The organism is Methyloglobulus sp. (assembly GCF_040079455.1).
GTDB lineage: Bacteria > Pseudomonadota > Gammaproteobacteria > Methylococcales > Methylomonadaceae > Methyloglobulus.
In genome coordinates this window covers 1-57,671 of the sequence record NZ_JBEBKJ010000008.1, presented here as the reverse complement: position 1 = coordinate 57,671, position 57,671 = coordinate 1, and the positions used below count along the sequence as shown (strand labels likewise).

General features: G+C 44.9%; 47 protein-coding genes and 1 tRNA gene (1 of these 48 running past the window's edge). 36 read left to right on the top strand and 12 right to left on the bottom strand.

Annotated elements, in window-relative coordinates:
• The 11 genes from ABL924_RS03460 to ABL924_RS03410 form a co-directional block, all read left to right on the top strand.
• Nucleotides 1-332, top strand: the 3' portion of a protein-coding gene (locus ABL924_RS03460; RefSeq protein WP_349025676.1) for a sigma-E factor negative regulatory protein. The gene continues 241 nt to the left of window position 1, outside the view; the window shows 332 of its 573 coding nt (coding positions 242-573); its start codon lies beyond the left edge, outside the window; the stop codon is at nucleotides 330-332.
• Entirely contained in the window at nucleotides 329-1,300 is a 972-nt protein-coding gene (locus tag ABL924_RS03455; protein WP_349025675.1) for a MucB/RseB C-terminal domain-containing protein, read from the top strand. Before ABL924_RS03460 ends, ABL924_RS03455 begins: the two co-directional genes overlap by 4 nt.
• 292 nt (nucleotides 1,301-1,592) lie before the next feature.
• Nucleotides 1,593-3,005, top strand: coding sequence for a DegQ family serine endoprotease (locus ABL924_RS03450; RefSeq protein ID WP_349025674.1), 1,413 nt, complete (start codon nucleotides 1,593-1,595; stop codon nucleotides 3,003-3,005).
• A 3-nt stretch (nucleotides 3,006-3,008) separates the two neighbouring features.
• The gene (gene lepA / locus ABL924_RS03445) at nucleotides 3,009-4,808 is read left to right on the top strand and encodes a translation elongation factor 4 (protein ID WP_349025673.1); all 1,800 of its coding nucleotides are present in this window, start codon (nucleotides 3,009-3,011) and stop codon (nucleotides 4,806-4,808) included.
• Nucleotides 4,809-4,845: 37 nt separating this feature from the next.
• Nucleotides 4,846-5,622: a signal peptidase I gene (gene lepB / locus ABL924_RS03440; protein ID WP_349025672.1), complete on the top strand. Its 777-nt coding sequence runs from the start codon at nucleotides 4,846-4,848 to the stop codon at nucleotides 5,620-5,622.
• A gap of 58 nt (nucleotides 5,623-5,680) precedes the next feature.
• A complete protein-coding gene (locus ABL924_RS03435; protein WP_349025671.1) occupies nucleotides 5,681-6,058 on the top strand; it encodes a DUF4845 domain-containing protein in 378 nt (125 codons plus the stop codon).
• Nucleotides 6,055-6,738 (top strand): ribonuclease III, encoded by a 684-nt coding sequence (gene rnc / locus ABL924_RS03430; RefSeq protein WP_349025670.1) that lies wholly within the window; start codon nucleotides 6,055-6,057, stop codon nucleotides 6,736-6,738. The genes ABL924_RS03435 and rnc overlap by 4 nt, the downstream gene beginning before the upstream one ends.
• Nucleotides 6,735-7,616 carry a GTPase Era gene (gene era, locus ABL924_RS03425; RefSeq protein ID WP_349025669.1) on the top strand — a complete coding sequence of 294 codons (882 nt, stop codon included), beginning with the start codon at nucleotides 6,735-6,737 and terminating at the stop codon, nucleotides 7,614-7,616. Before rnc ends, era begins: the two co-directional genes overlap by 4 nt.
• A complete protein-coding gene (gene recO / locus ABL924_RS03420) occupies nucleotides 7,609-8,316 on the top strand; it encodes a DNA repair protein RecO (protein ID WP_349025668.1) in 708 nt (235 codons plus the stop codon). Before era ends, recO begins: the two co-directional genes overlap by 8 nt.
• Nucleotides 8,317-8,318: 2 nt before the next feature.
• Nucleotides 8,319-9,059: a pyridoxine 5'-phosphate synthase gene (gene pdxJ / locus ABL924_RS03415; protein ID WP_349025667.1), complete on the top strand. Its 741-nt coding sequence runs from the start codon at nucleotides 8,319-8,321 to the stop codon at nucleotides 9,057-9,059.
• Between the two features lie 14 nt (nucleotides 9,060-9,073).
• The gene (locus ABL924_RS03410) at nucleotides 9,074-9,814 is read left to right on the top strand and encodes a PP2C family serine/threonine-protein phosphatase (protein WP_349025666.1); all 741 of its coding nucleotides are present in this window, start codon (nucleotides 9,074-9,076) and stop codon (nucleotides 9,812-9,814) included.
• Nucleotides 9,815-9,856: 42 nt separating this feature from the next.
• On the opposite strand, the gene ABL924_RS03405 is transcribed toward ABL924_RS03410, so the two are convergent.
• The gene (locus tag ABL924_RS03405; RefSeq protein ID WP_349025665.1) at nucleotides 9,857-10,810 is read right to left on the bottom strand and encodes a sigma-54 dependent transcriptional regulator; all 954 of its coding nucleotides are present in this window, start codon (nucleotides 10,808-10,810) and stop codon (nucleotides 9,857-9,859) included.
• Nucleotides 10,811-10,821: 11 nt separating this feature from the next.
• The gene (locus tag ABL924_RS03400; protein WP_349025664.1) at nucleotides 10,822-11,550 is read right to left on the bottom strand and encodes a sulfite exporter TauE/SafE family protein; all 729 of its coding nucleotides are present in this window, start codon (nucleotides 11,548-11,550) and stop codon (nucleotides 10,822-10,824) included.
• A gap of 189 nt (nucleotides 11,551-11,739) precedes the next feature.
• Between ABL924_RS03400 and ABL924_RS03395 the strand changes: the two genes are divergently transcribed.
• From ABL924_RS03395 to ABL924_RS03380, 4 genes are all read left to right on the top strand, one after another.
• Complete coding sequence (locus tag ABL924_RS03395; protein WP_349025663.1) at nucleotides 11,740-12,666, top strand: AEC family transporter; 927 nt, start codon at nucleotides 11,740-11,742, stop codon at nucleotides 12,664-12,666.
• Between the two features lie 2 nt (nucleotides 12,667-12,668).
• Complete coding sequence (locus ABL924_RS03390) at nucleotides 12,669-13,907, top strand: molybdopterin-binding protein (RefSeq protein ID WP_349025662.1); 1,239 nt, start codon at nucleotides 12,669-12,671, stop codon at nucleotides 13,905-13,907.
• Nucleotides 13,908-14,283: 376 nt separating this feature from the next.
• Nucleotides 14,284-16,200, top strand: coding sequence for an ATP-binding cassette domain-containing protein (locus ABL924_RS03385; RefSeq protein ID WP_349025661.1), 1,917 nt, complete (start codon nucleotides 14,284-14,286; stop codon nucleotides 16,198-16,200).
• Between the two features lie 230 nt (nucleotides 16,201-16,430).
• Nucleotides 16,431-16,518: transfer RNA gene (locus ABL924_RS03380), tRNA-Ser, on the top strand.
• Between the two features lie 334 nt (nucleotides 16,519-16,852).
• Here the strand turns inward: ABL924_RS03380 and ABL924_RS03375 are convergent.
• On the bottom strand, nucleotides 16,853-22,153 hold the full coding sequence (locus tag ABL924_RS03375) for a type ISP restriction/modification enzyme (protein ID WP_349025660.1): 5,301 nt from the start codon (nucleotides 22,151-22,153) through the stop codon (nucleotides 16,853-16,855).
• Between the two features lie 533 nt (nucleotides 22,154-22,686).
• Between ABL924_RS03375 and gyrA the strand changes: the two genes are divergently transcribed.
• The 9 genes from gyrA (at nucleotide 22,687) to ABL924_RS03330 (ending at nucleotide 33,699) form a co-directional block, all read left to right on the top strand.
• The gene (gene gyrA / locus ABL924_RS03370; RefSeq protein WP_349025659.1) at nucleotides 22,687-25,341 is read left to right on the top strand and encodes a DNA gyrase subunit A; all 2,655 of its coding nucleotides are present in this window, start codon (nucleotides 22,687-22,689) and stop codon (nucleotides 25,339-25,341) included.
• Nucleotides 25,342-25,344: 3 nt separating this feature from the next.
• Nucleotides 25,345-26,424, top strand: a complete 1,080-nt coding sequence (serC, locus tag ABL924_RS03365) for a 3-phosphoserine/phosphohydroxythreonine transaminase (RefSeq protein WP_349025658.1) — start codon at nucleotides 25,345-25,347, stop codon at nucleotides 26,422-26,424.
• 29 nt (nucleotides 26,425-26,453) lie between these two features.
• Nucleotides 26,454-27,539, top strand: a complete 1,086-nt coding sequence (pheA, locus tag ABL924_RS03360) for a prephenate dehydratase (protein WP_349025657.1) — start codon at nucleotides 26,454-26,456, stop codon at nucleotides 27,537-27,539.
• Between the two features lie 46 nt (nucleotides 27,540-27,585).
• Complete coding sequence (gene hisC, locus ABL924_RS03355) at nucleotides 27,586-28,698, top strand: histidinol-phosphate transaminase (protein ID WP_349025656.1); 1,113 nt, start codon at nucleotides 27,586-27,588, stop codon at nucleotides 28,696-28,698.
• Nucleotides 28,688-29,563 (top strand): prephenate dehydrogenase/arogenate dehydrogenase family protein, encoded by an 876-nt coding sequence (locus tag ABL924_RS03350; protein WP_349025655.1) that lies wholly within the window; start codon nucleotides 28,688-28,690, stop codon nucleotides 29,561-29,563. The genes hisC and ABL924_RS03350 overlap by 11 nt, the downstream gene beginning before the upstream one ends.
• A gap of 4 nt (nucleotides 29,564-29,567) precedes the next feature.
• Nucleotides 29,568-30,908, top strand: coding sequence for a 3-phosphoshikimate 1-carboxyvinyltransferase (aroA, locus tag ABL924_RS03345; RefSeq protein ID WP_349025654.1), 1,341 nt, complete (start codon nucleotides 29,568-29,570; stop codon nucleotides 30,906-30,908).
• Complete coding sequence (gene cmk, locus ABL924_RS03340) at nucleotides 30,902-31,570, top strand: (d)CMP kinase (RefSeq protein WP_349025694.1); 669 nt, start codon at nucleotides 30,902-30,904, stop codon at nucleotides 31,568-31,570. The genes aroA and cmk overlap by 7 nt, the downstream gene beginning before the upstream one ends.
• A 93-nt stretch (nucleotides 31,571-31,663) precedes the next feature.
• The gene (gene rpsA / locus ABL924_RS03335; RefSeq protein WP_349025653.1) at nucleotides 31,664-33,331 is read left to right on the top strand and encodes a 30S ribosomal protein S1; all 1,668 of its coding nucleotides are present in this window, start codon (nucleotides 31,664-31,666) and stop codon (nucleotides 33,329-33,331) included.
• Nucleotides 33,332-33,393: 62 nt separating this feature from the next.
• A complete protein-coding gene (locus tag ABL924_RS03330; protein ID WP_349025652.1) occupies nucleotides 33,394-33,699 on the top strand; it encodes an integration host factor subunit beta in 306 nt (101 codons plus the stop codon).
• A gap of 604 nt (nucleotides 33,700-34,303) precedes the next feature.
• On the opposite strand, the gene ABL924_RS03325 is transcribed toward ABL924_RS03330, so the two are convergent.
• The 8 genes from ABL924_RS03325 to ABL924_RS03290 all read right to left on the bottom strand — a co-directional run bounded on the left by ABL924_RS03325 (nucleotide 34,304) and on the right by ABL924_RS03290 (nucleotide 42,106).
• Nucleotides 34,304-35,209: a LysR substrate-binding domain-containing protein gene (locus ABL924_RS03325; protein ID WP_349025651.1), complete on the bottom strand. Its 906-nt coding sequence runs from the start codon at nucleotides 35,207-35,209 to the stop codon at nucleotides 34,304-34,306.
• A 3-nt stretch (nucleotides 35,210-35,212) separates the two neighbouring features.
• Complete coding sequence (locus tag ABL924_RS03320) at nucleotides 35,213-36,256, bottom strand: sulfate ABC transporter ATP-binding protein (RefSeq protein WP_349025650.1); 1,044 nt, start codon at nucleotides 36,254-36,256, stop codon at nucleotides 35,213-35,215.
• Nucleotides 36,257-36,290: 34 nt separating this feature from the next.
• A complete protein-coding gene (cysW, locus tag ABL924_RS03315; protein ID WP_349025649.1) occupies nucleotides 36,291-37,172 on the bottom strand; it encodes a sulfate ABC transporter permease subunit CysW in 882 nt (293 codons plus the stop codon).
• A gap of 10 nt (nucleotides 37,173-37,182) precedes the next feature.
• Complete coding sequence (cysT, locus tag ABL924_RS03310) at nucleotides 37,183-38,010, bottom strand: sulfate ABC transporter permease subunit CysT (protein ID WP_349025648.1); 828 nt, start codon at nucleotides 38,008-38,010, stop codon at nucleotides 37,183-37,185.
• Nucleotides 38,011-38,103: 93 nt separating this feature from the next.
• Nucleotides 38,104-39,108, bottom strand: coding sequence for a sulfate ABC transporter substrate-binding protein (locus tag ABL924_RS03305; RefSeq protein ID WP_349025647.1), 1,005 nt, complete (start codon nucleotides 39,106-39,108; stop codon nucleotides 38,104-38,106).
• A gap of 306 nt (nucleotides 39,109-39,414) precedes the next feature.
• Nucleotides 39,415-40,962 carry an alginate export family protein gene (locus tag ABL924_RS03300; protein ID WP_349025646.1) on the bottom strand — a complete coding sequence of 516 codons (1,548 nt, stop codon included), beginning with the start codon at nucleotides 40,960-40,962 and terminating at the stop codon, nucleotides 39,415-39,417.
• Nucleotides 40,963-41,081: 119 nt separating this feature from the next.
• Nucleotides 41,082-41,282, bottom strand: a complete 201-nt coding sequence (locus ABL924_RS03295; protein ID WP_349025645.1) for a YezD family protein — start codon at nucleotides 41,280-41,282, stop codon at nucleotides 41,082-41,084.
• Nucleotides 41,283-41,572: 290 nt separating this feature from the next.
• A complete protein-coding gene (locus tag ABL924_RS03290; RefSeq protein ID WP_349025644.1) occupies nucleotides 41,573-42,106 on the bottom strand; it encodes a hypothetical protein in 534 nt (177 codons plus the stop codon).
• Nucleotides 42,107-42,448: 342 nt separating this feature from the next.
• Here ABL924_RS03290 and ABL924_RS03285 point away from each other — a divergent pair, with 342 nt between their 5' ends.
• The 12 genes from ABL924_RS03285 to ABL924_RS03230 all read left to right on the top strand — a co-directional run bounded on the left by ABL924_RS03285 (nucleotide 42,449) and on the right by ABL924_RS03230 (nucleotide 57,518).
• The gene (locus ABL924_RS03285) at nucleotides 42,449-43,477 is read left to right on the top strand and encodes a sterol desaturase family protein (RefSeq protein WP_349025643.1); all 1,029 of its coding nucleotides are present in this window, start codon (nucleotides 42,449-42,451) and stop codon (nucleotides 43,475-43,477) included.
• A gap of 467 nt (nucleotides 43,478-43,944) precedes the next feature.
• Nucleotides 43,945-44,925: a serine O-acetyltransferase EpsC gene (gene epsC / locus ABL924_RS03280; protein WP_349025642.1), complete on the top strand. Its 981-nt coding sequence runs from the start codon at nucleotides 43,945-43,947 to the stop codon at nucleotides 44,923-44,925.
• A gap of 23 nt (nucleotides 44,926-44,948) precedes the next feature.
• On the top strand, nucleotides 44,949-45,866 hold the full coding sequence (locus tag ABL924_RS03275) for a family 2A encapsulin nanocompartment shell protein (RefSeq protein WP_349025641.1): 918 nt from the start codon (nucleotides 44,949-44,951) through the stop codon (nucleotides 45,864-45,866).
• On the top strand, nucleotides 45,853-47,859 hold the full coding sequence (locus ABL924_RS03270) for a family 2A encapsulin nanocompartment cargo protein cysteine desulfurase (RefSeq protein WP_349025640.1): 2,007 nt from the start codon (nucleotides 45,853-45,855) through the stop codon (nucleotides 47,857-47,859). The genes ABL924_RS03275 and ABL924_RS03270 overlap by 14 nt, the downstream gene beginning before the upstream one ends.
• Nucleotides 47,860-48,241: 382 nt before the next feature.
• The gene (locus ABL924_RS03265; protein ID WP_349025639.1) at nucleotides 48,242-49,114 is read left to right on the top strand and encodes a hypothetical protein; all 873 of its coding nucleotides are present in this window, start codon (nucleotides 48,242-48,244) and stop codon (nucleotides 49,112-49,114) included.
• 370 nt (nucleotides 49,115-49,484) lie between these two features.
• On the top strand, nucleotides 49,485-49,718 hold the full coding sequence (locus ABL924_RS03260) for a FeoA family protein (protein WP_349025638.1): 234 nt from the start codon (nucleotides 49,485-49,487) through the stop codon (nucleotides 49,716-49,718).
• Entirely contained in the window at nucleotides 49,718-52,030 is a 2,313-nt protein-coding gene (gene feoB / locus ABL924_RS03255; protein ID WP_349025637.1) for a Fe(2+) transporter permease subunit FeoB, read from the top strand. Before ABL924_RS03260 ends, feoB begins: the two co-directional genes overlap by 1 nt.
• Nucleotides 52,027-52,251, top strand: coding sequence for a FeoC-like transcriptional regulator (locus ABL924_RS03250; protein ID WP_349025636.1), 225 nt, complete (start codon nucleotides 52,027-52,029; stop codon nucleotides 52,249-52,251). The genes feoB and ABL924_RS03250 overlap by 4 nt, the downstream gene beginning before the upstream one ends.
• Before the next feature lie 275 nt (nucleotides 52,252-52,526).
• The gene (locus tag ABL924_RS03245) at nucleotides 52,527-53,393 is read left to right on the top strand and encodes a hypothetical protein (protein WP_349025635.1); all 867 of its coding nucleotides are present in this window, start codon (nucleotides 52,527-52,529) and stop codon (nucleotides 53,391-53,393) included.
• A gap of 173 nt (nucleotides 53,394-53,566) precedes the next feature.
• A complete protein-coding gene (locus tag ABL924_RS03240; RefSeq protein WP_349025634.1) occupies nucleotides 53,567-54,418 on the top strand; it encodes a hypothetical protein in 852 nt (283 codons plus the stop codon).
• A gap of 2 nt (nucleotides 54,419-54,420) precedes the next feature.
• Nucleotides 54,421-55,641, top strand: coding sequence for a CARDB domain-containing protein (locus ABL924_RS03235; RefSeq protein WP_349025633.1), 1,221 nt, complete (start codon nucleotides 54,421-54,423; stop codon nucleotides 55,639-55,641).
• A gap of 215 nt (nucleotides 55,642-55,856) precedes the next feature.
• Complete coding sequence (locus ABL924_RS03230) at nucleotides 55,857-57,518, top strand: DUF87 domain-containing protein (protein WP_349025632.1); 1,662 nt, start codon at nucleotides 55,857-55,859, stop codon at nucleotides 57,516-57,518.
• On the opposite strand, the gene ABL924_RS03225 is transcribed toward ABL924_RS03230, so the two are convergent.
• Nucleotides 57,487-57,671, bottom strand: a 185-nt coding sequence (locus ABL924_RS03225; protein ID WP_349025631.1) for a hypothetical protein, incomplete at its 5' end; no start/stop codon positions are given. The genes ABL924_RS03230 and ABL924_RS03225 overlap by 32 nt on opposite strands.

The window sequence follows — 57,671 nt, the reverse complement described above, 5'->3', positions numbered from 1 at the left end:
AACCTAAACAGTCTCAGCAAGTTCAAGATAAGCAAACAAAACGCAAATTATATGCTGTAGCGGCTTCAACCCTAGCTGCTGCGGTGCTGGTGGGGCAAAGCCTCCGTGATAATCCATCTGCCAATAACTACCAGACCGTAACCGCAATGGCTAGTTCTCAGCAACAGTTACCTGCCGCCTTTACCCCACCGGAAAAACCAGAACAACGCAATCGCCAGCCCTTAAACGCCCAGTTTAATGATTACCTCCAAGCTCACAATAGCAGTGTGTATACCAATGGCGAAGCTCATTTTCAACCCTATGCCAAAGTGACTGCTTACGGTCAGGAATGATTTTGGTGCGAATTTTCTTTACCCTTTTATTTGCGTCGATAAGTGTAGTCTCTGTCGCCGAAACGCCATTGACAGCTAAACAAATGCTGCAAAAAATGGTCAAGGCGATGGAAGTATCCAACTATCAGGGGACGGTTGTTTTCTTAAAGAATGACAAGTTGGAAGCGATGAAATACTTCCATACTAGCGAAAAAAACAAAGAGCAAGAACGCTTAGTGTCACTCAATTCGCCGCAGCGTGAAATCATTAGAAATTCCGATGAAGTCACTTGCCTATATAAGTTGACGCAACAAGTGATTGCTGACCATCGACCTTATGAACATTCGTTCATCGTCGATGTTCCGAAGAACTTGGACGAACTGGATTCCAGTTATCAGTTTGAAGTTGTAGGTGAGGAAGATGTGGCAATGTTGCCGTCTTATGTTGTCGCTATCCAGCCCAAAGATGATTTCAGATATGTTAGAAAAATATGGATAGCTAAAGACCAGTTTTTGCCCATGAAAGCCGTTGTTTACGATCTTTCTGGTATCGTTTTGGAACAAGTGGTTTTTACTGAAATGCGAGTAAATAAGCAGCCGATACCAAGTAAAGATAAGGAGGTCGCTGGCGTTAGTGCGGTAGCGGCTCTTGTATCAGAACCATCAAATCAGGCCTCTTTTGAAGTGACTGCTTTGCCATTAGGCTTTAAGCAAATATTTTTTAGCCGTAAACCCTTGCATAAATCTGATCAGCCGGTAGATCACCTGTTGTTGAGTGACGGGTTTGCTTCTGTTTCTGTTTATTTGGAATCAAAAAAAGCCGACAAGACAACCGATTCTCGGCTTTCTGAGGGCTTACATTCCGTGGGTGCAATCAATTCCATAAGCCGTAATCTAGCTGAATCCCAGCTTACGGTGTTAGGTGAAGTTCCTGCTTCAACGGTTAAGTATATTTCCGAAGGTGTAAAACTTCGCAATTCCGCGCCTTAAACTCTCTCGAATATCTTGATTAATCGACAGAAAGAAAGCTTTTATCCCATACTTAATGAAGCTGCGAATAAGTTCTCGACAAGGCTCTCCTGAGTGTAACGAAGGGTTCAGGAGACGAATAGTAATGGGTCGATTCCGTTCGTGGTGAACTGGTCGAACCATGATCGGACTGACAGGTTCAGAGATTCCTTAAAGTAGCTCACTCTTTTCAAAGCGACTTGAAAGGTGTTAGTGTTGTTCACAATATTTTGTTTTATTCTATATTCAACTGCTTGAACGTGATGGAGGTTTTATGCTCGAAAGGGTGATTTACTGTGTGTTTTTAATGGCTATAGGTAGCCAAACTGTTTTTGCACAGTTACCGGATTTTACCGGAATGGTAAAAACCAATGGTGTGGCGGTGGTTAATATTAGTACCACTCAAAAGGCTAAGCCAGCAGCTAAGGGAATGCCTAAAGGCCAACAGATGCCCGAAGGCATTCCTCCCGAAATGGAGGAGCTTTTTAAACATTTTTTTAATAATCCAGACGGTGGGGGCGGTGGTGAGTTTGGTGGTGAAGACACGCAATCTTTAGGGTCCGGGTTTATTATCTCCCAAGATGGTTATTTATTAACTAACCATCATGTCGTCAAAGATGCTGATGAAATTATCGTCAAGTTCTCAGATCGACGTGAATTAGTCGCTAAATTGATTGGTTCTGATGCACGCACCGACATCGCCCTATTAAAGGTTCAAGCCACAGGTTTACCTGTGGTAAACATTGGCTCGCCTAATGAATTAAAAGTCGGGGAATGGGTTTTAGCTATCGGTTCGCCGTTCGGGTTTGAACAATCGGTTACTGCCGGCATTGTCAGTGCGAAGGGTCGGAGCTTGCCTGGGGGTAACTACGTGCCGTTTATACAAACAGATGTCGCTATAAATCCAGGCAATTCGGGTGGCCCCTTATTCAATATGGATGGCAAGGTGGTTGGTATAAATTCGCAAATCTATAGCCGCACGGGCGGCTTTATGGGCTTGTCGTTTGCCATCCCTATGGATGTGGTCATGAATGTAGTCCAACAGATTAAAACCAGTGGTAAAGCGGCTCATGGTTGGTTAGGCGTACAAATTCAGGATGTTACCCGGCAATTGGCTGAGTCATTTGGCATGAAGAAACCTCAAGGCGCGTTGGTTTCTAAAATTATTCCGAACAGTCCGGCGGAAAAAGCTGGCTTGCAGATCGGTGACATCATTACTGAATTTAATAGTCAACCTATTGAAACATCAGCAGACTTGCCGCCCATGGTCGGCATGACTCCGATTAATGGTGAAGGGAAGTTAACGATCATCAGGCAAGGCGAGACAAAGACAATTGAGTTTAAAGTAGGCTTGCTGCCAGATCAGGAAGCGAAAGCACCATTGTATAAGGTAGAAGCAAAGCCTACCAACAGATTGGGTATTAGTGTTGCCGATATAACCGCCGAACAGCGGGAGTCATTGGAAAATATTAAGAATGGCGTTTTGGTTCAGGGTGTTGAAAGTGGTATTGCCGCTGATGCAGGGATACAATCCGGTGATGTCGTCTTGCGTATCCAGAATAATGTCATTCGCGATGTGAACGAGTTTGATAAAATAGTCAAAAATCTTCCCGTAGGTAAATCGGTAGCGGTTTTGATACAACGCCGTGGTAGCCCGGTATTTCTGGCTTTGAAAATTGATAAATAATTCGTGGATTTAAAACATATAAGAAATTTTTCCATCATAGCGCATATAGATCATGGTAAATCGACACTTGCGGATCGCTTCATTCAACTTTGCGGAGGACTGACAGCACGGGAAATGTCCGCTCAAGTCCTTGATTCGATGGATATTGAAAAGGAACGCGGCATAACCATCAAAGCGCAAAGCGTCACACTGGATTTTGTCGCCAAGGATGGTGAAACTTATCAGTTAAACTTTATTGATACGCCTGGGCATGTGGATTTCTCGTATGAAGTATCTCGCTCGTTAGCCGCCTGTGAAGGGGCTTTGTTGGTCGTTGATGCCGCCCAGGGTGTGGAAGCACAAAGTGTCGCCAATTGCTATACGGCAATTGAACAAGGCCTTGAAGTCGTTCCAGTGTTGAATAAAATCGACTTGCCGTCTGCTGAACCCGAACGTGTACAGGCGGAAATCGAAGAGGTTATAGGCATTCCGGCAGATGAAGCCCTAATGATAAGCGCCAAAACGGGCTTAGGTGTGCGGGATGTGCTGGAACAGTTGGTTATCAAAGTTCCGCCGCCTCAAGGGAATGTCGAAGGGCCATTGCAGGCACTGATTATCGACTCCTGGTTTGATAGCTATTTGGGAGTCGTTTCCTTGGTCAGGATTGTCCACGGCAGTGTCCGCAAAAAGCAAAAAATCACCATCATGTCCACGGGAAAATCATTTTTGGTTGATGCCGTGGGTGTTTTTACACCCAAACGATTAGAAAGGGATATTTTAAACACGGGTGAAGTTGGCTATGTTGTCGCTGGCATCAAAGATATTTTTGGTGCCCCCGTCGGGGATACTCTTACATGGACTGATAATCCCGCGCCAGAACAACTCACTGGATTCCAAAAAGTTCAAGCCAGGGTTTTTGCCGGCTTGTACCCAGTCAGTTCGGATAATTACGAAGATCTGCGCGAAGCACTCAACAAACTCAATCTTAACGATGCGTCCTTGGTATTTGAGCCGGAGACCTCGTTAGCCTTAGGTTTTGGTTTTCGCTGCGGTTTTCTGGGCATGTTGCACATGGAAATCGTCCAGGAACGCTTGGAGCGGGAATACGACGTAGACCTGATTACCACGGCCCCAACGGTAATTTATGAGGTCATCACCCAAAATGATAAGGTATTGATGATTGATAATCCGGCAAAATTGCCTGATATGGGAACGGTCAAAGCCATTAGGGAACCGATTATTCGGGCGAATATCTTGGTGCCGCAAACCTATCTGGGGGCAGTCATTACGCTGTGTATTGAAAAGCGTGGCGTTCAAAAAGACATGCAGTATGTCGGTAGGCAGGTGTCTATCCATTACGAATTGCCGATGAGTGAGGTCGTACTAGACTTTTTTGATCGCTTAAAGTCGGTGAGCAGGGGCTTTGCATCCTTTGATTACGAGTTTTTGCGTTTCCAGGAAGCCCCGCTTGTCAAACTCGATGTGTTGATAAATGCCGATAAGGTCGATGCCTTGTCGATTATCGTGCATCGTGATCTGAGCAACAACCGTGGGCGGGATCTGGTCGAAAAAATGAAAGAGCTTATCCCGAGACAAATGTATGAAGTGGTGATTCAAGCTGCTATCGGCTCCAAAGTCATTGCGAGATCAACGGTCAAAGCGATGCGGAAAAATGTTACCGCCAAATGTTATGGCGGTGATATTAGCCGCAAGAAAAAACTGCTGGAAAAACAAAAGGCCGGTAAGAAACGGATGAAGCAGGTGGGTAATATTGAGATACCCCAAGAAGCATTTTTGGCTGTATTACAACTCAATAAAGAATAATACGGCTTTCCTTTCAATCACTTGATACACTTTTCCTATGGATTATGATTTTTCATTTTTTCTTTTTATAGCCAGTATAGTGACTGGAGTGATTTGGGGCGGGTATTTACTGTACTTGAAATCGCAAGAGCGGGTATTCGATGAAGCCAATGAACCGGTTGTTGTTGAGTACGCGCGGTCATTTTTTCCGATTGTGTTGATCGTCTTTTTGTTACGGTCATTTTTGGCGGAACCGTTTCGTATACCTTCTGCATCCATGATGCCCACCTTGTTAATCGGAGATTTTCTGCTGGTTAATAAGTTCGCATACGGGATACGTCTCCCTGTCATCAATAAAAAAATCATCGAACTCGACGAACCGCATCGTGGCGATATCGTTGTATTCCGTTTTCCTAAAGATCCGACGGTGGACTATATTAAACGAGTCATCGGTTTGCCTGGTGATAAAGTCGTTTATAACAATAAGAAATTGACTATCAACGATGCACCCATTAATCAGGCTTCGCTGGGCATCTATCAAGGTGTAGGGCAAGGCCAGGATATGACAGGTAACACACACTTTCAAGAAAATTTGACGGGCGTTGAACACAGTATTTTGATTCGAAATGATGCGCCAACTGTAGAATTTACTTATGTCATTCCGGCGGGTAATTATTTTGTCATGGGCGATAATCGTGATAACAGCAATGACAGTCGTTATTGGGGGACTGTCCCAGAAGAAAATTTGGTAGGAAAGGCATTTTTTATCTGGATGAGTTGGGATTGGGAGCATAAAGGCATCGGTTTTGATCGAATTGGCACAGTGTTAAAATGAGATACACTTACCGATGTGCCATCAATGTGTTATTTTTGAATTGATCGTCGGAGCTATGATGAACACACCATCGAAACCTCAGCAAGGCTACACACTTATTACCCTTATTTTTATGTTGGGTATATTCGCTTCTTTTGTCTTATTAATATTTAAGATTGGCCCTATTTATCTTGATCACAGCAAGGTTAAGAGCGCTTTGACAGCTATAGAGCAAGACAGGGATGCTGAAACAAAAAGCGAATCTGAAATTAGATCGAGTATCGACAAACGGTTTAATATGAATTACGTCGCGCGCGTTAAAGCACAAGATATGAAGATAACCAAACGGGGTAATTACTTAAAAGTTGAGGCGGATTATGAGGTTGTTGAAAAAATAGTGGGCAACCTAAGTGCTTTAGTTGAGTTCCATGATGTCATTGAGGTCGGTAAGGAGTGATAAAAAAGCCGGAAATATTGTGTCAAAAACTGGGATTGTTATTTAATCAACCTCAGCTTTTTATCACGGCATTAACGCATCGTAGTGCTGGGGCGCATAATAATGAACGTTTAGAATTTTTAGGTGATGCGATCTTAGGGTTCGTGATTGCCCAGAAGTTGTTCGATATTTTCCCTGGAGCCGATGAAGGCACGTTAAGCAGATTACGGGCCAGCCTTGTCAATGAATCTTCCCTAGCAGAACTAGCCCGAAAGCATCAACTCGGTGACTACTTGTATTTAGGCTCAGGTGAGTTAAAAAGCGGAGGCTTTCGCAGGGATTCGATTTTATCGGATGCACTCGAGGCCATTATGGGTGCGCTGTATAAAGATCAAGGCATAGCACGTTGCCAGGATTGGATCATTGAGATTTTTACCGATAAATTGCAAGCTTTGTCGGCAGACAATTGGCAAAAAGATCCCAAAACACAATTACAAGAATTGATGCAAGCCAAGAAAATGGAACTGCCTGAATATATCTTGATAGATATGTCCGGCTTGGCTCACGAACAAACATTCAAAGTTAAATGTAGCGTCGCTTTGATTGCAGAATCCTGCGTAGGTACTGGCGTTTCCAGAAAAAAAGCTGAACAATCAGCAGCAGAAATGATGCTCGCCAAACTCCAAAAGGACAGTGCATGAATTGTGGTCACGTGGCTTTGATTGGCCGCCCGAATGTCGGTAAATCAACTTTGATGAACCATTTGTTAAAGCAAAAAATCAGCATTACCTCTCGTAAACCGCAAACCACCCGCCATCGAATACTCGGTATAAGTACTTCAGAAAAAGGCCAAGTCATTTACTTGGATACGCCAGGCATGCACCACGGCGAGCAAAGGGCGCTTAACCGCTATTTAAATCGTACCGCAGATACGACCTTATTAGGTGTTGATGTCATCGTGTGGCTAATTGATGGTCTAGTGTGGCAAGAATACGACGACATTATCCTAAAAAAACTGGAACAGACCGGATTACCAGTAATTTTGGCAGTTAATAAAGTCGATAAGATTAAAGATAAAGAAGACATTTTGGCTTTTTTTGAGCAAGCCCAAAAGCGCTTTCCATTCCATAGTCTGCTGCCTATTTCGGCATTAAAAGGCACAAATCTTGAAGAACTGGAAAGTCTATTGCTTACCTTATTGCCTGAAAGTGAGCTGATCTACCCTGAAGATCAAGTGACAGATCGGTCTGAGCGGTTTTTATGTGCGGAAATAGTCAGGGAAAAGCTCACGCGGCGTTTGGGTGATGAGCTGCCTTATTCGCTGACCGTACAAGTCGAATTGTATGAAGAATTGCCGCATGTTACCAAAATTTATATTGTGATATGGCTGGAACGTGCCTCACAAAAGAATATCGTCATCGGTACAGAAGGTGAAATGCTGAAAAAAATTGGCACGGATGCTCGAATGGATATTCAAAAACTTATCGGTCAAAAAGTGTTTTTAAAGCTGTGGGTTAAAGTTAAAAAAGGTTGGTCTGACAATGAACGCGCTTTATTAAGCTTGGGGTTTAATGAGTGATACAGTCGTCCATTCGCAGCCAGCGTATATTTTACATCAGCAAAATTACCGCGAATCCAGCCTGATTATTGATGCCTTAACCCGCGATTACGGCAGGATTTCCGTGATAGCCAAAGGGGTACGTAAAGCAAAATCTAAAACCGCAGGCGTGTTACGACCTTTTGTGGCATTGTCGCTGTCATACCTCGGCAAATCTGATTTAAGGACGTTGACCGATGCTGAAATGCTAGGTTCTCTGTTTGAATTGACAGGATTGGCGTTCTACTGCGGCTTTTATATCAATGAGCTGGTGTGCAATTTCTTACATAAAGATGATCCCCATCCAGAAGTCTTTCAGGATTATCAGCAATGTTTAGCACAGTTGGCACACGCGACTGAGATTGAAGCTGCATTGCGGATTTTTGAATTAAAACTTATGGATCATATTGGTTATGGTGTGCAGCTAGACTATGATTTACATCATGAAAAACCGATAGCAGCAAATAAAAAGTATGTGTTTAATAAGGGCAATGGCTTAGTTGAAGACGCGGATGGTCAATTTTCAGGCTCGGTTTTACTGGCTATACAGCAAAGACAATTCGATGAATCTCATGTGTTGAGCGAAGCAAAACTATTGATGCGAGCTGTTATAGATAGTCATTTGCAAGGTAAGCAGCTGAAGAGCCGTGCTGTTATTAATAACATAGTTAAGCGGTTGTAATAATGGATAAAAAACAAATTCTACTGGGTGTTAATATTGACCATATTGCTACCATCAGGCAAGCTAGAGGAACGCGTTATCCTGAGTTAATTCAGGCAGCACTGGTTGCCGAGCAGAATGGCGCAGACAGCATTACCGCGCACTTACGGGAAGATCGTCGGCATATTCAGGACAGGGATATTTTCCTGCTGAAAGACATGATCCATACCCGATTGAATATGGAAATGGCGGTGACGGATGAGATGGTTGAAATCGCAGTCAAAGTGAAGCCCCATGCCTGTTGTTTGGTGCCTGAAAAGCGTGAGGAATTGACGACGGAAGGTGGCTTGGAGGTGGCGGGTAATCTATCAAAGCTACAATGGGCTTGTGAAAAACTTGCCGACGCAGACATTGAAGTCTCACTATTCATAGCGCCAGATCAAGTCCAAATAGATGCCGCTAAAGCAGCCGGAGCGCCTGTTATAGAGCTGCATACAGGCTGTTATGCGGAGGCAAAAACATTTGCTGCCAAGAGAGCAGAGCTGGAACGAATTCAACAAGCTGCGGCTTATGCCAACAGTATTGGCTTACAAGTTAATGCGGGGCATGGTTTGCACGTCCATAATGTAGCGGCAATATGCCGCATTCCAGAAATTGTAGAGCTTAATATTGGCCATTCAATTATTGCCCAGGCACTATTTTCAGGATTGGCACAATCAGTACGGAATTTAAAACAAGCTATGCTTAATGCAAGATCACAATAAAAAATTACGAAATCATGCAGCTTGAATTTTTTCAGTTAACAGTCTTAGGCGATAGGAAGATAAATCAAGATTCTATGGCGCATATCGTCAATGATGATTATGCGTTATTTATTGTCGCCGATGGTTTAGGTGGACATCAGGCGGGTGAAAAAGCATCCCAATTTTTTTGTCAGGGCATGCTTAAGTTTTCACAAACATATTGTTCCAAAATAATAGCGCAGAACAATCCTGCTGAGGTGTTTTTAGCTTGGATTAACGATGCCATCAACGAAATGAGGGTTTTATTCGCTGATGATCAGCTAGCGAGTAAGGCATACACGACTTGCGCCATTCTTTACCTGGATGACCGAATCTCGATGGCGGCACATTGTGGAGATTCCAGAATTTATCGAATGACACCTCAGGAAATTTTATGGCGAACGCGAGACCATTCTATTCCTCAAGACTTATTAGATCTTGGTTTAATAACCGAAGACCAATTAGCGCAACATTCTGAGCAAAACCAACTTACGCGCAGCATTAATGTCAATAAGAATCATGGTGTAGATATCAAACTGTTGCCAGTGATAAGCAAAAACGAGACATTCGTTCTTTGCAGCGACGGTTTTTGGGGCCATATCAAGAATGGCGAACTGCTAGAACTGGCTGATTTGGAAAGCAACAAAGCAAACCTCACGAAGTTGACGAGATTATCTATCTACCGCGCCAATGGGAAAAGCGATAATGTTACTGTAATGTCTATTAGATGTCGATGACACTGGCTTAAACAAGCTTTCCGCATTGCCTGCTATATTTTACTAAACAGCAAAACCGTGTTTTCGCATGCGATAAAGTAATGTGTCTCTTGTTAGACCTAGCAATTTCGCTGATTGACTTCGATTTCCCTCGGTTAGCTCCAAGGCTTGCTGGATTAAACTGACTTCCAAGTTGTCCAAATCCAGCCCAGCAGACGGGAGAGTAAAATGAGGTAGGCTGAAGCCTGAGTTGTTCTTATTGAACTCGAATGGCAGGTTTTCTGGTTCTATAACCTTTCCGGCCAATAAGATGCAAAGCCTTTCACACAGATTCCGTAATTCACGAATATTGCCCGGCCAACTGTAAGATTTGAGCGCTTTTAAGGCTGTTCTGCTGAACTGGGGCGGAAGTATTTCATGCTCATGTTCAAATAGCCCCATAAAGTGCTTGATCAAAAGCTCCATATCGCCAATTCGATGGGCTAGTGGCGGAAGCTCTAAAGGCACAACATTTAGCCTAAAGAACAAGTCGCGCCTAAAGGTGCCATCGGCAATTTGTTGGTTCAAGTCAGAATTTGTAGCCGCAATTATCCGCACATCAACGGTATAAGTCTCAGTGTCGCCGACGGCAAGGCACTCGCCAGACTCAATAAAGCGCAGCAGTTTTGCCTGAATTGAAATGGGCAAGGAGTTAATCTCATCGAGAAATAAAGTGCCACCATGCGCTGCCTGAAACAGACCTTGAGTGTTGCCTGTAGCGCCCGTAAACGAGCCTTTCTTATGACCGAACAATTCCGATTCGATAAGGCTTTCCGGCAACGCGGCACAGTTTAACGTGATAAAAGGCTTGTTCGCCCTAGAACTCGATTGTTGAATGGCATTAGCGAGAATTTCTTTGCCAGTGCCTGTCTCGCCATTCAGTAAAATAGTGACATCAGTAACGGCAGCTATCCTGGCGCTACGGATTAACGCATCCAATGCGGGAGATTGCCCTATGATCGCTTTAAAATAGTCCATGACTGCCTCTCTTAATGATTTGTATGATTTATTATTATAGCCATTGGATTAAGCCAAGGCATCGCGGCCAGCAATGCCAGCGCTATCATGAACAGACCGACAACCTGTTTGAACCGTTGCATTCTCGATAACCGCGTTAGTACGCTGGTCATTATACCTACGCCCATTACCGCAGGTAAAGTACCCAAGCCGAAAGATAACATGGTCAGGGCACTTTTGCTGACATCGCCTGTCGTCAAGGCGAGCGCTAAGGCGGTATAGACGAGCCCACAAGGTAACCATCCCCATACCATACCGAACAGGAAAGCCTGGGTCCGATCCTTTACGGGGATCAATTTTCGTCCGTAAGGTTCTATTTGTTTCCATAAATGAACGCCAGCTTTTTCAATATAAGCAAAACGCGGCAACCAGCCCGCAATATAAAAGCCCGCTCCTGCCATAATAACCGCCGACGATAATTGCAATATACGATAGCCATTGATATCAGTTGCAGGTGCAGGAATGAATGATCCAACGATACCTGCCAGCGCACCCGCCAAGGTATAGCTGGTGATTCGGCCAAGATTGTAGTTGAACACAAATGGGATTAGCAGTCGTTTGCTGTTCCGTATTTCTGGGCTTAAGCTTAATGTGAGTGTGCCAATGATCGAGCCACACATTCCCACGCAATGCAAGCTGGTAGCCAAACCCATTGCGAATGCAACTAGATAGGAAGTAGTAAATGAAGGGTCAAATGTCATTGCTGAGTGTCTTCTTCGAACGATTGATAAAGATATTTTCTGTCTTGGTTAGGAGTGACAATAGTCATTTCGTAAAAAACTCAACACGGTAGACACGAAGCAGTCATGCAATAATGGTGAACACTATATTACCGGAAGTTGACTAATTGTGAGTGGTAAAATCACTATTTACGAGTTGAAATTAAGATTATGCACTCCACATTAATACAAATGGCTCTGCTTATGGCTGGCGGCATCGGCTGGCGAATCATTAAGCCGATGGGTCTTGATGCAGAGCAAACCCGTAAGGTATTAACCACAGTTGTATATTATTATTTCTTGCCAGCTATGGTTTTGGAAGTATTATGGACGGCGGATATTGGCTTACATTCCTTACAATACACCGTGTTAGCGGTTGCCAGCATTCTGTTTGGTATGTTGTGCCTGTGGCTGGTCGGATCACTTTTTAAGTTTGAACATCGATGCTTGGGCGCCATGATATTGGCGGCGGGATTTCCCAATATTACCTATCTAGGCTTGCCCGTGTTAGAGCAGGCCTTTGGCAGTTGGGCGCGGTCTGTGGTCATCCAGATTGATCTTTTTGCCACATCACCCTTGTTATTTACCTTGGGTGTCGTTGTGGTTCGGCATTATGGCGAGGATGCTTCAGAGATTCGACAGCCAGTCTGGACATTTTTGAATGTGCCGCCATTTTGGGCGGCAGGTATTGCGGTGTTATTAAATTTGAACGGATTCATAGCTCCAATCTGGCTTACTGGGACATTAAAAATGTTATCGGGAGCGGTCGTGCCATTAATGTTATTTTCGTTAGGATTGGCGTTAAGTTGGCAAGCCGTCAGATTGCGGAATATCCCTTATATTGCTCCCGTCGTGGTCATCAAAATGATCTTGATGCCGCTATTTGCAATATTATTTGCGGAACATCTAACTATGGCGAATGACTATAAAGCCGCCGCCGTGCTTGACTTAGCCATGCCCAGCATGGTGTTAGGGGTTGTGCTATGTGACCGCTATCAACTGGATAGCTCGTTATACGCAATGGCAGTTACCGTCACCACGACACTCAGCCTGATAGCCTTGCCATTCTGGTATCAAATTTTGATGACGAGATTTTAACTATGAATCCAAGTTTTGAAACGTTTTCACAAGGCGAAGAAATTGTCACCGGACAAGTTGTCGATACTAATGCCGCCTGGTTGTCGCAACAAGCCGTAGAAATGGGCTTCAACGTCAGCCGCCATACAGCAGTAGGGGACAAGCTGGAGGATTTGGTAAAGGTATTGTTGGACATTGCAACCCGTGCCGATTGTTGTATTTGCACCGGCGGATTAGGCCCTACCAGCGATGACTTGACGGCTGAAGCCGTTGCCAAGGCTTTTGATCTACCTTTGATATTCGATGAGATTGCTTTTGTCCAGATACAGCAGTTTTTTCGTAACAGAAACCGAGCCATGCCAGAATGTAACCGCAAACAAGCGATGCTACCGCAAGGCTCAATACGTCTTGATAACCGTACAGGTACTGCACCCGGATTTGCGCTGCAACAGGGACGGTGCTGGTTTGCTTTCATCCCTGGTGTGCCATCAGAAATGCGGAATATGTTTCTGGAACATATCCAGACGCTATCAAGCCGTTTTGTCTTGCAACCCAGTCAATTAATTACCATTAAAACCATTGGGATAGGTGAGTCTGATCTTCAGGAACGGATAAGTAAAATTAAAATCCCACTTCAAGTGCAGCTAGGTTTTCGTGCTGAATTAGGTGAAGTACAAACTAAGCTGCTATTTCCGAGCGATTACCCACAAACGCAACTGAAAAATCTGACCCATTTAATCGCTGATACGATAGGCGATGCCGTGTATGCGATTGAATGTTTGGGACAACAGGCAGGCGATCTGGTGTCTGTGGTAGACCAATTGATGACAGCAGGAAACCATACGTTTGCAGTTGTGGAAACCATTAGCCAAGGCTTAGTGGCAGCAAAAATGGTTGGGGTGACTTGGTTACTAAGCACTACCTACGAGCAGTCCGTAGAAAGGCTCACGCAACAACTAGAAGTTGAATATGATTCCGATGACGCGATGGCAACTGCCAAAGCAATAGCTAATGCGGTGCAGAAAACTACCGATGCAGATATGATTTTAGTCCAGCTCACTTCCGCAGGGTATTATTTAAATCCACATGGTATCGAGTCAATAACCGTGACTAATGCCTTGTTTGTTAAGGGTAAAGTTAACTATACTGTCCGAATTCTGACTGGTGACATCAAACGTAAACAGCATCAAGCAGCATTATCTGCTCTCGATTTATTGCGGAGGTATTTACAAGGTAAAGACATAATTTATCAGCTAATTTAAGTGCTATTGATCGTCCCATGCTATTAAGTTAAGCGATTTAGTCCACTCACCCTGGGATGCCTACAAGGATATAGGTAACAGGGCAACGCAGGAGCAGTTGCTGAGGGGGCGAGGGTGAGGGTTTTAACTGATTGATTCTAAAATCGGTAGTGGGTGAAACCTGTATTTTTTGATGGACTTGTCGGCTTCATGCCTGTGGGTCGCGTGTATTTTGGAATGCAAACCTAGGTTTGCCACTCCGCCCTATCAAGTTACAGGTTTCACCCACTACCCTAAAATCCTCATCCCAACGTCAAGCAATTCAAACATCAGACAAAAAGCACAACCAGTATTTCAGGTATAATGCCCATTGAATTTACCTTTACTAACTTACCCAATGCCCTTATTACGCCTATCAAACATCGCCATCGCTTACGGCACTCATGCTTTACTCAATAAAGAAAACTTCCAGTTAGACATTGGTGAAAGGGTAGGGCTGTTAGGGCGTAATGGCGAAGGAAAATCCACTTTGATGAAGATCATTGCTGGCAATGTACTTCCCGATGGTGGCGACATCTGGCGCGAACCAGAATTAAAACTGGCATGGCTGGAACAAGCACCAGAGTTACCCGATGAAGCGACTATCTATGATGCAGTCGCCAGTGGCTTGGGCGAGCTAGGAGACGTGATTGCGCGTTATCATGCACTTTCGTTGACGATGGATTATCATGACAACAAAGCACTGCAAGAACTGGGCGACCTACAACATAAGCTGGAAGCGTTAAATGGCTGGCATTTCAACACCAAGATAGAAGCCACTCTAACCAAGTTGAACTTGCCCGGAGAATTAAAAATTCAGGACTTATCAGGCGGCTGGAAGCGCCGTGTCGCACTGGCTAAGGCGCTAGTCATCGAACCGCAAGTGCTGTTACTGGACGAACCAACCAACCATCTTGACTTTGAAAGCATAGCTTGGCTGGAAGAACAATTGCTTAACTTCGCTGGCGCAGTGCTGTTTGTCACCCATGACCGCGCCTTTTTGCAAAAGCTGGCAACCCGCATTGTCGATTTGGATCGCGGCTATTTGGTGTCCTGGCAAGGCACTTACGACGATTATTTAAGGCGCAAAGCGGCAGCACTGGAAGACGAAGCCAACCAAAATGCCGAATTCGACAAGAAACTGGCGCAGGAAGAGGTGTGGATCAGGCAAGGCGTAAAAGCGCGGCGCACCCGTAACGAAGGCCGAGTAAGGGCACTAGAAGCCTTGCGTAAAGAACGGGCGCAACGCCGACTACAACAAGGCACCAGCAAGCTGGGCTTATCAACAGCCGAGTCATCAGGTAAAAAAGTTATTGAAGTTAAAGACATAGGCTTTAGTTATCCTGAACGGCAAATTATCAAAAATTTCTCTACGCTCATTCAACGTGGTGACAAAATCGGACTTATCGGTGCAAATGGTGCAGGTAAAACCACCTTGCTAAAGCTGTTGCTTAAGCAGCTAGAGCCAAGTAGCGGCGTGGTCGAGCATGGTACACGCTTAGAAATTGCCTATTTCGATCAACTGCGCGATCAGCTTGATCCTGACATGACGGTTGCCGATACCGTTGGCAATGGCAGTGACTTTATCGAAATTGCAGGCAATAAACGCCATGTTATGTCCTATCTATCCGATTTTCTGTTTGCTCCAGCACGATCACGCTCGCCCGTCAAAAGCCTGTCTGGTGGTGAAAAAAACCGCTTGCTGCTGGCACGATTGTTTACTAAGCCAGCAAACTTCCTGGTGATGGACGAACCCACTAACGATCTCGACTTAGAAACCCTGGAATTACTGGAAGAAAGGCTCGTTGATTACAGCGGAACACTATTGTTAGTCAGCCATGACCGTGCTTTCTTAGATAACGTGGTCACCAGCGTTTTTGTACTGGATGGTTCTGGCAGCGTGGAAGAATTTGTCGGCGGCTACAGTGATTGGCAAAACCAGAAACTAACAGAGGTAAAAACCGACTCAGCTAAGAAAAACCAAGATAGTAAAAAGAAACTGGATTTAAGTGTCGAAAATCCATACGTACCGAAAAATCCGGTCAAAAAAAAGCTCAGTTTTAAAGAACAGCAAGAATTAACTAACATGCCCGAACTAATCGCCCAGCTTGAAGCCCAACAAGCCGAACTAACCAAGAAGATTAATGATGTGGATTTTTATAAAAATGACCAAACCGTTATTGCCAAAACCTTAGCTGATCTACAAACTGCCGACACCAAGCTGGAACAGGTTTTCCAACGCTGGGATGAGCTTGAAAGCCAGCAATCGGCTTAGCTTAAGGGTATCTCTAAAAATTCAAAAAACTCCTTCTCCCTCTGGGAGAAGGCCGGAATGAGGGTAATAAAATCAAGCAATTATATCCCTCACCCTAGCCCTCTCCCAGAGGGAGAGGGGATTATTAGAGGTTCCCTTAAGATAAAGTCATTGCAACAAAAGGCTTTCTAGCTTATCCTTGCCGCCCTGCCCAACCTAAGTTAACCCCAGGGCAGACATCAAAAAAATCAGGAGAGGTGGCCGAGCGGTCGAAGGCGCACGCCTGGAAAGTGTGTATACGGCAACGTATCAAGGGTTCGAATCCCTTTCTCTCCGCCACTTAATGATTCAACAAGGTTCATCGAAGTACCTAACCCCCGCATTTTCCTAAAAAAATCAGTTAAATTTGATCTCCAAACCATAGGGGCAATCCCTTGTGGTTGCCCGAAATTGCTTGCCCTATAGCACACAAAGGGCAGGCACAAGGCCAGCTACGGCCTAGGGCCATAAGTATCTACACAAGTATTTACCCCTTCTCCCTTGGAGGAGGTCGGGATGAGGGGGAATATAAACAGTTGATTTTATTCTCCTCACCCCAACCCTCCAGTAGGAGAGGGAGTCCGTTGCTTTTCCAGCTCGTTGTTTTTATTGCGTCGAAAAGTTGTGTAGATACCTATGACCTAGGGCTGGCATCGAAGGGCGGCAGGGCGTTGACGATTTCCATAGTTTTAAGGCTAACGGTAATCACCCGCTGAAACAATTCCAGCGGATAACGTGGGTTATTCATGGTTTCTATTGCCCAATCGTTGGCATCGTTGGTTATACCGCTGTCTTTGTGGGTGGTGACGCTTTGGCGTTCCATCACCCATTCCAGCGCGGGTTTGCCGTTGACGACATATTCATAAGCCGCCAATGGAATGTCTTTGATGGTTATTTTGTGGTTATAAATCACGGTCGATTTGTCGTCTTTCTTGGCAAATTTCATTTTGGTAACGTAAAAATCTGCGTCTTTTAAATCACCTAACTTGGCTTTACCGCAATCGAAGGTGACGGGATAAGGTTCGACGGTTTCGTAGTTGATGTGCAGTTCCGCCAGGTCGCGGCCTGCCTTGCTGAATGCCCAAAAATCCGCCGCTTTGTTGACGCACGGAATGCGCGGCAATTCTTTGGTTAGGTTATCGGCGTATTGGGTTTTATAGTCTTCTGAATGCAGCAAGCCGTAGATGTAATAGAACAGGTCTTCTTTGTTGATGGTCTCAAAGGGATAAGCGGCTTGAAAGTGGGCTAAACCGGCATCGGTAATGCCGTCTTTGCTTTGGTAGGCTGGGTTAGCGCTAGCGTAACCCAGCGTTTCGGTGTCGATGGTTGTGGCGTTTTGCTGGGTTACGCTAGCGCTAACCCAGCCTACATAAGCTTCGTCGCTGAACAGGTCGGTTTGTGGTTTTACGCCGCTGGGCTGTTGGTTTTCATCGGCTTGTGTGGGTTCGTAGAGTTTTAGGGGGAAGCATTGGCCATTTGCTTGTAACTGAATATCAGGCAAAACATTTGTCATAATGGCAGAAAATGCTTTAGGAGTGCCTAATCCAGTCACACAAATCACCCGATTTTCAACTGATGAATCTGGAAAAATGCGGGGCATCTGATAAACCATGTCATTCATGTATTTGCTGAAATAAACCGGGGACTTGGTAAAAGTTCGGTACATCCCTTTCACTAAAGCCGATTCTTGATAACCGTGTTTTGTGAATCGGCTCAAATCATTTTTAAGCCCTCTATTCCAACTAATATTTGTTGCATGCAGGCTGATAAAATTATCTACATTAGGATAGTTATCTTTGCCTAATCCTTCGCAAGCCCTTTGATAGCGTTCAACTTCCTTATTATAAAAATCAATCATGCCCCTCATATTTTTAGCAAGTGTATTTTTTGAAAAGTTGTAACACCAAGCATCCCGGCTTGTTGAGATCCCCCTCGAATAATTATCAAAAATTGCTACAGCATCTTTATCTTTCTTATCCCCCAAACTAATAAAGTGGCTAAAACTATCATCACGCTGCTTTAGCCAGTCGTTATGCTGGTCGGGTATGACCTTTTGCCAGCCATCCGCCGCCGTAATGCCGTTAATGCTTTTGAGGTCGCTAATACTTTCGAGTTTTTGTGTTTGGGTTAAATAGTCGCCGATGTCGTGCAGGTAGATAAGGCCCTTTTCTGTCGCATTGGGATTTTTGACAAAAATGGTAATGGCAATCGGCGTGCGGGTGCCTTGACCAAAAACATTGTCTTTTTCTTTGCGGCGTAATTCGCCCGATGTCCGTGCATTGCCGCGCAAATGAAAAATATAGATACTGCTGAATTCATCGGCTAAACATTGACGCAAGCCATCGGCGGTATTGGCTTCAATAAAACCTGCATTGGTCACAAAGCCAATGATACCGCTATCACCCACGCGGTCACTTGCCCAACGGATAGCGCGGATGTAGGAATCGTATAAGGCGTTTTTGTTGGTGGCGGTAGAGTTTGCGGCGTAGGTTGAGCGGATTTTGTCATCCAAAGATTTATATTCCACATTGGCATTATTATCATTGGCGCTTTCTTGCCCTGCCGAATACGGCGGATTGCCAATAATCACCCGAATATCCAACTTCTTTTGTTTATTACGTCGTGCGCTGTTATCCACCAAAATCTGGCTAATTAAATCGTCTTTTTCATACAATTGGAAGGTGTCGGTTAAGCAAATGCCTTTGAAGGGCTGGTAGGCAATCTTCTCCCCCAATGCTGTTGACTTAGGAATATTGGCTCCTTCTCCCTGAGGGAGAAGGCTGGGATGAGGGGGAGATAAATAGGCATTTTCCTTATTCTGATTTCCCCTCACCCAACCCTCTCCCTCTGGAGAGGGCTTTTCAGAAGCCTCTTCCACAGGGAGAGGGGAGTTCATAATATCGTGATACACCGCCTCAATATTAATCGCGGCAATGTAATAGGCCAGCAACACAATCTCGTTGGCATGAATCTCGTTTTGGTATTTGTAAGGCAGTTGCGCGGGGCTGATTAAACCACTTTGCAGCAAACGGGTAATAAACGTGCCGGTTCCGGTAAACGGGTCAATAATATGGACGTTCTTATCGCCCAAGGTTTGGCCAAACTCGTTTTGTAGCGCGTCATTCACGCTGTGGATAATAAAATCCACCACTTCCACCGGCGTATAAACAATGCCCAATTTCTCGGTCATGCGCGGGAAGGCGTTGCGGAAAAACTTGTCGTACAGCTCCACCACAATCTTTTGTTTGCCAGCGGCATTGTCGATGCCTTCGGCGCGCATTTTTACGCTGTCATAAAAGCGTTGCAGGGTGTCGGCTTCTTTGTCGATATGGTGCTCGTGCAATTTATCCAACACGTCTTGCATGGCTAGCGACATCGGGTTGTGTTGGGCAAAGCTGTAATCCTGGAACAGCGCATCAAACACCGGCTTGGTTATCAGGTGTTGCGCCAGCATTTCGACAATTTCGGTATCGGTAATGGCGTTGTTGAGGTCATCGCGCAGTTCTTCGGCAAAGGCGTTAAAGGCGGCGATTTCTTCGGTGTTGGTCGGCGTGTCTAAAATGGCCTGAACGCGGGCGATATGGGTGCGGGCGATTTTGGCAATGTCGTTTGCCCAGTCTTCCCAATGGCTGCGGTTGCCGCATTTTTTGACCACTTTGGCATAAATGGCGCGTTGGATGTCGTCGATTTCAAAGGTGTCTACGATGTCGGCTTGTGTGGCGGTATATTTTGCAGGCTTTTCGCCAATGCCGTATTCACGTTTGCCCGTCGGTTTTGGCTTGTCTGATTTTTTTGCTTTCTTGCTGAACTTGTCGGTAATGGCGATCACTTCCATTTTTGACGTGTCTTTGCCGATTAAATCCAGCTTGTTAATCATGGCATCAAAGCGGTCATCGTGTGAGCGCAAGGCTTGCAACACTTGCCAGACGACTTTATAGGTCTTGTTGTCATTGAGGGCTAGCTGGGGTTCCATTCCGGCGGGAATGACCACGGGCAGGATCACATAACCGCGTTTTTTGCCTTCGGCTTTACGCATGACGCGCCCTACCGATTGCACCACATCCACCTGTGAATTGCGCGGCGTTAGGAACAACACAGCATCCAAGGCGGGTACGTCCACGCCTTCGGACAGGCAACGGACATTGCTTAAAATCCGGCAGGTGTTTTCGGGTGTTGCCGCTTTTAGCCACAACAGTTTTTCTTCTTTTTGGCTGGCATTCATGCTGCCGTCAACGTGTGCGGCTTCGCATTGTAGGGAAGCTCTAAAAGTCCCCTCTCCCTCTGGGAGAGGGCTAGGGTGAGGGGAGGAGTGATCAACTGATTTTAAAACCCTCATCCCAGCCTTCTCCCTTAGGGAGAAGGAGTCTGTTGAATTTTTAGCGGTTTCTTGTTCTTGTTCTTGTTCTTGTTCCTGATAGGCTTCCACCACCGCCTTGAACATGTTGGCGATGTTTTTGGAACTGACTTTATGGGTTTTGGGGTTGGTGGCGGGTTCAATGACTTGGCAAAATGCCACGGCACGGCGCATTGGTGCGTTGTCATCGGTTAAATCTTGGCTAGCTCCTTGTTTGGATAAGGCTTTCCAACAGCCAATGATTTTTCCGGCATCGTCAACTTTAAGCTGATTATTTTCATCGGCCAACAATTTTTGCAGGCTTTGGCTAATGTGAACTTCGTCTATCGCCAATACGATGACTTTATAATCCACCAGCAATTCTTGTTTGACGGCTTCGGAAAAGCTGATGACATAAAGCTCTTTGCCAAACAGGGTTTCATCATCCATTGAGCATAACGCCACGTTGTCTTTTTCCGCGCTTGCTTTTGCCATGTCACCGTAAATGCGCGGGGTTGCGGTCATGTACAAGCGTTTGCTGGCCTTGATAAAGTCGGCATCGTGGACTTTAACAAAGGTGGATTCGTCCTCATCGTCAAAGGTCGCGCCAGTGGTGCGGTGGGCTTCGTCACAAATAATCAAGTCGAAACCTGCCAAGTCATGGTTCTTTTGGGCTTTGCTGATAACGTCAATGGAATGGTAAGTGGAAAACACCACGCTCATGTGCTGGTCGTCATGGCGTTTGCTGATTTCCTTGGCAAGCTGCTGAGCGTTGGTGGTGGCGGGGTAGCGCAATTCGTGGGTAAAGGTTTGCACGATGTCATCGTCTTTTTTGCGCTTTTTACCGACATCACTATCTGAACAGACGGCAAAGCTGTGTAAAGGCGTTGCGGATTCTTGTGTCCATTCGGTCAGGGTCTGCGATAGAAGCGATAGGCTTGGCACTAAAAACAACACGCGTTTGCCCTTGCCTGCGATTTTTTCGGCAATTTTAAGGCTGGTGAAGGTTTTGCCCGTGCCGCAGGCCATAATGAGCTTGCCGCGTTCTGCGGTTTGTAAGCCGTGTTCCACGCCATCTAGGGCGGCGGTTTGGTGATTGCGTAGTTGTTTTTTGGCTTTAAGGACAGGTGGTTGCTGGGGTTGGTAAAGTGACCAGTCGATCTGGCTATTTTCCAGGTCGTTTAAATCAATTTTGCTGACTGGTGGCTGTTGGTTTTGGAGCGCATCTTCGGCGTGTTCGCTCCAGTTGTTGGTGGTGCTGATAATAAGCCGATGACTGAACGGCTTTTTACCCGATGCGGTAAAGAAGCTGTCAATATCGCTTTTTTGCATCCGGTAATCTTCTGCGTAGAATTTACATTGAATGGCGTGGACTTCATTTGTTCCGGCTGTTTTAGCCACCAAGTCTATGCCCGTGTCCCGCGCATCCAAGCCTTGTTCTCGCGCCCAATCTGCATAAGCCCACACTTGGCTGTACAAGTCCTTATAACTGGCTTCATTGCGTAGGTAAGTGCAAATCAGGTCTTCAAAATAAGTGCCTTTTTCACGGTGGGTTTGGGCGGCTACACGGTAGGCGTTGAATAATGATTGTAAGGCGGTCATGGTTTTTGGGATTGTTGGGCAACAGGCGGTAATAGTCAGGACGGTTCTGTTTTGATAGGAATAAGGCTATTTTGCCACAAAGTAGCTTGCGGTCTACGGCTAAATAGACATTGGTTTTCGCAATGATTGGGTGTTTTGGGTGCTTGAGCTGTTGCTCAATAGAGGTATCCGAAAATATCTATCAAATTACGGGAAGAAGAATAGGTATGTTTGGTAATGAAGATTGCCTTGCTGTTTGTTCATTGGTAGGTGAATATCTCGAATCTGTCAGTGAGTGTTGTTTTGTGCCAAGCTTGTATTGGATTGCGTTTCATAAGTGCAAGAAATTACAGGGAATACAGTTCAACTTCTTTTGCGATATGAGCAAACAACGCAACATCTTCGACGCGAAGCGCACAATTTGATACAATAATGGGATAATCAATTGCCGAGTAAACACGCCTGAACCGTAAAAATCATGGGAATTTGTGCGTTTTCGTCCGGTAAAAAACCATGCCAGGGCTTTCAACTGATACATTGCTAGTTAGGGATTAATGTCAAACTTCGCGAAAGAAATCATACCTGTTAATCTCGAAGATGAGATGAAGCAGTCTTATCTCGATTACGCTATGAGCGTTATCGTAGGTCGTGCTCTTCCAGATGTTAGAGATGGCTTAAAGCCGGTGCATCGCCGTGTGCTTTACGCCATGAATGAGGTGGGCAACGACTATAACAAGCCGTATAAAAAATCTGCCCGTATCGTCGGTGACGTGATGGGTAAATACCACCCGCATGGCGATAGCGCAATCTACGATACGATGGTGCGTATGGCGCAGCCGTTTTCCATGCGCTATGTGCTGATTGATGGGCAGGGTAATTTTGGCTCTGTTGATGGCGATTCACCTGCCGCCATGCGTTATACGGAAGCGCGACTGGCTAAAATATCGCATGAAATGCTGGCTGATTTGGATAAGGAAACCGTCAATTTCGTCCCTAACTACGATGAATCCGAGTCCGAACCGCAAGTTTTGCCTACCAAAGTACCTACGCTGCTGATTAACGGTTCATCAGGCATTGCCGTGGGCATGGCGACCAATATCCCGCCCCACAATCTCACGGAAGTCATCAACGCTTGCTTGTTGATAATCGATAATCCAGAAGCCACCGTGCATGAAATGATGGCGCATATCACCGGGCCAGATTTCCCCACCGCTGGCTTTATCAATGGCGCATCAGGCATTTACAGTGCTTACACCACAGGTCGCGGCAAGATCTATCTCCGCGCTCGCTGCCATTTTGAAGACATAGGCGATAGCAGTAGGCAAGCAATCATAACGACCGAATTGCCTTATCAGGTCAACAAAGCGACTTTGCAGATGAAAATTGCCGAGCTTATCAAAGACGGCAAGATCGAAGGTATTTCCGCGATTCGTGACGAGTCCGATAAGGACGGTATGCGTCTGGTGATTGAATTACGCCGTGGTGAAGTAGCTGAGGTTGTGTTGAATAACCTGTACAAACAGACGCAATTCCAGACGGTATTTGGCATCAATATGGTGGCGTTGTTGGATGGTCGTCCATATTGCCTTAACCTGAAAGAAATTCTCCATGCCTTTGTCGATCATCGGCGCGAAATCGTCACCCGCAGGACGATATTTAACCTACGTAAAGCACGGGAACGGGCGCATGTGTTGGAAGGCTTGGCAGTTGCCCTAGCCAATATTGACGACATGATCGAATTGATTAAGTCTTCCCCCAGTCGCGCCGAAGCCAAAGAAGGCTTGTTGGCAAGGACTTGGAATGCCGGACTGGTTATTTCCTTGCTAGACAGGGCAGATGCAGATCGCTCCCGACCTGAAGATTTAGCACCGCAATTTGGTATTGCTGGCGACGTTTATCGCTTATCTGATGGCCAAGCCCAAGCCATTCTTGAACTCCAACTACAACGCTTAACAGGTTTGGAGCAAGATAAGATCATCAATGAGTATAAGGAGTTGCTAGAGCAAATCGACGAATTTTTGTATATCCTTGCCAACGATGAGCGGCTGATGGAGATCATCAGGGAAGAACTGGTTGCCATTCGGGACGAATACGGCGACAAACGCCGCACGGAAATCATCCAGAGTCAACTCGATCTGTCTGATGGCGACTTGATTACCGAAGAAGATATGGTTGTTACTATGTCTTACGAAGGCTACGTCAAATCCCAGCCCTTGACCGATTACAGGGCGCAGCGACGCGGTGGGCGTGGCAAATCAGCTACGGCAACCAAAGAAGAAGATTATGTCGATAAGCTGATCGTTGCTAACACCCACGATACTATTTTGTGTTTCTCATCGCGGGGTAAAGTCTACTGGATGAAGGTTTATCAACTGCCAGTTGCAAGCCGCGCTTCCAGAGGTAAGCCGTTTGTTAATTTACTCTCGCTTGATGATGGCGAAAAAATCAATGCCATCTTGCCGATTAAAGAGTTTACCGACAATAAATTCATTTTCATGGCAACGTCTTCTGGTACGGTCAAAAAAACGCCGTTAAACGAATTTGAGCGCCAACGTGCCAATGGCAAAATCGCCATTGACTTACGTGAAGACGACACTTTAGTGGGCGTTGCTGTCACCGATGGGCAGCAAAATGTGTTGCTGTTTGCCAGTTCAGGTAAGGCGAATTGCTTCAATGAGTCCGACGTGCGACCTATGGGTAGGACGGCTGCTGGTGTGCGTGGTATGCGCTTGCAGGATGGTCAGAAGATCATTTCGCTGATTATTGGCACAGAAGGCATGGTGCTGAATATTACAGAAAACGGGTTCGGCAAACGTACTCGGGTGGAAGAATTTACCCAGCACAAACGAGGTGGACAGGGCATGATTGCTATCCAGACCTCGGAACGCAATGGCGGATTGGTCGGCGCGGTATTGGTCAATGAACATGATGAAATCATGTTGATTACTGATGGTGGCATCTTGGTACGTACCCCCGTGGATGGTATTTCTGTCGTTGGACGTAACACCCAAGGCGTACGAATTATTCGCCTGGACAAAGGGGAAAAAGTGATAGGTGTTGATCGGATTGAAGGGCTCGCGGGTGAGGATGACGATCTGGGTGAGGAAGGGGAAGTTGACGAGAATTTCTCAGGCCTAGAAGATCAAGTAGACCAAGAACAAGACGATCAAGAAACAACGAATGACGATGACGATTCAGGAGAAGAGTAAAAAATGAGTAGAGTTCATAATTTTAGTGCAGGGCCGTCCGCGCTTCCTGAGTCGGTTTTAAGGCAAGCCCAGGCTGAGATGCTGGAATGGCGGGATAGCGGCATGTCAGTTATGGAAATGAGCCATCGCGGTAAATATTTCTCGATGATTGCTGAAGAACTCGAAAGTGATTTGCGCGAACTATTGGCTATTCCAGCTAACTATAAGGTGCTGTTTTTGCAGGGTGGTGCATCCGCACAGTTCTCTTTAATTCCACAAAACATATTGAATGGTAAGGCTAAAGCCTGTTATCTCAATACTGGTGCGTGGTCTGAAAAAGCCATCCAGGATGCAAAGGCCTATTGTGAAGTTATCGTAAGCGCCAGTTCGGAAGCCAGCAAATTTACCCAAATTCCCGATTTTGCAAGCTGGAAATTTGACCAGGATGCAGCGTATTTGCACTACACGTCAAATGAAACTATTCATGGGGTTGAGTTTCAATCAACGCCGGAAGCGAAAGGATTAATCTTGGTTTCCGATATGTCCTCAAATATCTTGTCTCGTAAGGTTGATGTCAGCCAATTTGGCTTGATTTACGCCGGAACCCAGAAGAATATGGGCCCCGCCGGTGTTACCGTGGTGATCGTTCGGGATGATTTGGTAGGCCATGCAGCCAAAGGTACACCGCCAGTATTCGATTACGCCCAGCAAGTCAAAAACGGCTCGATGCTGAATACCCCAGCAACTTATAACTGGTATTTGGTTGGCCTTGTGCTGAAATGGCTAAAAGAGCAGGGCGGGGTGGCAGCGATAGAACAACGCAATATTAATAAAGCAGCAAAGTTATATGGTGTCATCGACCAATCGGCTTTGTATAAAAACCCTGTAGAAAAAACCGTCCGTTCCAGGATGAACGTGCCTTTTATCCTTGCTGATGAAGCGCTCGATAAGCCTTTTCTTGCTGCAGCGGAGGCTAACGGTTTGTTTGAATTAAAAGGCCATCGTTCAGTTGGCGGTATGCGTGCCAGTATTTATAACGCTATGCCCGAGTCGGGTGTTGATGCGCTGTGCGAATTCATCAAAGAATTTGAACGGACACACTAAATTAAAACCGTAATTTCTTCACAGTCCCCATGACATCAATCACGCCTCTTAGTGACTTAAGAGAAAAAATTGATAGCCTAGACCAGCAGATTTTGGAGCTGATTAACCAGCGTGCAGCCTGTGCGATGGAAGTGGCGAAAACTAAGATTGCTTTAGGGGAACAAGGTACTTTTTATCGTCCTGACAGAGAATCACTGGTATTAAGGCGGATACAAGAACTTAATCAAGGTCCCTTGCCGGATCAAACGGCGGTGCGTTTCTTCAGGGAATTGATGTCTTCCTGTTTGGCGCTGGAAAAACCTTTGGATGTGGCTTATTTGGGGCCAGAAGGTACGTTTACTCAGCAGGCGGTACTTAAACATTTCGGTAATGCGGTTAAGGCGATTCCAGAATCAACCATTAACGACATTTTTACTACCGTCGAGAATGGTGGTTGTCAGTTTGGTGTGGTTCCGGTAGAAAATTCAACCGAAGGAGTCATTAACCATACCTTGGATCGGTTTCTAGGTTCGTCCCTGAATATTTGCGGTGAAGTCGAAATTAGGGTGCATCAAAACCTGATGGGTCTGGTTGAAGATAAGGCTCAAATTACTGAAATTTTTTCTCACCAGCAATCGCTGGCACAGTGTCGCCAGTGGCTGGAGAAAAATTTCCCGAACGTTAAGCTTACCGCAGTGAGTAGCAATGCCGAGGCAGCAAGATTGACATCGGTAACCAAAAACACGGCTGCGATAGGTGGAAGACCTGCGGCAGAGCTGTATCACCTCAAAATTTTTGTTAAAAATATTGAAGATGAGCCGAATAACACCACACGTTTTATTATCATTGGCAAACAAAACTCGTCATCAACTGGAAAAGATAAAACTTCGGTAGTGGTTTCTACAGGTAACCAACCGGGGGCGTTGCACAAAATTTTGGAGCCTTTTGCCAGATTTGGAATTGGTATGCTGCATATTGAATCGCGGCCATCCCGGCAAGGCTTATGGGAGTATGTGTTTTTTATCGACATTGAAGGTCATAGCCAGGACGAGAAGGTTGCCAAAGCCTTAGAAATACTGAAAGACAATGTCAGTATGATGAAATTGCTCGGTTCATATCCTAAAGCTGTACTCTGAAATTTACTTATTTTTCTTACTATTTCGCTAGGCCAGCTAATAACGCATGAATAACACCGACAATATTTATGAACTCACTGTAGCTGGTGTTCGTCAGCTTGTTCCTTATGTTGCCGGGAAGCCGATTGAAGAACTTGAGCGTGAGCTGGGCTTGACCAATATTATCAAGCTAGCATCCAATGAAAATCCTTTAGGCCCTGGAAAGAAAGCGTTGGCGGCGATACAGGGGGCATTACTCAAGCTGACCTTATACCCTGACGGCAATGGCTTCAACTTAAAGTCAGCGTTGGCAAAAAAATATGCGCTGAATGCCAATCAGATAACGCTCGGAAATGGCTCGAATGAATTGCTGGAATTAGTGGCAAGGGCATTTTTGCAGCCTAGGTTGGAAGCGATGTTTTCCGAGCATGCGTTTGCCGTTTATCCAATCGTGACCCAAGCCGTAGGTGCAAGCGCTGTAATCATCCCTGCGTTAAATTATGGCAATGACTTAGACGCAATGGCTGCGCGGGTGAGTGACAAAACCCGTGTTATATTCATTGCTAATCCAAATAATCCGACAGGTACTTTGCTTAGTCAAGTCGAGCTACAACGATTTATTTCTGTATTGCCCAAGCATTGCCTATGTGTCCTGGATGAAGCCTATTTTGAGTTTATTAATGAGCAGGATCGGATCAATTCTATCGACTGGCTTAAAACCAATCCCAATTTAATCATTACGCGTACTTTTTCAAAAGCCTATGGCTTGGCAGGTTTGCGGATCGGTTATGGCTTGTCCAGCCCTGAGATTGCGGACATCCTTAATCGAGTGCGCCAACCTTTTAATAACAATGCTTTAGCGTTAGCGGCGGCAGAAGCGGCTCTAGGTGATGATGAGTATTTGCAACAAACTATTGCAGTCAATACCCAAGGGATGACGGATTTGACCGACGGTTTTAAAGCTTTGGGATTGGAATGGATACCTTCGGCAGGAAACTTTGTTTCTGTTGACCTGAAACGGCCAGGGCAACCCGTTTATGAAGCCTTATTACGTAAAGGCGTGATTGTTAGGCCAGTCGCCAACTATGGATTGCCCAACCATCTTCGTATTAGTATCGGTACGCCCACCGAAAACCAGTTTTTCCTCAAGGCATTGGCAGAAGCGCTGAATGTTCAATAAGCTTTGTATTATTGGGGTCGGCTTGATTGGCGGTTCAGTTGCGCGAGCCGCTAGACAGCAAGGTTTAAGCAAAACGATTTTAGGATTCGGTCGTGAAGACGACTTGGTGAATTTGCAAACCGCAAAGCAGTTAGGGGTAATTGATGATTATTGCCTGAATATCTCAGAAGCAGTAACAAATGCTGATTGCATTGTCATAGCCACTCCAGTTGGCGCGATTGAGTCAGTTTTTACCTTGCTCAAGCCATTATGGAACGAAAAAGTCATCTACACGGATGTGGGCAGCACCAAAATCAATGTTATTACGGCTGCGGAACGGGTTTTCGGGTGTGTTCCTGATAATCTAGTGCCTGCCCATCCCATTGCGGGTGCGGAACAAAGTGGAGCTGTTGCTGCGGTCGATGATCTGTTTGTCAATAAACGTTTGATTATTACCCCGGATAAGTCCACGCGGCCAGACATGGTGCAAACTATGCGGAAATTTTGGGAGCGGTTAGGTACGCAAGTAGCCATTATGGATGCCGCCCATCATGATGCCATTCTTGCAGCAACCAGCCATTTGCCCCATATTGTGGCGTTTGCACTGGTTGATATGTTGGGGCATAAGGATGAACAGTCTGAAATATTTAAGTACGCAGCCAGTGGTTTTAAGGATTTTACCCGTATTGCATCCAGCGATCCGACTATGTGGTTGGATATTTGTATTGCTAATAAAAACGAGATAATCCCGTTAATTCAGCAACTTAAAGTCGAGTTAGATAAAGTCGAAAGCCTACTTTACAGTAACGATAACGAGCAACTTTTTAATACCTTTACCTATGCCGGCAAGGCACGGCAACGCTTTCTTGATCTCTACGAAAACTAAAACTATGTCAAAATCAATCACTTTTATCGTTCAACCTGGCGGACAATTGCGTGGTGAGGCGCGTGTTCCTGGTGACAAATCCATGTCGCACCGCTCCATTATGTTGGGTTCATTAGCCGAAGGCGTAACCCACGTTAAAGGATTCCTGGAAGCCGAAGATGCCTTGGCGACGTTGCAAGCCTTCCGCGATATGGGTGTGCAAATCGAAGGCCCAGTTGATGGTTGCGTAACGATTCATGGTGTGGGCAAGCACGGCTTAAAAGAGCCCCAAAAAGAGTTGTATTTGGGCAATTCAGGTACTTCCATGCGGCTTTTGAGCGGTCTTTTGGCGGGACAGTCCTTTAATACTGTGTTGACTGGCGATAAATCATTGTCAGGGCGCCCTATGAAGCGGGTCACTGAGCCTTTGGCGGCTATGGGCGCAGACATCAAAACTACCGAGAAAGGCACGGCGCCATTGGAAATAACTGGCAGGGCAGGGCAGTTACAGGGCATTGATTACACCATGCCGATGGCGAGCGCACAGGTTAAGTCCTGCTTGTTACTTGCTGGCATGTATGCCCAGGGTGAAACCAGCGTGACCGAATCCGCACCCACCCGCGACCATACCGAACGTATGTTGTCGGGATTTTCTTATCCAGTAAAGCAAGATGGCAGCAAAGTCAGCATTACGGCGGAAGGCAAATTGACCGCAACCGATATTGATGTACCCAGCGATATATCATCAGCAGCGTTTTTCCTGGTGGGTGCGTCTATAGCGTCAGGTTCGGATATTATATTAAGGCATGTGGGCATCAATCCAACCCGTACAGGGGTTATTTCCATTTTGCGACTGATGGGTGCAAGTATCGAAATCTTAAATGAGCGCGTCGTAGGTGGAGAACCCGTAGCGGATTTGCACGTTGTTTCCAAACCATTAAAAGGTATAGACATTCCTGAAGAGCTTGTACCTTTGGCGATTGACGAATTCCCCGTGCTGTTTGTGGCGGCGGCTTGTGCAGAAGGTCAAACTCGGCTTAGCGGTGCAGAAGAGCTCAGGGTTAAAGAATCAGACCGCATTCAGGTCATGGCGGATGGCTTGCAAATATTGGGTGTTGATGCTCAACCCACCGCAGACGGCATGGTCATCCTGGGCGGAGGAATAATAGGTGGCGGCACAGTGACATCGCATGGCGACCATCGCATCGCAATGGCATTTGCTATCGCTGGGCTTCGTGCCAGCGCTCCCATCACCATTTTAGATTGTGCCAATGTAAATACCTCCTTCCCTGAATTTAAGGATTTGGCAAAAAATCTGGGGTTAGCTTTGGTCTGCGAAGAAGGCATAGGAGGCAAGGGCTGTTAATGAATATTCCCGTTTTGACTATCGATGGGCCAAGCGGTGCAGGGAAAGGCACAGTTAGCCGTATTGTGGCGAAAAAACTGGGCTGGAATTACCTGGATAGCGGATCCATTTATCGGTCATTGGCTATCGCCTTGTTGCAAAAAAATGTTGATTTGTCTAATGAGATTGAAACCCTGAAAGTAGCCCAAACACTGGATTTAGCATTTGAATGCGATGACGGTCTGATTGTTAAATTAAACGGTCAAGACATCACATCCCAATTAGTTACTGAAGCGACCGGAAATGTGGCTTCGATAGTTGCAGCAATACCTGAAGTGAGGCAGGTATTGCTGCAAAAACAAAAGGATTTTAAAAAGCCGCCCGGATTGGTGGCAGATGGCCGAGACATGGGAACTGTGGTGTTTCCTGATGCCGACTTCAAAGTTTATTTAACTGCAAGCGCCACCAAAAGGGCTGAAAGAAGATATAAACAGTTGATGGAAAAAGGAATTGATGTTAATATTTTACAGATAACCAGTGAGATAGAAGCGCGTGATTGCCGCGATAAGGAACGCTTAACAGCCCCTTTAGTACAGGCAGTGGATGCCCTTTTCATCGATTCATCTGCCATGACGATAGACGCTGTCATAGCTCAGGTGCTGAGTTTAGTTCCGCAACGATAGCAATGTAAACACAGGCTATCGTTTTTTGCGGTTTTTTAACCTTTTAAATTAGATTAAGGTCTGTTGAATTAATGGCAGTCCTGGGAATATAAAATGAGCGAAAGCTTTGCTGAATTACTTGAAGAAAGTTTGAAAAAGACTCAAATGAGTCCGGGTTCAATGTTGATTGGTACGGTTATTGATATCGAAAACGATATGGTAATCGTCAGTACGCAATCCAAATCAGAGGGTGTCATTCCAAAATGGCAATTTCTGAATAACAATGGCGAATTAGAAGTCAAGATAGGTGACGAGATTGAAGTCGCCCTTGATTTATTCGAAGACGGTTTGGGTGCTACCCTACTTTCAAGGGATAAAGCAAAGAAAAACAAAGCATGGTTCGAATTGGAAAGTGCTTTTGAAAATCAAGCCACTATTATCGGCCAAATCAATGGCAAGGTTCGTGGCGGGTTCACTGTCGCTGTCGGTGCCTTACGTGCGTTTTTGCCAGGATCTTTGGTTGATGTTCGACCCATTAGAGACACCACATTCCTAGAAAATCGTGATCTAGAATTTAAGGTTATAAAAATCGACCAAAAGCGCAATAACGTTGTGCTTTCGCGCCGTGCAGTGGTTGAAAAAGAATACAGTGCGGAACGTGAAGAATTACTGAAAACACTTGAAGAAGGCGCAATTGTCACCGGCGTTGTCAAAAACCTGACCGATTACGGTGCATTTATAGACCTTGGCGGTATTGATGGTCTGCTGCATATCACCGACATGGCCTGGCGCCGTGTAAGACACCCTTCAGAGTGTGTTGAAATCGGTCAAGAAATAAAAGTTAAGGTCATGAAATACGATAAGGAGAAGAATCGTGTTTCATTAGGCATGAAGCAAATGGGCGAAGATCCTTGGCAAAACATTGCCCGCCGTTACCCTGCTGGGTCACGCGCATTTGGCAAGGTCAATAACCTTACCGACTACGGCTGTTTTGTTGAGATTGAAGAAGGCGTAGAAGGCTTGGTTCACGTATCAGAAATGGATTGGACTAACAAAAACGTCAATCCATCTAAACTCGTGCAATTGGGCGAAGATGTTGAAATTATGATCTTGGAAATTGACGAAGAACGTCGTCGTATTTCTTTAGGTATGAAACAGTGCAAAACCAATCCTTGGGATGAATTTGCAGCAACGCACAACAAGGGCGATAAAATTACCGGCAAAATCAAGTCAATTACTGATTTCGGTATATTTATTGGCTTGGATGGCGGTATTGACGGCTTAGTACACATGTCTGATATTTCTTGGGCGGAAGATGGCGGTGAAGCATCGGCGCGTGAGTTCAAGAAAGGTGATGAACTCGAAACGGTTATTTTGGCGGTCGATTCTGAACGTGAGCGTATTTCACTCGGCGTTAAGCAGTTAGAACAAGATCCATTCCAAAACTTTCTGGCTACCACTGAAAAAGGTGGCCTAGTAAAAGGTGTCATTAAAGAAGTTGATGCAAAAGGCGCAGTAGTTACCTTGGCAGATAATGTGGAAGGTTATATTCGCGCTTCTGAAATTCAACGTGACCGCGTTGAGGATGCCCGTACTCTATTAAAAGAAGGCGATGCAATTGAAGCCAAATTTATTGGTATAGATAAGAAAAGTAAGTCAATCTCTTTGTCTATAAAAGCAAAGGACAGTGAAGAGGAAACCACTACTATTAAGGATCATACCCAGCAAGCTGCTATAGGATCGCCTACATTTGCTGATATTTTCAAACAAATAGAAAAATAAGCTATTATTTAGGGGTTATTTTAATAACCCCTAAAATTCCTTTCGTTTTTGCAGGATAGAATGTGACTAAATCTGAATTAATTGAAGCATTAGCTAAACGTCAACCTCATCTCGAACTTAAAGATGTTGAATTGGCAGTCAAATGTATCATAGAGAAAATGAACCAAGCTTTATCTACTGGTGAAAGAATCGAAATCAGGGGTTTTGGCAGTTTCTCATTGCACATGCGTCCGCCTCGCGTAGGGCGAAACCCGAAAACGGGTGAGTCTGTTCAATTAACCAAGAAATACGTTCCGCATTTTAAACCCGGCAAAGAACTTCGTGACCGAGTTGACGCATCGAGTAGTAGCTATAAAATAATCGACTGATTAGGTTCTGTTGACTTTTCATTATCGGCATATGTCTTTAAAAATAAGTCCATAAAAATAAATGGCTAGCTGTAAATGCACAAATCATGTGCCGTCATTCCGGCAGGGACTGCCAGAAGCCAAGGAAGGCTTTATGCCGACTGGAAGCCGCAACTCCCTTGATTTTCGTTGCCCAAATGTTAACAGAACCTAGCACGATTTAATTTTCTGCATAACAATTGGTGATGGCATCTTTGATAACGGTGCCATATTTGTTGATTACAATATCTCTCGCAGCTGAATGAGACTCTGTGCCTGTTTTATAGACGTTAATCCCCTGTTAATTTCTTTCTATTTCAAATTCCCAAAGCAAAGCTTTTGTGTAAAAAAATTAATTTGCTTTGCTGTGACTTTGTTTTATCTCAGAGTGGCCTTTCTAAGGTATTGTCAGCTATATATTTAGCGTTTCTTTTTGATCCATAAGCCGCATTAAAAATGTATTTGAAGTCTATGTGGTACGAAAACGTCCGTTATCGTTTATCCAGTACTTTCGTGCCTTTCTCTGCAGCCGTCGGTTCCTATTAGAAAACCTTGTTGCCAATATAAATTTGAATAAATTTTTTAATCAATTTAATTGATAAAATTTAGGCGATGATGATTCTAGTTGTTCAATAAAGTAGCGCATATAACTTGGAAGATAACTTTGTTTTAAGTAGGCGAGCTTGGTTGTCGATACAGGAATGAGATGGGATAAATTCAACGCCACTAAATCAGAATCAATATTCGATTCGTACGACATGCTGGAAACTATTCCAACACCATAACCCAAACGCACATAGGTTTTGATAACATCCGCATCCGCGGCTGCAAGGGTTATATCGAGCATAATCTCGGCTTTATCAAACGCTTTCTCGATATTGCTACGTCCTGTAAAGCCTCGGCTATAGGTCAATATGGGGAAATCCGCCAATCGTTGTAAGGTAATTTCTCCTTGCGCCAATTCATGTCCTTTCGGGACAACCACAATGTGATGCCATTCATAGCATGGCTTGATAACCAGCTTATCATCGCTCAACATTTGTTCGGTGCAAATGGCAATATCGGCTTTATGTTGGTGCAATAAGTTAATTAAGTTTAACGGGGACGATTGCTCCATATAGATTTTGATCCAAGGAAATTTTTCCCTGAATCGGCTAATCGGTGTGGGTAAAAAATACCGAGCTTGCGTGTGGGTGGTGGCGACATGCAATGTGCCGTTGCGAATATCCAAGTAATCGTCGGCGATTTGCCGAATATTGCGCTTCGCTTGGTTGACGGTATCGACTTCAGCCAAAATGCGCTCACACAAGGGAGTCGGCCCCAATAATCGCTTGCCATGCCGCTCGTACAAGGGCGTACCGATTTCCTCTTCAAGCATCATTAACTGCCTGCTAACCGCGGACTGTACAATGTGCATTTTTTCCGCCGTTTTGGTCAGGTTGTAACCCGTCTCTTGAAGGAGATGCAGAATTTCGAGTTGGTTTAAGTTCATCGCTCAGTTGAACCAATGGGCATGTTTAATGAACAACGATACCTTATCGCCCTTATTCAAATCCAATTGCCTAAATTCCTCGTTAGCCATTTCGGCAAAAACGGTCTTGGCTGCGCCGTTCTCAACATCTCGACTTAATTCCAGTCGGATTGTCGCGCCCAGATGTTGCCAATCTTTCAAAAAAATCGGTGATATGGGCTTATCTCTTTGCTTTTCTACGGCAATGTGGTGTGGACGCACATGTGCGGTAAGCCCTTGGGGATCATCGAGAATTACGCCGCCGCTCCTAAGCCAATCACTGTCACCTTTTTCCAGATGAAACACATTGGTTTGTCCGATAAAATGGGAGACGAAATCATTGCTGGGGTGGTCATAGATTTCGCTGGGAGTGCCTTTTTGCTCAATTTTACCTTTATTGAACACCACAATCTGATTAGCTACCTCCATCGCTTCTTCTTGATCGTGAGTCACAAAGATTGTAGTCACATTTAGGTTTTGGTGTAGATGCCGTAACCAAAGGCGTAAGTCTTTGCGGACACTGGCATCAAGCGCACCAAACGGCTCATCCAACAATAATACTGATGGTTCTACGGCCAATGCCCGCGCTAACGCGATGCGTTGTCGCTGGCCGCCAGAGAGCTGGTCGGGAAAGCGGTCATGTAGCCAGTCCAGTTGAACCAGGTTTAGTAAATCATGGACATTCTTGCGGATAATGGCTTCGCTGGGTCGATCCTTGTGTGGTTTTACCCGCAAACCGAAAGCCACATTGTCAAATACGGTCAGATGCCGGAATAGGGCATAATGTTGGAAGACAAACCCGATATGGCGGCTTTTGACCGGTTTATCTGTAACCTTGTCGCCTTTCAAAAAAACATCGCCCTGGTCGGCTTGTTCAAGACCGGCAATGATTCGCAGCAACGTGGTTTTGCCGCAGCCGGAAGGGCCTAATAAGGCGACCAATTCGCCCTCCGGTATATCTAAGTTAATATCGCTTAAGGCAGAAAAAGCGCCGAAATGTTTACTAATATTTTTTAAGACTATGCTCATGGCCAATTTCTCATCAAATCGTTAATGCTAATGACTATCCAGTCGCCCTTAGGGACGCTTTGGCATCCTGTTTTTGCTTCCATTCCAGGAAAGTTTTAATCACCAGCGTCACAATAGCCAGACCAGCCAACAACGACGCACTGGCGAAAGCACCGACGAAGTCATATTCGTTGTAACTGACTTCAACATGCAGCGGCAAGGTATTGGTGAGTCCCCTGATATGACCCGATACGACCGAAACCGCACCAAACTCACCCATTGCACGGGCATTACATAACAGCACTCCGTACAACAGCGCCCATTTGACGTTAGGTAAAGTGATTTTGAAAAATGTTTGCCAACCGCTAGCACCCAGCGACAGAGCCGCTTCTTCCTCTTCATGGCCGATTTCCTGCATCAGCGGAATTAACTCACGGGCAACGAAAGGAAATGTCACAAACAAGGTTGCCAGGATAATTCCCGGTACGGCGAAGATGATCTTAATATCGTGTTCTGATAACCAAGGTCCAAACCAACCCTGGGCTCCGAAAATCAACACATAAATAAGTCCTGCAATTACTGGCGACACCGAAAATGGCAGGTCGATTAGCGTAATCAATAAGCTTTTGCCACGAAATTCAAAACGGGCTATTGCCCAGGCGGCGGAAATGCCAAATACCGTCGTCAATGGCAAGGTTATTGCTGCCGTCAATAACGTCAGCTTGATCGCGGCTATCGTATCGGGATGAGCCAAACTGGATGCGTAGGCCGACCAGCCTTTGGCAAATGCTTCTATCAGTACGGTCGCCAGTGGTAAAACCAGAAACAAACTAATAATTGCCAAGGTAAGGGTAATCAGCGTATAGCGTACCCCGTCAGCATCGACTAGGGTCAGCGGCTCGGAACTTTTCGACAGGGCAGGTGATGTAGTATTCATTGGTATATCCTCATAGCTGTCCACTCCGATGGCGTACCCACCATTGCAGACCGTTAACCAGTAGCAGCAACAAAAACGATAAAATCAACATAGTGAAACCAATGGCGGCGGCACCGGCATAGTCGTATTGTTCCAGCTTAGTGATAATCAGCAGCGGGACAATTTCTGAAACATACGGCATGTTACCGGCAATAAAAATCACCGAGCCGTACTCGCCGACCCCACGGGCAAAAGCCAAAGCAAACCCTGTGATTGCAGCGGGTAAGATATTGGGCAGAATAACTTTGATAAACGTTTGTAGTCGGGTCGCACCCAGGCTGGCAGCCGCTTCTTCCATCGCTAAATCGAACTCTTGCAACACCGGCTCGATGGTACGCACAACAAACGGAAGCCCGATAAAGATTAAAGCAAAGACTATGCCTAATGGTTTGTAAGCGATTTGTACGCCAAATACCTCCATCACCAACTTGCCAATCCAACCTTGGGGTTCGTAGATTGTCGCCAATACAATGCCGGCCACAGCAGTCGGCAGGGCAAAGGGCAGATCGATGAGTGCGTCGAACAGACGTTTCCCTGGAAATGGGTAACGCACCAGTGTCCAGGCGATAATAAAGCCGAATACGCTGGCCACAGCGGCGGCAATCAGCGCCGATACAAAGCTGACGCGGAACGAAGCCAGTACACGCTTGCTGCTCAGGATTTTCCAGTAATCGTCGAGGCTGAGTTCAAGTGTTTTCAGTAACATTGCACTGAGCGGTATCAGGACAATCAAAGCCAGATAGAACAGGGTAAAACCGATGGCCGGACGAAAGCCCGGCATAATGTTACTTTGTGTCATGTCAGTAATCTTCAGTTTTAATTTAGTACCGATAAAAACAGCGGTGTTATTTCTCCCATCTGTTTTAGTGCATGGCTGATCCTACGTTTTGGGTTAAGGCGTGTAGATTTGGTCAAAAATGCCGTCATCATCGAAATGCTCTTTTTGCGCTTTCGCCCAGCCGCCGAATTTGTCAGCGACAGTAAACAGCTCCAATTTCGGAAAACGTTTTAAATCGGCAGGATCAGCATATTGCGGTTGGTACGGACGGTAATAATGTTTAGCCGCCAGTTTTTGTCCGACTGGCGAATACAGGTATTGCAGATAAGCTTCCGCTAGATCCTGTGTACCGTTCTTTTTGACGATCTTATCAACCACAGCCACTGGGGTTTCGGCCAAAATACTCGTTTGTGGCACTACAATATCTAACTTATCGTCGCCTAATTCTTTAAGTGCCAGAAAGGCTTCGTTTTCCCAGGTAATTAACACATCGCCGATATTGCGCTGGGTAAAAGTCGTCGTTGAGCCACGCGCACCAGAATCAAGAACCGGTATATTTTTGTATAGTTTCTTCACAAAATCCTTAGCGGCATCCTTACTACCTAATTTCTTCTCTGCAAATGCCCAGGCAGCCAGATAGTTATAACGGGCGCCACCGGATGTTTTGGGGTTGGGCGTAATAACGGACACTCCTTCTTTAACCAAATCATCCCAGTCCTTAATGCCTTTAGGGTTGCCTTTGCGGACTAAAAATATAATGGTAGACGTGTAAGGCAAGCTGTTGTTCGGTAAACGGCTTTGCCAATCCTTGGGTAACAGGCGGGCTCTTTCGGCTATTTGGTCTATGTCGTAAGACAGCGCTAAAGTCACTACATCTGCTTCCAAACCGTCGATGACCGCCCTTGTCTGTTTGCCACCCCCGCCGTGGGATTGTTGGATATCAACGTCTTCGCCGGTTTTGTCTTTCCAGTATTTGATAAATTCCTTATTGAAGTCCTGGTACAGCTCCCGAGTGGGGTCGTAGGAGACGTTGAGCAGGGTTCTTTCCGCCAGTGCCGTCCCGCTTAGTAATAAAGCAGCAATAATTAGCAACTGTTTGGCTGATTTGGTGATGTTCATGGTTGCTCCGAGGTGGTTTGTTTAAAAGCTTAAGGGAGTCTCTAAAAAATCAAAAATCTCTTAAAGTATTTCTAGTATCGTTCTATAAAGCTTAGAAACGATGCGTTTTACAGATATGAGGGGTATAGTAAATCGCTTTGTTAATAATTAAAAATGATATTATTAGATTTCGTTATCTAATAATAAGATATATAAGATTCTACTAACGCCGTAAGGCGAACTTAAACCTTATTTTTGCCTTGATTTGCCGAACCTAGCTTTACCCGCGTGGTAACCAGCCAGGTTCGAAAAGCCTAAGTAAAAATATTATTTGTAGGTGGGCTTACCATCGCCAAATGCATTCAGAGAAACTTCAAAGTAGAAGAAATTGCTGGCCCGGTCGGTATATGGACCATCAACAGAATTTGGGAAATCTAGAAAGAAGTTTTGCTTACGCGTAAAACTGCCTGGTTCAAAACGAGCATAGCTCAAGCTCCAGTCCACATAAGTATTAAGTTTATGCCGTACACGAATGTCAAATTCGTGACCCAAAAAGCTGCCACTATTGCCAGTGGTATCTCGAATATTAGCTCGACTCCATGCATCGGTTTCACTTTGTAGCCAATAGGCGTTGTAGCCAGCATCAACACGAACATCCTTATGTGGGGTAAACCCAATCCTGGCTTTGGGCGCATGGATATTGTCCCAGGAAAAGTAATCGTTACGTGACCAAGGTTGGTTAAAGCCATAAAAACTATCGAAACGCTCGTTAGAACCGCTGGTAATGTTCCGGTTAGGATCTTTGTCGCCCGTACCATAGCCATAAAATAAGCTAACCCTGGGTTTCCACTCATGATCGAAGGTGTAACCAAGTTCCAAAGCATACGCTAAGGCATCATGTTGGAGCATAAACTGTTTAGGCTCGTCATTTATTCTGCGAGTTACTCCAAAACGACCGAATTGCTTGTTAATGTTGGCATCAAAATCAAATCCGCTATCACCGATAACCCCGTATGCCCTGACACCTGGTGCAAATATATCCATATCATTTTTTCGGTCATCAGGATTTGAATTATAAGGATCACCATTGACCTTGCGGCCAAAAAAGTAAGGCTGGATTGTGATGTAGTCCGACCACCCCCGCCAACTAAAAACACCGCCATAAAACCACGTGTCCTCATCGGCACGATCAAAATTATATTTAAGCCGTTCAATCGGTTGAAAGGCGAAAGTATCCAAATCCCAATTGTTTTGCGGTTTGCCAAAATGTACCCGAAAGCCTTCAAAATTGTTGGTCGTATTACGGAACTGGTTATTGCCTACCAAGCGACGATCCAGCAATTCTAAATGTTGACGACCTGCCCGTATACTTAATGGGCGGTTATGCCCCAATAAATTCTTGAAATACAATTCAGCGTATCCTTGGATCAATTCGAATTCATTTACGTCAGAAACGTTACGTTCATATAAACCGTTGTAACTTCTTGAGTCCTGGAATTCCACGGCAAAACGTAGGGGGTCAAGGATATCGTGCACACCTAGATAAGCACGCGTTCTCAACAACCAAAGGCTATCTGGGTCGTGCCGAAAAGTTGTGCTATTGTTATTACCAGTTGGGGTAGGGCGATAATCGTTTTCCCGGTATTCGAAGCGAGTGCGGTGTTCCAGCCCCACATCTAGCCATTCCACATCACGGAATTGCTCGAACTGGGTTTTGCTCAAATTCCGCACATAAGATGGCGGATCAGTTTCCGGTTCGACACGGTAACCCCGGGTCTTGCGATAATAGTCTTCGGCAGTTGCCAAACCCGGCAGGGTTAGCAATAACCCAACGAGGCCAACTGTCATAATTGAATTGATCTTATTTTGTTTCATGTTTTCCCCTTGAACTTTATGGTCGTTCCATTCCAAATTTATTATCAGCCATGAATTCCGGTGATCCGGTCAGTCCAAGCATTAAGTCATAATGGTTATTCATCGTCGGTACGGTAGAGCTAGTATTTTGTGTTTTTATCCAATGCTGATCTTCTGTCGAAACGAAGTTTCTCTTTACGTTCAATCTGCACAACCTTGCCATCATGAATAATTATTTCAACTGAACCAAAACGTATCCCATTGACCGCTTGGGCTATTTGTTCATTGATATCGTTGATACGACTTTCTTTGCTGAAATAATTTTTTTCAATCGTTGTCATTAACTGCTCCAATTAATTTTTAAAGCATGGCTTCTTTCGAAAACAATCATAAAGTACTGTTTATTTTTATTTAAACGATATTTATAGATTTATATATCTAATATTTAGATTAGTGAAGTTGCCAAATCTTGGGTATTGTCATTATTAACTCAGAAAATATTCTGTAACCCTGCCATTGCAGCAGGGCTTTATACAAATTAAAGAAGAGGTATATCGTTGTTTAGCCGCTGGTGGGTTTACTTGTCCACTTTCAGTAGGTAAACAGGGATATATCGGGATTTGTCTGGATTCTATGGTTTGACAGATATTCTGGCTGTTCCCGAATTATTGAGATGAGCACCTAAGCGGATACCCACAAATGCTTCTTTTTTCTTGGTCACTGAACTTAACCGGGTTTCAGCGCCCAAGCCGTCAGTATGTTCTTGAGGGTCTAAATTAGAAAGCCGGGTATTCAAGTTTTCCGTAATTGTTTTCTCCTGATAATGTTTATAAGAATTACCTTGTTTGAGCGTATTGCCTGGATCGTCTTTTTTGCCGCCATCAAAGACTGCCGTGCCATCCGGTAAAGTTATTGTGACGCGGCTGTTGGCCAACTTCGCCTCCAATTTACGGGCAAAAGTAACCAGTTTTCCATAACTGATCTGATCAACTGTGCCATCAACCAATGTTTTTATTGCTGGGGCATTAGGTTTTAAAAGGGCATACAATTTATTGTAAGGTGCGGTGGTCACCAAATGCGCCGCCGTTTCAGCACTTGTTTGGAAACTTGCCGTTGAAATTAACGCTGTGGTTGCGGCCGCTAAAAGTAATTTTTTAATCTTCATAAAAGTCTCCTAAAAATAAAATGAAATCACTCGTCGAATCTTTAAATTGAAAAAATCTTCGAGTGGGTTACATAATAACGAAATTTTTATTTGCTATGAAACGATTAATTTAGATGAATATATCTATTTAAAGCATATAAGATCGCCATCTATTTTATCTATCCTTTTTTTATATATGTTTTTTAGATGATTGAATCTAATTTTATCGTTTTGTTAAATTGAGCTAAACGACTAGGATTTTTTCTAAAGAGGTAAACATATGAATTCTTTAGACACGTTTGCATTAAACCAAAAGATGAAAACTTAGGAAGGCAATGATGCCTTTATATTAGGGAGCAGATAATGTTGAGCATGTATTCACTCGATGCCATTCTGGAATTCGGCAATTTACTATCAAGATTGAAAATGGCTGATTTTAATATATCCATTTTTCTGTTTATGTTTGTTTTACTCACCTTGCTTGAAAACAAGATTCCATGGAAAAAATGCCCCGATCAGGTTTCGCGTAACTCATATAAATCAAATCTTGGTTTGTACTTGATTAACAGCATTGTGCTATCGATATTCTCTGTTTCAGCTTTGATGGAAATTGCGGGGCATTATTCCACCAGTTGGTTTTCGAATCATTTTTCGCCAGCAACTGAAATGATCTTATCGTTTTTATTGTTCGATTTATCACTCTATTTTTGGCATCGCCTAAGCCATAAGTACGAATTTTTATGGCAATTTCACCGAATCCACCACAGTGATTTAAGCATGAATGTATCAACTGCATTTCGGGTACATCTGTTTGATCATTTGACCATGGCGATAACCAAAGCCGTTTATATTGCCCTGTTTGGATTTGCAAAGGAAGCTGTGCTTATGAATGAAATTATCAGCACTCTGTTTTTAATGTTTCACCACGGTAACGTTGCTTTTAAGGGAGAAAAAATATTGGGTAACTTGATTATTGTTCCTTATCTACACCGTTTGCATCATTCCACAAACCGCCAAGAGCATGACATGAACTACGGTGCAGTTCTTAGCATTTGGGATCGCCTGTTTGGTACTTTCTCGGATGCAGAACCTAAAAAACTAGGTATAGAAGAAACGATTCCCCAAGATTTTCTGGGATTAATCCGTGCTGGTTTTTTTGGTGAAACTGCGCCTTCGATACAGGAAATAAATAGGCACGCTTTAGAAACTATGATTGCAGAAGCTGCATACTACAAAGCGGAAAAACGGAATTTTTCACCGGGCAATGAGATTAAGGATTGGCTTGATGCTAAACAGGAAATAATTAAACAAGTGTATGGCGAGAAGTCCCTGCATTCGCCAAAAAAGAGCGGCAGCCAAACGGCCTATTCAAAACAGCAAATTTGTTGTTAATTCAATGCAGCGTGATAGCAAAAGTTGGGAAAAGCTTTATCTTATATTGTCATTAAAAAATCTAATTATATCGTTTAATTTTAAATTAAAGCGAAGATAGAATGTAACTGTGATTAAGCAAGCTTTACTCAGTTTTTATTAGCCGAATGAAAGATTGTGCTCCTACCTCTCCAGGGCTTAGGGCGGGTTCATTAACCCGCCCATTTTTTGTTTCGGAATTTGTAAACAGTATTAATCAAGCACATCAGGAATTCAACCGCTTCTCCTAGTTAACAAAATTCTCAATAAACCCTACTTGACAGTGGGCTTTGAAAAGCAGACACTACAGGCAATAAATTTATATTGCTGACCGGACAACCGGAAGCCAGTGAACCTGCAAAGGACGCTGGCTTTTTTTTGTCCAAAATTTTGGTGCTTCGACATGTTTATAAATAGGCAAAAATATTTTTATTATATATTTCAATAATATGAAAATTATGAATTCAATTTATTCAAAAACAAACAGTCACTGGGGTGTTGAACAATGCGTTGCATCACTACGGCAATTACGGCTGGAATCTTTGGAAAGCCGCAAACGCCTTGAACATCCGCCTCGTCTGCCATCTCGTAAAATCTTGACAGGTACAGTCGATCAATTAGGCGCAGCACTTTTCCCGCACCGTTTAGGAAAACCCGATTTGAGCGCTGAAGCGGTCGATTATTTTGTCGGGCATACGTTGGCCGGTGCCTTAAATGATTTATTCCAGCAGGTTCGTTTGGAATTAATTTTCAAGGCTGAACAACAAGGCTTGAAAACCGAAAGTGATATTGAAGCCGAAGCAATTATTCATCAGTTCACCGCAAAATTGCCCGGTATTCGCGCCGTGCTGGATACAGACTTACAAGCAGCCTACGAAGGCGACCCTTCCGCCAGTAACATTGACGAAGTGTTGGTTTGCTATCCCGGGCTTACTGCTGTAGTCCATTATCGTTTGGCTCACGCATTGTATGAACTTGGTGTGCCACTGGTTGCCCGCATTATTTCCGAGATCGCCCATTCTTGGACGGGAATTGACATCCATCCGGGTGCACAAATTGGCAACAGCTTTTTTATCGACCACGGTACCGGCGTCGTCATTGGAGAGACTGCAATTTTAGGCCAACATGTCCGCCTTTATCAGGCGGTTACCTTGGGCGCTAAGCGATTTACCGAGGACGAAAACGGTGTCTTGGTCAAAGGTTATCCACGGCATCCCATCCTAGAAGACAATGTTGTCGTTTATGCCGGCGCGACCTTATTAGGCCGTATAACCATCGGAGCTGGCTCGGTTATCGGCGGCAATGTCTGGTTAACCCACAGCGTGCCGCCAGGTAGCCATATCACCCAAGCGCAAGTACATACCGAGCAGCCAAGTAAGGTATCGCCTCAATCTTCTCCGGTCGAACAACAACGACCAGAGCTTAATTAATTGTTAACTATTAGGAGTACTAAATGTCAGATATTCATCAAGCCCATACCGCATTAGGCGATGTTGCCGCGCGTACGCTCGCAAATGCCACTAAAACCGTCCCGATGTTATCGACCATCACACCACGGTGGTTAGTTCACCTCTTGCATTGGACACCCCTTGAAGCCGGTATTTACCGAGTCAACAAAGTCAAGAATGAAACCGATCTTCTAGTCGATTGCTCCAGTCTCGATGAAAAAGAACTGCCGCAAACATTTGTCGATTATGAAGAATGGGGTCGCGAGTATCGCTTAAATGCGGTTAATACTGTACTTGATGTGCATACGCGTATTGCTGATTTATATAGCAGCCCACATAACCAAATACACGAGCAATTACGGTTAACCATTGAAACCATCAAAGAGCGTCAAGAAAGCGAGCTGATTAACAATGCTGAATATGGCTTGCTCAATAACGTAGCGCCAGCACAGAAAGTGCAGCCACGTACCGGTGCACCGACACCTGATGACCTGGATGAACTCATTTCTCGGGTTTGGAAAGAACCTGCGTTTTTTCTGGCGTATCCACAGGCCATTGCTGCATTTGGCCGTGAATGCACTCGTCGTGGTGTACCGCCAGCAATAATTACCCTGTTCGGTTCCCAATTTTTGTCCTGGCGCGGTTTGCCTTTAATCCCTTCTGACAAAGTCAAGGTCACTAAAGGCAAAAGCAATATATTGTTGCTGCGCACCGGCGAAAGCCGTCAAGGTGTTGTTGGTCTTTACCAACCAAACCTGACCGGAGAGCTTAGCATGGGTCTCTCTGTACGGTTTATGGGCATTAACCATAAAGCCATCGCGTCATACCTTATCTCGTTATATTGCTCACTGGCAGTGTTGACGGATGATGCGCTCGGTGTACTCGAGAATGTCGAAGTAGGCAAGTATCATGAATACAAGTGAATTTGATAAAACCAACTTTGGGCAGCATGGTATTGCCGAACAATTAGGGGAGACATCGTTGCCCGATGTAGACCATCTGAATAAGCTTGCTAATGAGCTGTTTTCAGCGTTGCCCTGCGACGGTTCAAGGCTGAATGCCGCCTCATCTCTGATACCCGGAGGATTGGCTACACCCGCATCAAGGCTTAATATAGTCGGAGCAGGGGCAATTACGCCACAAGGTTTTGGCCTGCCCGGGGAAGCAGAATTACAACAACTGCTGGTTTCACGTCCGCCGTCAGGAAGCAGCGTGGCTGGAGCTGTTGATACCCATTCAATTTCAACTATTCCATCTACAGGGGCAGCGCACCAATTGGCGACAGAATTAACACCGGAAACTGAAAAATCAGTAAATATAGGAATTTCACCTCAGGCCTTAGAATCCGAAGTGCAAAAGCTTTTTGCCGGAACTAAAGCGGCGGTGGGCAAAATCCCGAAAAGTGCGGATACAGCCAAGGGTGCAATTCCAGAATACCCCACTTCAGTGAACATTCCGGGATTAGCAAATTCCCTGGCTAATTTAGATTCGGAATTGATTGCTGGCCTTTCTCCCAAAGCCTCTGGGTTACCGGGTGAAGCGGAATTGCAACAACTTTTCGCTGCGGTTTCTCTACCTACTGGTACTATTCATGCAAGTGCTGGGTCAGGTTCAAGCTTCTATTTTCTTGATGAATTGAAAACCGCCGGATTCAATGCGCCAGCCCTCAGTGCAGCTCATCCGCCTTTTGATGTCCATGCTGTGCGTCGTGATTTCCCTATTCTCCAGGAACGCGTCAATGGCCATCAACTGGTTTGGTTAGACAATGCTGCGACCACGCAAAAGCCTCAGGTTGTCATTGAACGCCTTTCGTACTTCTATGAACACGAGAATTCCAATATACATCGCGCAGCCCATGAATTGGCGGCTAGGTCAACGGATGCTTATGAGGGTGCACGGGATACGGTCGCCCGCTTTATTAATGCGGATGCGTCTTCAGAAATTATCTTTGTCCGGGGATCAACCGAAGCGATTAATCTAGTCGCTCAAAGCTGGGGTCGACAGTATATTGGTGAGGGCGACGAAATTATCATCAGCTGGTTGGAACATCACGCTAATATTGTTCCCTGGCAACAGTTATGTGTTGAAACCGGTGCAATCTTGAAAGTGATTCCAGTGGATGACAACGGCCAAGTGCTATTGGCGGAATATCAGAAATTACTAAATTCACGCACCAAATTGGTTTCGTTCACTCAAGTCTCGAATGCCTTAGGCACAATTACGCCAGCCCAAGAAATGATTGCGATGGCTCGACGTGTAGGTGCCAAGGTTCTTCTGGACGGTGCCCAATCGGTTTCGCATCTGGGTGTTGATGTACAGGCGCTGGATTGTGACTGGTTTGTATTTTCGGGACATAAAGTTTTTGGTCCCACAGGCATTGGGGTGTTATACGGGAAATCCGAATTGCTCGAAACTATGCAGCCTTGGCAAGGCGGCGGCAACATGATCGAAGACGTAACTTTTGAAAAAACCACCTATCAACCTGCGCCCGCCAAATTTGAAGCAGGTACCGGCAACATCGCCGATGCAGTCGGATTAGGTGCGGCGTTGAAGTATTTAAGCCAGATCGGTATCAGTAACGTAGCACGTTATGAACATGAATTATTGTTGTATGCCACCGAAAAATTACAAAGTATTCCAAGCCTTCGATTAATTGGGACGGCCAAGGAAAAAACCAGCGTACTTTCTTTTATACTTCCCGAATTCAGCACCATCGAGATTGGTATGGCTTTAAATAAAGCAGGGATTGCAGTCCGTGCAGGGCATCATTGCGCCCAGCCAATTCTCAGGCGTTTTGGTTTGGAAGCTACGGTGCGGCCTTCTATCGCTTTTTACAACACTTATGAAGAAATCGACCGTTTGGTGAATGTCGTCAGTCAAATTAACAGAAAAAATCACAGTTTCTTTCTTCGATAACTTAAATCCACTTTTCATTTGTTGTAATGGGTTAAACCTGTAACTTGATTGATAAGGCGGAGTGACAAACCTAGGTTTGTCACTCCAAAATGCACGCGCCTCACAGGTATGAAGCCGACAAGTTCATTAAAAATCCTGATGGCGCTGCGAGCGTATTTTTTACAAAGTTAAAGCAAAAAAATCACTTATCTCGAATAGTGATTATAAAGTCTAATCTTATCGTTTAAGCAAATTCACAATAGCCGATAACATAAACCACAACAAACCATAGTTAGGTTCGTTCCTCGTAGCTTTCTGAAATGGATTTTGAAAGTAGCCCTCCTCACATGGACTGTTTAAGGCGGGTGCAAAACCCGCCTTTTTTTTATTTGGAGATCAGTTTATGTTACTAAACCACCTTGTTGATGTGTTCAATGATGCCTTCGAGCATGAACACGATTTCAGTCACCGCCCTTTTATACTAAAAGAAAATAGAGTCAATGGGCTGTTCGGGCCGATCCGTATCGGCAGTGTATTTTCTGCTATCCGGCAATCCGCAAAGCCGACCCGCATCATAGGCCATGCCGCACAAATCGAGGTGGCAGCGAACACGAACAATTATGTCGATGAAGATGAGATTGCAAGTTTGTTGGCAAATAGGGAGACTTACCACAGTAACCTGGAATCGATAATCACCTTCGACCGATTATCCCGCACCGTGCATGTCTTGAACTATTTGGCGCTGTTGTCCGTAGACCAACTCTTGTTTTTGGAAGTTGACCCTCGTCATATTCTGGGTATTAAAAAAGATCATGGCGTTTATTTCCAGGACTTCATTGCGAAAATCGGCCTGGAAACGAAGAATGTCGTTGTCGTTTTGACAGTCTACAGCCAATATGCACGCCATTATCAGGAATTGCTCGCAGGACTTGAGAATTACCGGCGGCAAGGCTACCAAATCGCCCTTAAATTTGACAATCTTCCTAACGATAAGGCTTTGGCTGATTTGATTGCCCAGTTGTCGCCACAATATATTTTCGTCTCGGCAAGAGTTCTGGAACAACTTCCTGATGCGATAATTGAGAACACATTAAGCAAATTAATGACATCGTTTGGTTTAGCAAAAAGCCAAACCATCTTGCAACATATAGACGACAAAAAAACCGATTTTCTCGCCCGTCATTCAGGCTTCGATTATGTTGAAGGCAGTTATTACCGAGTAATTCCTCTTGATTATTCGAGAAAGCCTGAAAACCCTGTGGTTAGTCATGTATAAATGCTAGCAGTATTTTACGAAGCTGCTTACAGTTGATATTAAAGTCGGTAATTATTAATTTAGATTGTTTGAGCCAATGCTATCGAGTTTGAACAATAGCGACATCGACTATGGCACTTTATTCAATATTTGATAGGCGTAAATGTCAATTTTTTGGATTTTTGCTGAAATTAGCTCAGAAAAGTCACATTTGGTTTAGTTCTTGCCCATAGTCCTTTTTACAGGTTACTTCTTAAGAATTCAAAACCCAGCCTGATTTGTGCCTAACACGATATATCTCGATTTGATTAGTTAGAGTTATATGGTATAGTTGATATTAATGAGAATGATTATTGATTCCTGTTGTTTCTATTAATTATCAGGTGAAAACATGGTTATGGGTTTGAAAAATTTGGTTATCGGCGATTTAGCCAAAATCGTTGGTTTTGAACCGACGGGAAAGCCTTATCGCAAAAAATTACTGGCGATGGGCTTAACGCCTGGGACTGAATTTAGTGTAACTCGATTTGCGCCTATGGGCGATCCGGTCGAGATCAAATTACGGGGATTTGCCCTCACACTGCGTAGGGATGAAGCCTCGGTCTTGCAAATCGAGAAACTTTGATGGCTAATTGCCTTACGGTAGGCGTAGTCGGCAATCCTAATTGCGGTAAGTCCACGCTTTTTAATGCGCTTACCGGAGCCAGCCAACAAGTAGGAAACTGGCCGGGCGTTACGGTCGAAAAAAAAACCGGTGAATACCGATTTAAAGACCAGTTAATCCAAGTTGTTGATCTACCAGGAACTTACTCGCTAGAATCCTCTGACGATCAAGTGTCTTTGGATGAGAAAGTTGCCAGAGATTATGTTGCGTCAAGCAGTGCTGATCTTATTATCAATATAGTCGATGCCTCCAATATAGAGCGCAATCTCTATCTAACTTCACAACTTATTGAAATGCAAGTGCCAATGATTTTGGCACTTAATATGATGGACGTTGTTAAGCGGCGGGACATCAGAATCGACCTCGAATTTATGTCCCAACAATTGGGATGTCCGGTCGTCGCTATTTCTGCGGCAACCAAGAACGGCATAACAAATCTTAGGGATATTATCAATCAAGCCGCGCTTAACAAGCCGATTCCGACCGCGGCTATTCAGTATTCATATGCCTTAGAACAGGCGATTAACGAACTTTCGTCGGCACTTAAACTTACGATAAACCAGAAATCTTGCGATTTACGTTGGTTGGCGATTCGCTTATTAGAAGGCGATACCTTAGCTAAACAAATCGCTAATCCTGTCATATTGCCGTTGGTTTCAGAACTGCAATCGAGGGTTGAAGCAGAAACTGATGATGAAATTGACATACTTGCAGCCGATGCTCGTTATGGTTTTGTCAATCAACTGACCCAATCCGCTGTGTGCCGATTAACTGACGTTGGCAGGCGCACCACTGATAAAATTGATCGCATCGTACTAAATCGGTTTTTGGGTATTCCCGTGTTCTTGCTGGTCATGTACGCCATGTTCATGTTCACCATCAACATGGGCAGCGCGTTTATTGATTTTTTCGATCAAGTCGTTGGTGCGTTATTGGTTGATGGCTTGGCGGAACAACTTAGCAAACTGAATTTACCGCAATGGCTAATTGTTTTGATTGCCAATGGTGCAGGTGGTGGCGTACAAGTGGTTGCTACCTTTATCCCTATCGTCGGTTTCCTGTTCCTGTTTTTATCCGCGTTAGAAGATTCCGGTTACATGGCGAGAGCTGCGTTTGTGATGGATCGATTCATGCGAATGATCGGTTTGCCTGGTAAGTCCTTTGTACCCATGATTGTCGGTTTTGGTTGTAATGTCCCTGCCATTATGGCGACACGTACGTTAGAAAGCCGACGAGATAGGATTCTCACCAACCTGATGAATCCATTTATGTCCTGCGGGGCAAGATTGCCGGTGTATGCCTTATTTGCCGCAGCATTTTTCCCGACGGGTGGGCAAAACATGGTGTTTGGCTTGTATCTTTTAGGTATTGCAGTTGCTGTTTTGACTGGCTTGATTATGCGCCATACCTTATTCAAAGGTGAGTCGATGCCATTTATCATGGAATTGCCCACCTATCATTTGCCAACCATACGGGGCGTATTGACGAGAACCTGGGATCGGTTGCGATCCTTCCTAATCAATGCTGGCAGAGTCATCGTGCCGATGGTGTTGGTATTGAATTTTCTTAATGCTCTGGGTACAGATGGCACATTAGGTCACGAAAACAGCAATAAATCCGTATTAAGCTCAATCGGAAAAAGTCTTACGCCCTTATTTAAGCCGATGGGCATAAACAACGATAATTGGCCCGCTACCGTAGGTATTTTCACTGGAGTACTGGCTAAAGAAGCCGTCGTCGGCACTTTGGATGCCTTGTATGGGCAGATGGGCGCAACGACTGGTGAATCTACAGAGAAACTGCCTTTTAATCTCAGCACAGCCTTACTTGCTGCCTGTAAGACCGTTCCCGAAAACCTCAAAAAAGTAGCCAACAATATCCTGGACCCGCTGGGATTGAATTTAGCTAACGTGGAAGACATAAAGGAAGTCCAAACCGCCACTTATGCCGCCATGCAGCAAAGTTTTGATGGCAAAACCGGCGCATTTGCTTATTTGCTATTTATTTTGCTCTATGCGCCTTGCGTTACCGCGACTGCAGCCATTTTTAGGGAAACCAATCTCAACTGGACAGGTTTTGTCGTGTTTTGGACGACGGGAATAGCCTATATAACCGCGACCATCTTTTATCAAACAATGACCTATAGCCAACATCCTGAGTATTCCCTGGCTTGGATAACGGGGCTAATCCTGGCGTTTATTTCTGTGTTAGTCGGGCTTTGGCTGCTCGGCAGAACCACGCGCACGGTACAGGAAAAGGAGGTGATGCAATGATATTATCGGATTTGCGGGGCTATCTTAAAGAGCAAAAGCGCGTAGCACTAAAAGACATGGAAATGCGCTTTAACATTGATGCCGATGCCTTACGCGGCATGTTAAGCAAATGGATCACCAAAGGTTACGTCAGAAAACTGCCATCAGGTACTTCATGCGGCACAGGTTGTTGTAAATGTGATCCTGCGTTGACCGAACTTTACGAGTGGGTGGAAAAATAGGCTAGGCTACGGTGATTACTAACTCTGTTCCTTTCTATTTTTTCCGTAAAAAAGCGATAGCACATCTAATGAGGCTAAGTAATCGCTCAGGCTTATTTTTCTAAAAGTAAGATACAAACGCTCTAAGCAACCTTCAGTTTTGGATTAACTTCTTAGCGTTTTGTTGAAGGAATAAAGTAATTATTATTTAAGGCGACTTATATTGGTCTCTATATTAGATGGGGGGTAACAAAAGCTCTTTCCGACACCGTCCATATCAAATAAGGGGAATCACCATGTTTAAAAAACCATTTACCGTCTGGTTGGGGTCTTTGCTGTTAGCATTGGCAACGACAAACATTTCTGCACTCAGTATGGATCTCATCACGATTGATGAGGCCATCCGTGACGCAGGCTTTATCTTTCAAGGGACGGTCACCAAAATCGAATCACGCCTGTCGACTGATATGGGGTCAAATTATGAGCGTGATTTTTATGCCTTTGTCACCTTTCGTATCGAACGCATCTTTAAAGGCGCAGTAGCAGGGGATAGCACTACTTTAACCTTGCCGTTTATGTCCTGTTTCACCATGGATCCCAAAAAACAACAGAGTGTAATTGAACAGCAACCAGCTATGACAGAAAAGCCTGGAGAAGGTATGGGATGTACGATCACAGGCCTGCCGACTTTTATAGTGGGGGAGAGAGAAATCTTGTTCGTATGGAATGATTATACGAACGCTATGTGTCCCTTGGTCGGTTGGGGACAGGGGCGTTACTCGATAGTTAACAATAAAATCTATCCGGTCACTTGGCTGACCAAAGAGGGAGGTATTGATGATACCGCGCCTTATGGGCTGGAAGACGAGCAGGAAGCCGAAAAACGCGGTGAGGTACTGCCCCAAGAGGCGAAAAAACACCACTGGTCTCCGCCCAAAGGCGCTAAACGGCTAGGACCCGATGAGTTTGCTGACGTGATCGAACGAAAGATACTGGACTTGGAGAAAACCCAGTTTATGGCGGGAAAGCTAGCGCCAAAGGAGCCTGTGAAAAGCGCTGATTTCAATGACCCATTCTATTACAGCGGTGCCAAACGTATGTATGAAGAACGACAAAGACAAGAAGCTTTGTATTTAAAGATGTATCCAAGCGGCATCCAGTGACTGCAAACTAGGAGAAATAACGAGGAGCCCATACCTTAACGTAGCCGACTTTCGGTTTTTTGCTGAAATTATTTATTGTCATTACCCCCCCCCCCTTATGTTAAGCTCTAGTTGAAGAAAAGGGTAGTAAAAACTCTTTCTGATACCATCCATCTCAACCAAGAGGAAACACTATGATTAACAAATCTTTTACCGTATGGCTGGGTAGTTTTCTGTTAGCTCTGGCATCTGGAAACCTGTCTGCGACCCAAGTTGACCCAGTCACGATAGATGAGGCCATCCGTGACGCAGGCTTTATCTTTCAAGGGACGGTCACCAAAATCGAATCGCGCCTGTCGACTGATATGGGGTCAAATTATGATGGTGAATATTATGCCTTTGTCACCTTTCGTATAGAGCGAATCATTAAAGGTGAAGTAGACGGGAATGGCACTACTTTTACCTTGCCGTTTGAATCTTGTCTTACCGGAGATCCCAAAAAACAACAGGATTTCAGGGAACAGCAGCCGGCTGTAACAGCACAACATGGATATGGCATGGGATGTGGAATCACAGGGATGCCTCATTTTAAAGTAGGCGATAGCGATATCTTATTCGTAGGGAGTGATTATGCGGGAGCTATGTGTCCCCTGGTCGGTTGGGGTCAGGGGCGTTACTCGATAGTCAACAATAAAATCTATCCGGTCACTTGGCTGACCAAAGAAGGAGATATTGACGATACCGCGCCTTATGGACTGGAAGACGAGCAAGAAGCCGAAAAACGCGGTGAAGTACTGCCCCAAGAGGCGAAAAAACACCACTGGAAGCCAATGAAAGGCGCTAAACGGATGGGGCCCGATGATTTTACTGGCGTTATCGAACGAAAATTACGGGACTTGGAGAAAACCCAGTTTATGGCGGGAAAGCTAGCACCAAAGAAACCTGTGAAAAGTGCTGATTTCAATGACCCGTTCTATTACAGGAGTGCCAAACTTAGGTATGAAGAACGACTAAGACAAGAAGCATTATTTTTAAAGGGGAAATAACCATGAAATTGAATACATTTATGATTGCATTTGTCGTCCTGGGGTGTTCTCTCCAATCAACACAATCTGTTGCCTGGGAACAAATTACTTGCGAAATACCTTTTTTAAACGCAGGCAAGAAAAAACACTGGACGGTCAAGCAGTATAAACCGGTGTTTGACCCAATGACCATTCCTTTAATTTCGGCGCAATACACCGCACTTACCGATGCGACTGCACGTATGAATCTCAATCCCAGCAGTTTTAGGTATGCCTCCGGCGGGTTGGATAATCGGGATGGAGTAGGTGTTTTAAATAACGAAAGCGAAATCTGGTTTGAAGATCTTACAAAATTAAATCCAATGAATGCCAAATTAATCGCAGTTGAAAGAAGTGATTCCGATCTCTCTCGGGATTGCACTGCATCTGAGTCAGACATCCGCATCAACACCAAGTATCGTTTGGCACGCAAACCAGTAGGCGGCAATAAAATCCAGTACAACCTGCTTGCCAAGAACCAGTTGTTTGAATATGGCGGTAGTTATGAAAATTTCACCTCTACCGTCATGCACGAGATGGGGCATAGCGCTGGGCTAGACCACGAAGGTGACGTAATGAACCTTATGGGCGGAGATAACCTGATTGTGGCCAATGGCAATGCTTTTAACCCGTATATCGGTGAAGACACGGCGGGTGGGTTGATTGCCCTCTACGGCCTGTCCACAACAGCAAAGGAAGAGGTGAGCGTCAGTCATTGGCGGTTGGGTACAAAAAAAAGCGATGGTGCAGGTGGTTTTTATAGTGTTCACTCTCGCACAAGGATGTTTAATGCCGCAGGTGTAGAACTGCCCAAGGTTTGCCCCTATACCAAACCCAATTTGGATGGGCCACCGATCACCTTGTGCCCAGAGCCAATTTATAAGGTGACTAAAGGACAGGCGGTGAAATTAGAATTGACTTACGAAAATGCAGGTAAAACGCCTACCCGTACTGCAACGGTTCGCTATTATCTTTCTACGGATAGCACCATCAGCCCGACCGATACGTTGTTAAAAACAACGGTATTGTCATTTTTACGAAATAATACCCCTTCAACCTTTAGCACAGCATTAGTGATCCCAAATACTGCTATCGTTTTGCGTGGTAAGAACTATTGGCTCGGCGCTATTGTTGATCCTACCAACTTGATAACCGAAAGTTTTGAGGGTAATAATGCAACTTATGTTGGGATTAAGACCAATTAATCTATCAGGGGTTTGTGCGCGTATGTCAACGACTCCCTAAAAAAGCAGTCTCGATAAAGTTTGCGGAATCGAAGCCTAAAAAACTTTCAATTCCGTAAGCTTTGTCGAGTTAACTTGCTTTAATTTAAGTCATTCCATCAGTCAAATAGTTTTAAGTCAAAATTCCTCCCAAAACTGGTCTAAGCTTGTGGTATTTTACAAGCATAGGTCAGATCATGTCAGAACAACACTCCAGCATTCTTATCGGTTATTTAACTGAGGTTCGTGGTGATGGTATGGAAGCCCGTATCGCTGAGGAACATTCGAGTGACCTACCCGTTATCACCATAGATGGCGAAGAAATGTTAGCGGGTCAGATAGGTTCGTACGTCGTTATAAAACAAAAGTCTATCAATGTCTTAGCGTTGATTTTTAAGACCTGGGGAAAAGATCGTTTCGACCCCACCGATAGACGTAAGACAGATCGTTTTATTTCGCTGATCCCAGTAGGTGAAATCCAAGATAATGGCTCATTTGTACGTGGCGTTCGGCATTATCCAACACCTGGAGCTAATGTCTATGCGGTCGGTCTTGAAGAAATCAATGCGATTTTTTCAAAATTCCGCGACTATCAATTTTTCATTGGTCAGTTGGCATCCCATAAGAATTACCACTTAAGCCTTGATCCCAGAGCACTCTTTGGGCGGCATTTTGCAATCATTGGGCAATCCGGCTCGGGTAAATCTTGGGCGGTGACCAGTTTGATCCAAAACACCATCAAAGCCATGCCAAAAACCCACATAATTATGCTGGATTTGCACGGTGAGTATTGCTGGAAAGATAACGATGGCAAGGTACATTCGGCTTTTCCTGAAGATGTCGTGCAATACGTCGATGCGATGGAAATGGAAATGCCTTATTGGATGATGACTTACGCAGAACTGGTGGATTTGTTTATTGACAGAGACGACAAAGGTGCCACCTTGCAAATGTCTTTTATGCGGGAGATACTGCAACAACTTAAGCGTAAGGAAGCCAAAGAAATAGGCATGGCTACGGTCTCGATTGACACCCCTATTTATTTTTCCTTGGCAGAGCTTTACATGCAGTTTAAGGCTGCCAATGAAGAAAGGAAAGACTTCGGCAAAGTCCAAGGTGCTTTATTTGGGCAATTCGATGAGTTTTTGATCCGAATGCAAAGCCGGTTCAACGATGTCCGTTACGATTTTTTGCTCAAGCCTAAAGTCCGCAATAGCTCAGAAAGTATGGCTGATTTACTGCGGCAATTTGTCGGTCTCGGCGCAAAAAAAGCCAATATTACGGTGATAGATTTAAGCTCCGTGCCTACTGATGTTAGACCAGCCATATCGGCACAGGTTGGGCGCTTAGCTTACGAATTCAATTATTGGAATCCAAAACGCCGTGAATTCCCAATCACTTTGATTTGTGAAGAAGCCCATGCTTACATTCCAAGGGAAAAAGGTGGTCAGTTTGAAGGCACCAAAAAAATGATGGAACGTATCGCCAAAGAAGGCCGTAAATACGGCGTTTCTATCGGCGTGGTCAGTCAGCGTCCTACCGAATTATCGGAAACCATGCTGGCACAATGCAGTTCATTTATCTGCTTACGCACCACCAACCCCGAAGACCAGGCCTACATCAAAGGCTTAGTGCCAGAAGCGGAAGGTGATCTGACCGATATTTTGGCATCTTTAGGCCGTGGCGAAGCACTGGTGCTAGGTGAAGCCGCACCCCTCCCAACGCGCGTACAAATCTACCGCCCCAATCCAGAACCGAAAAGCAACGATGTCGATTATTTTACCAGTTGGCGGGAAGGCCCAGAAGATCTGGACGTGGAAGAGATCGTTAACTTATGGCGGACGCAGACGAGGAGATGAGGTTAAGTTTTAAATGTCTGGGGATTTTTTTTGTGGTTGCCTTAAGGTCTGCCTTGGCGTCAAAGCCGTCGCCCGTGGTGTAGATGTAAGTGTCGGTGCCTTCCCCGCCTTCGAGGGTGTCGTTGCCCTTGCCACCCTTTAGTATATCGCTGT

What these genes read in the sequence shown, in the direction of transcription:
- pdxJ (WP_349025667.1), top strand. Translation starts at nt 8,319, where the DNA reads ATGGATAAAAAACAAATTCTACTGGGTGTTAATATTGACCATATTGCT.
- cysT (WP_349025648.1), bottom strand. Translation starts at nt 38,010, where the DNA reads ATGACACAAAGTAACATTATGCCGGGCTTTCGTCCGGCCATCGGTTTT.
- ABL924_RS03350 (WP_349025655.1), top strand. Translation starts at nt 28,688, where the DNA reads ATGTTCAATAAGCTTTGTATTATTGGGGTCGGCTTGATTGGCGGTTCA.
- ABL924_RS03395 (WP_349025663.1), top strand. Translation starts at nt 11,740, where the DNA reads ATGCACTCCACATTAATACAAATGGCTCTGCTTATGGCTGGCGGCATC.
- gyrA (WP_349025659.1), top strand. Translation starts at nt 22,687, where the DNA reads ATGTCAAACTTCGCGAAAGAAATCATACCTGTTAATCTCGAAGATGAG.
- epsC (WP_349025642.1), top strand. Translation starts at nt 43,945, where the DNA reads ATGAAAATTATGAATTCAATTTATTCAAAAACAAACAGTCACTGGGGT.
- ABL924_RS03375 (WP_349025660.1), bottom strand. Translation starts at nt 22,153, where the DNA reads ATGACCGCCTTACAATCATTATTCAACGCCTACCGTGTAGCCGCCCAA.
- ABL924_RS03300 (WP_349025646.1), bottom strand. Translation starts at nt 40,962, where the DNA reads ATGAAACAAAATAAGATCAATTCAATTATGACAGTTGGCCTCGTTGGG.
- era (WP_349025669.1), top strand. Translation starts at nt 6,735, where the DNA reads ATGAATTGTGGTCACGTGGCTTTGATTGGCCGCCCGAATGTCGGTAAA.
- ABL924_RS03230 (WP_349025632.1), top strand. Translation starts at nt 55,857, where the DNA reads ATGTCAGAACAACACTCCAGCATTCTTATCGGTTATTTAACTGAGGTT.
- ABL924_RS03450 (WP_349025674.1), top strand. Translation starts at nt 1,593, where the DNA reads ATGCTCGAAAGGGTGATTTACTGTGTGTTTTTAATGGCTATAGGTAGC.
- serC (WP_349025658.1), top strand. Translation starts at nt 25,345, where the DNA reads ATGAGTAGAGTTCATAATTTTAGTGCAGGGCCGTCCGCGCTTCCTGAG.
- rpsA (WP_349025653.1), top strand. Translation starts at nt 31,664, where the DNA reads ATGAGCGAAAGCTTTGCTGAATTACTTGAAGAAAGTTTGAAAAAGACT.
- ABL924_RS03265 (WP_349025639.1), top strand. Translation starts at nt 48,242, where the DNA reads ATGTTACTAAACCACCTTGTTGATGTGTTCAATGATGCCTTCGAGCAT.
- ABL924_RS03235 (WP_349025633.1), top strand. Translation starts at nt 54,421, where the DNA reads ATGAAATTGAATACATTTATGATTGCATTTGTCGTCCTGGGGTGTTCT.
- ABL924_RS03260 (WP_349025638.1), top strand. Translation starts at nt 49,485, where the DNA reads ATGGTTATGGGTTTGAAAAATTTGGTTATCGGCGATTTAGCCAAAATC.
- ABL924_RS03455 (WP_349025675.1), top strand. Translation starts at nt 329, where the DNA reads ATGATTTTGGTGCGAATTTTCTTTACCCTTTTATTTGCGTCGATAAGT.
- ABL924_RS03320 (WP_349025650.1), bottom strand. Translation starts at nt 36,256, where the DNA reads ATGAGCATAGTCTTAAAAAATATTAGTAAACATTTCGGCGCTTTTTCT.
- ABL924_RS03400 (WP_349025664.1), bottom strand. Translation starts at nt 11,550, where the DNA reads ATGACATTTGACCCTTCATTTACTACTTCCTATCTAGTTGCATTCGCA.
- ABL924_RS03270 (WP_349025640.1), top strand. Translation starts at nt 45,853, where the DNA reads ATGAATACAAGTGAATTTGATAAAACCAACTTTGGGCAGCATGGTATT.
- lepB (WP_349025672.1), top strand. Translation starts at nt 4,846, where the DNA reads ATGGATTATGATTTTTCATTTTTTCTTTTTATAGCCAGTATAGTGACT.
- ABL924_RS03385 (WP_349025661.1), top strand. Translation starts at nt 14,284, where the DNA reads ATGCCCTTATTACGCCTATCAAACATCGCCATCGCTTACGGCACTCAT.
- ABL924_RS03250 (WP_349025636.1), top strand. Translation starts at nt 52,027, where the DNA reads ATGATATTATCGGATTTGCGGGGCTATCTTAAAGAGCAAAAGCGCGTA.
- ABL924_RS03390 (WP_349025662.1), top strand. Translation starts at nt 12,669, where the DNA reads ATGAATCCAAGTTTTGAAACGTTTTCACAAGGCGAAGAAATTGTCACC.
- ABL924_RS03295 (WP_349025645.1), bottom strand. Translation starts at nt 41,282, where the DNA reads ATGACAACGATTGAAAAAAATTATTTCAGCAAAGAAAGTCGTATCAAC.
- ABL924_RS03435 (WP_349025671.1), top strand. Translation starts at nt 5,681, where the DNA reads ATGAACACACCATCGAAACCTCAGCAAGGCTACACACTTATTACCCTT.
- cysW (WP_349025649.1), bottom strand. Translation starts at nt 37,172, where the DNA reads ATGAATACTACATCACCTGCCCTGTCGAAAAGTTCCGAGCCGCTGACC.
- ABL924_RS03325 (WP_349025651.1), bottom strand. Translation starts at nt 35,209, where the DNA reads ATGAACTTAAACCAACTCGAAATTCTGCATCTCCTTCAAGAGACGGGT.
- ABL924_RS03285 (WP_349025643.1), top strand. Translation starts at nt 42,449, where the DNA reads ATGTTGAGCATGTATTCACTCGATGCCATTCTGGAATTCGGCAATTTA.
- ABL924_RS03245 (WP_349025635.1), top strand. Translation starts at nt 52,527, where the DNA reads ATGTTTAAAAAACCATTTACCGTCTGGTTGGGGTCTTTGCTGTTAGCA.
- ABL924_RS03275 (WP_349025641.1), top strand. Translation starts at nt 44,949, where the DNA reads ATGTCAGATATTCATCAAGCCCATACCGCATTAGGCGATGTTGCCGCG.
- ABL924_RS03290 (WP_349025644.1), bottom strand. Translation starts at nt 42,106, where the DNA reads ATGAAGATTAAAAAATTACTTTTAGCGGCCGCAACCACAGCGTTAATT.
- aroA (WP_349025654.1), top strand. Translation starts at nt 29,568, where the DNA reads ATGTCAAAATCAATCACTTTTATCGTTCAACCTGGCGGACAATTGCGT.
- feoB (WP_349025637.1), top strand. Translation starts at nt 49,718, where the DNA reads ATGGCTAATTGCCTTACGGTAGGCGTAGTCGGCAATCCTAATTGCGGT.
- ABL924_RS03240 (WP_349025634.1), top strand. Translation starts at nt 53,567, where the DNA reads ATGATTAACAAATCTTTTACCGTATGGCTGGGTAGTTTTCTGTTAGCT.
- ABL924_RS03410 (WP_349025666.1), top strand. Translation starts at nt 9,074, where the DNA reads ATGCAGCTTGAATTTTTTCAGTTAACAGTCTTAGGCGATAGGAAGATA.
- pheA (WP_349025657.1), top strand. Translation starts at nt 26,454, where the DNA reads ATGACATCAATCACGCCTCTTAGTGACTTAAGAGAAAAAATTGATAGC.
- ABL924_RS03305 (WP_349025647.1), bottom strand. Translation starts at nt 39,108, where the DNA reads ATGAACATCACCAAATCAGCCAAACAGTTGCTAATTATTGCTGCTTTA.
- recO (WP_349025668.1), top strand. Translation starts at nt 7,609, where the DNA reads ATGAGTGATACAGTCGTCCATTCGCAGCCAGCGTATATTTTACATCAG.
- hisC (WP_349025656.1), top strand. Translation starts at nt 27,586, where the DNA reads ATGAATAACACCGACAATATTTATGAACTCACTGTAGCTGGTGTTCGT.
- ABL924_RS03405 (WP_349025665.1), bottom strand. Translation starts at nt 10,810, where the DNA reads ATGGACTATTTTAAAGCGATCATAGGGCAATCTCCCGCATTGGATGCG.